Annotated in this window: 41 protein-coding genes and 1 pseudogene (1 of these 42 running past the window's edge); 34 read left to right on the top strand and 8 right to left on the bottom strand. The window is 70.6% G+C overall.

From position 1 onward, the window contains the following. From LZ198_RS17960 to LZ198_RS17850, 23 genes are all read left to right on the top strand, one after another. A protein-coding gene (locus LZ198_RS17960) for a hypothetical protein (protein ID WP_253973217.1) crosses the window boundary here: on the top strand, positions 1-13 show its end. Its footprint begins 725 nt before the window's first position; the window shows 13 of its 738 coding nt (coding positions 726-738); its start codon lies beyond the left edge, outside the window; its stop codon occupies positions 11-13. An 11-nt stretch (positions 14-24) separates the two neighbouring features. Next, a complete protein-coding gene (locus LZ198_RS17955; protein WP_253973216.1) occupies positions 25-1,683 on the top strand; it encodes a phage tail sheath family protein in 1,659 nt (552 codons plus the stop codon). 17 nt (positions 1,684-1,700) lie between these two features. Next, positions 1,701-2,156, top strand: a complete 456-nt coding sequence (locus tag LZ198_RS17950) for a phage tail protein (RefSeq protein ID WP_253973215.1) — start codon at positions 1,701-1,703, stop codon at positions 2,154-2,156. A 37-nt stretch (positions 2,157-2,193) separates the two neighbouring features. Beyond that, positions 2,194-3,702, top strand: a complete 1,509-nt coding sequence (locus LZ198_RS17945) for a phage tail sheath protein (RefSeq protein WP_253973214.1) — start codon at positions 2,194-2,196, stop codon at positions 3,700-3,702. Further along, entirely contained in the window at positions 3,699-4,205 is a 507-nt protein-coding gene (locus LZ198_RS17940) for a phage tail protein (RefSeq protein WP_253973213.1), read from the top strand. Before LZ198_RS17945 ends, LZ198_RS17940 begins: the two co-directional genes overlap by 4 nt. A gap of 4 nt (positions 4,206-4,209) precedes the next feature. After that, positions 4,210-5,130, top strand: a complete 921-nt coding sequence (locus LZ198_RS17935) for a CIS tube protein (protein ID WP_253973212.1) — start codon at positions 4,210-4,212, stop codon at positions 5,128-5,130. A 3-nt stretch (positions 5,131-5,133) separates the two neighbouring features. Further along, on the top strand, positions 5,134-5,325 hold the full coding sequence (locus LZ198_RS17930; protein ID WP_253973211.1) for a hypothetical protein: 192 nt from the start codon (positions 5,134-5,136) through the stop codon (positions 5,323-5,325). Positions 5,326-5,337: 12 nt separating this feature from the next. Continuing rightward, positions 5,338-6,423 (top strand): phage late control D family protein, encoded by a 1,086-nt coding sequence (locus tag LZ198_RS17925; RefSeq protein WP_253973210.1) that lies wholly within the window; start codon positions 5,338-5,340, stop codon positions 6,421-6,423. Then, positions 6,423-7,127, top strand: coding sequence for a phage baseplate assembly protein V (locus tag LZ198_RS17920; protein ID WP_253973209.1), 705 nt, complete (start codon positions 6,423-6,425; stop codon positions 7,125-7,127). Before LZ198_RS17925 ends, LZ198_RS17920 begins: the two co-directional genes overlap by 1 nt. Then, positions 7,121-8,683 (top strand): hypothetical protein, encoded by a 1,563-nt coding sequence (locus LZ198_RS17915; protein ID WP_253973208.1) that lies wholly within the window; start codon positions 7,121-7,123, stop codon positions 8,681-8,683. Before LZ198_RS17920 ends, LZ198_RS17915 begins: the two co-directional genes overlap by 7 nt. A gap of 21 nt (positions 8,684-8,704) precedes the next feature. Then, positions 8,705-9,097, top strand: coding sequence for a GPW/gp25 family protein (locus LZ198_RS17910; RefSeq protein WP_253973207.1), 393 nt, complete (start codon positions 8,705-8,707; stop codon positions 9,095-9,097). Between the two features lies 1 nt (position 9,098). Next, positions 9,099-11,456: a putative baseplate assembly protein gene (locus LZ198_RS17905; protein WP_253973206.1), complete on the top strand. Its 2,358-nt coding sequence runs from the start codon at positions 9,099-9,101 to the stop codon at positions 11,454-11,456. A 2-nt stretch (positions 11,457-11,458) separates the two neighbouring features. Next, positions 11,459-13,900 carry a phage tail protein gene (locus LZ198_RS17900; protein ID WP_253973205.1) on the top strand — a complete coding sequence of 814 codons (2,442 nt, stop codon included), beginning with the start codon at positions 11,459-11,461 and terminating at the stop codon, positions 13,898-13,900. Positions 13,901-13,903: 3 nt separating this feature from the next. Next, positions 13,904-14,836 (top strand): hypothetical protein, encoded by a 933-nt coding sequence (locus LZ198_RS17895; protein WP_253973204.1) that lies wholly within the window; start codon positions 13,904-13,906, stop codon positions 14,834-14,836. A gap of 38 nt (positions 14,837-14,874) precedes the next feature. Next, entirely contained in the window at positions 14,875-16,806 is a 1,932-nt protein-coding gene (locus LZ198_RS17890; RefSeq protein WP_253973203.1) for a hypothetical protein, read from the top strand. A 24-nt stretch (positions 16,807-16,830) separates the two neighbouring features. Beyond that, positions 16,831-21,483, top strand: a complete 4,653-nt coding sequence (locus LZ198_RS17885) for a hypothetical protein (RefSeq protein ID WP_253973202.1) — start codon at positions 16,831-16,833, stop codon at positions 21,481-21,483. Between the two features lie 43 nt (positions 21,484-21,526). Beyond that, a complete protein-coding gene (locus LZ198_RS17880; protein WP_253973201.1) occupies positions 21,527-26,128 on the top strand; it encodes a hypothetical protein in 4,602 nt (1,533 codons plus the stop codon). Next, complete coding sequence (locus tag LZ198_RS17875; RefSeq protein WP_253973200.1) at positions 26,122-27,735, top strand: hypothetical protein; 1,614 nt, start codon at positions 26,122-26,124, stop codon at positions 27,733-27,735. The genes LZ198_RS17880 and LZ198_RS17875 overlap by 7 nt, the downstream gene beginning before the upstream one ends. A 117-nt stretch (positions 27,736-27,852) precedes the next feature. After that, the gene (locus LZ198_RS17870) at positions 27,853-29,862 is read left to right on the top strand and encodes an ATP-binding protein (RefSeq protein WP_253973199.1); all 2,010 of its coding nucleotides are present in this window, start codon (positions 27,853-27,855) and stop codon (positions 29,860-29,862) included. Positions 29,863-29,915: 53 nt separating this feature from the next. Then, entirely contained in the window at positions 29,916-31,625 is a 1,710-nt protein-coding gene (locus LZ198_RS17865; RefSeq protein ID WP_253973198.1) for a Kelch repeat-containing protein, read from the top strand. 683 nt (positions 31,626-32,308) lie between these two features. Continuing rightward, positions 32,309-35,902: a hypothetical protein gene (locus LZ198_RS17860; RefSeq protein ID WP_253973197.1), complete on the top strand. Its 3,594-nt coding sequence runs from the start codon at positions 32,309-32,311 to the stop codon at positions 35,900-35,902. An 8-nt stretch (positions 35,903-35,910) separates the two neighbouring features. Further along, positions 35,911-36,522 (top strand): hypothetical protein, encoded by a 612-nt coding sequence (locus tag LZ198_RS17855; protein ID WP_253973196.1) that lies wholly within the window; start codon positions 35,911-35,913, stop codon positions 36,520-36,522. 164 nt (positions 36,523-36,686) lie between these two features. Continuing rightward, entirely contained in the window at positions 36,687-37,493 is an 807-nt protein-coding gene (locus LZ198_RS17850; protein WP_253973195.1) for a hypothetical protein, read from the top strand. Positions 37,494-37,596: 103 nt separating this feature from the next. Here the strand turns inward: LZ198_RS17850 and LZ198_RS17845 are convergent, their stop codons facing one another. The 3 genes from LZ198_RS17845 to LZ198_RS17835 all read right to left on the bottom strand — a co-directional run bounded on the left by LZ198_RS17845 (position 37,597) and on the right by LZ198_RS17835 (position 38,795). After that, a complete protein-coding gene (locus tag LZ198_RS17845) occupies positions 37,597-37,899 on the bottom strand; it encodes a hypothetical protein (RefSeq protein WP_253973194.1) in 303 nt (100 codons plus the stop codon). Between the two features lie 125 nt (positions 37,900-38,024). Continuing rightward, entirely contained in the window at positions 38,025-38,585 is a 561-nt protein-coding gene (locus LZ198_RS17840) for a DUF1993 domain-containing protein (RefSeq protein ID WP_253973193.1), read from the bottom strand. Between the two features lie 57 nt (positions 38,586-38,642). After that, positions 38,643-38,795, bottom strand: a complete 153-nt coding sequence (locus LZ198_RS17835) for a hypothetical protein (protein ID WP_253973192.1) — start codon at positions 38,793-38,795, stop codon at positions 38,643-38,645. A 169-nt stretch (positions 38,796-38,964) separates the two neighbouring features. Here LZ198_RS17835 and LZ198_RS17830 point away from each other — a divergent pair, with 169 nt between their 5' ends. Beyond that, the gene (locus LZ198_RS17830; protein ID WP_253973191.1) at positions 38,965-40,095 is read left to right on the top strand and encodes a M12 family metallopeptidase; all 1,131 of its coding nucleotides are present in this window, start codon (positions 38,965-38,967) and stop codon (positions 40,093-40,095) included. Positions 40,096-40,360: 265 nt separating this feature from the next. On the opposite strand, the gene LZ198_RS17825 is transcribed toward LZ198_RS17830, so the two are convergent. Continuing rightward, positions 40,361-40,858, bottom strand: a complete 498-nt coding sequence (locus LZ198_RS17825; protein ID WP_253973190.1) for a DUF1877 family protein — start codon at positions 40,856-40,858, stop codon at positions 40,361-40,363. Between the two features lie 139 nt (positions 40,859-40,997). Beyond that, entirely contained in the window at positions 40,998-41,648 is a 651-nt protein-coding gene (locus LZ198_RS17820; protein ID WP_253973189.1) for a TetR/AcrR family transcriptional regulator, read from the bottom strand. A 421-nt stretch (positions 41,649-42,069) separates the two neighbouring features. Here LZ198_RS17820 and LZ198_RS17810 point away from each other — a divergent pair, with 421 nt between their 5' ends. From LZ198_RS17810 to LZ198_RS17795, 4 genes are all read left to right on the top strand, one after another. Next, a complete protein-coding gene (locus LZ198_RS17810; protein ID WP_253973188.1) occupies positions 42,070-44,001 on the top strand; it encodes a c-type cytochrome in 1,932 nt (643 codons plus the stop codon). A 628-nt stretch (positions 44,002-44,629) separates the two neighbouring features. Then, the gene (locus tag LZ198_RS17805; protein ID WP_253973187.1) at positions 44,630-45,526 is read left to right on the top strand and encodes a hypothetical protein; all 897 of its coding nucleotides are present in this window, start codon (positions 44,630-44,632) and stop codon (positions 45,524-45,526) included. Between the two features lie 262 nt (positions 45,527-45,788). Next, complete coding sequence (locus tag LZ198_RS17800; protein ID WP_253973186.1) at positions 45,789-47,435, top strand: hypothetical protein; 1,647 nt, start codon at positions 45,789-45,791, stop codon at positions 47,433-47,435. Positions 47,436-47,510: 75 nt separating this feature from the next. Continuing rightward, a complete protein-coding gene (locus LZ198_RS17795; protein WP_253973185.1) occupies positions 47,511-48,212 on the top strand; it encodes a M23 family metallopeptidase in 702 nt (233 codons plus the stop codon). A gap of 83 nt (positions 48,213-48,295) precedes the next feature. Here the strand turns inward: LZ198_RS17795 and LZ198_RS17790 are convergent, their stop codons facing one another. Next, positions 48,296-49,882 (bottom strand): adenylate/guanylate cyclase domain-containing protein, encoded by a 1,587-nt coding sequence (locus LZ198_RS17790; RefSeq protein ID WP_253973184.1) that lies wholly within the window; start codon positions 49,880-49,882, stop codon positions 48,296-48,298. A gap of 303 nt (positions 49,883-50,185) precedes the next feature. Between LZ198_RS17790 and LZ198_RS17785 the strand changes: the two genes are divergently transcribed. From LZ198_RS17785 to LZ198_RS17760, 6 genes are read left to right on the top strand one after another with little or no spacing between them, the layout of a single operon-like run. Then, the gene (locus LZ198_RS17785) at positions 50,186-51,340 is read left to right on the top strand and encodes a polyprenyl synthetase family protein (RefSeq protein ID WP_253973183.1); all 1,155 of its coding nucleotides are present in this window, start codon (positions 50,186-50,188) and stop codon (positions 51,338-51,340) included. An 11-nt stretch (positions 51,341-51,351) separates the two neighbouring features. Continuing rightward, positions 51,352-51,933: a hypothetical protein gene (locus LZ198_RS17780; RefSeq protein WP_253973182.1), complete on the top strand. Its 582-nt coding sequence runs from the start codon at positions 51,352-51,354 to the stop codon at positions 51,931-51,933. After that, entirely contained in the window at positions 51,930-52,226 is a 297-nt protein-coding gene (locus LZ198_RS17775; RefSeq protein ID WP_253973181.1) for a hypothetical protein, read from the top strand. The genes LZ198_RS17780 and LZ198_RS17775 overlap by 4 nt, the downstream gene beginning before the upstream one ends. Before the next feature lie 2 nt (positions 52,227-52,228). Then, complete coding sequence (locus LZ198_RS17770) at positions 52,229-53,275, top strand: hypothetical protein (protein ID WP_253973180.1); 1,047 nt, start codon at positions 52,229-52,231, stop codon at positions 53,273-53,275. Beyond that, entirely contained in the window at positions 53,253-53,681 is a 429-nt protein-coding gene (locus LZ198_RS17765; protein ID WP_253973179.1) for a sterol-binding-like protein, read from the top strand. Before LZ198_RS17770 ends, LZ198_RS17765 begins: the two co-directional genes overlap by 23 nt. An 8-nt stretch (positions 53,682-53,689) precedes the next feature. Further along, positions 53,690-56,371, top strand: coding sequence for an FAD-dependent oxidoreductase (locus tag LZ198_RS17760; protein ID WP_253973178.1), 2,682 nt, complete (start codon positions 53,690-53,692; stop codon positions 56,369-56,371). Between the two features lie 48 nt (positions 56,372-56,419). On the opposite strand, the gene LZ198_RS17755 is transcribed toward LZ198_RS17760, so the two are convergent. Together LZ198_RS17755 and LZ198_RS17750 are read right to left on the bottom strand one after the other, a co-directional pair. Next, a complete protein-coding gene (locus tag LZ198_RS17755) occupies positions 56,420-57,007 on the bottom strand; it encodes an imm11 family protein (RefSeq protein WP_253973177.1) in 588 nt (195 codons plus the stop codon). Positions 57,008-57,016: 9 nt separating this feature from the next. Continuing rightward, a pseudogene (locus tag LZ198_RS17750) lies at positions 57,017-57,544 on the bottom strand (AHH domain-containing protein); the annotation flags it as partial. Positions 57,545-57,671: the final 127 nt, after the last annotated feature.

Below are 57,671 nucleotides of genomic sequence, written 5' to 3'. Positions count from 1 at the left end.
CCCGACTTCATAGAGGGGGGCCTCATGCCTGAATACCTCGCACCTGCTGTGTATGTCGAAGAGACCAGCTTTCGGGCCAAGTCGATTGAAGGGGTGAGCACCAGCACGACGGGCTTCGTCGGTCCGACGCTCACCGGTCCCTCGGGAGGGACACCGGAGCTGCTCACCAGCTTCGCGGACTTCGAGCGCGTCTACGGAGGGTTGGACCCGCTCTCCTATGGAACCAACTACCTGGCGCACTCGGTCCGCGCCTACTTCAACGAGGGGGGCTCGCGACTCTACGTCTCGCGCGTCGTCACCACGGCGGCGAACGCGGGCTTCGCCGCGGCGGCCATCGGCTCCAGCGGGCACAGCTTCGTGTCGCGCTTCCCGGGACGCGGCGGCAACGGGACCATCACCCTCAGCGCCTCGCAGCGCCCGGCGAGCCCGCTCGCGCTGGACCGGGCCCCCGCCGGCTCCGTGTTCGTGACGGACGACACCACGCCCGTCACCCACGTCAAGGGCGCCAGCGGCTGGGCCCCCACGCTGCCCACCACGCCGGCCGGCAACCTCGTGTCGCTCTCCATCCGCACCCGGGACGGCGCGGGGCGCGAGGCGACGTACGAGGACGTGGGGTTGGATCCGCTGCATCCCCGGTGGATCGGCAACGTGCTGTCGGAGACGCCCACCCGCCAGTCGGAGGCGCTCCAGCGGCAGTTCGCCATCCACTTCACGGGCACCACCCTGCCCGGCGGTGGAGACCTGAAGTCCGCACTGGGCAGCCTGCCGGCGACGTTCACCCTGGCGGGCGGGCTCGACGGCGACGCGCCCACCACCGGGCAGTACGAGGCGGCGCTCGAGGCGCTGACGGGCATCGAGGACATCTCCATCATCGCCGCCCCGGGCTCCTCGTCGTACTCCGGCGCCGCCGCGGGCGTGCGCAACGCGCTCATCATCGCCGCGGAGAAGCGCCGCGCCTACCGCGTCGCGGTGCTGGACACGCCCCCGGGCCAGAGCCTGGGCCAGGCCCGCGACTGGCGCGGGCAGATCGACTCGAAGTACGCGGCGCTCTACTACCCCTGGGTGGTGGTGGCCAACCCGCTGGCCCGCGCGGGCGACGACAGCATCCCGAAGGAGATTTCGCTCCCGCCCTCCGGCTTCCTCAGCGGCATCTACGCGCGCAACGACGTGCAGCGCGGCGTCTTCAAGGCGCCGGCCAACGAGGTCGTCAACAGCGCGCTGCGCTTCGAGGCGGACATCCACTTCGCGCAGCAGGAGGTGCTCAACCCGCTGGGCATCAACTGCCTGCGCTTCTTCCCGGGCCGCGGCTACCGCGTCTGGGGCGCGCGCACGGCCAGCTCCGACCCGGAGTGGAAGTACCTGAACATCCGCCGCTACTTCAACTTCCTGGAGCGCTCCATCGACGTGGGCACGCAGTGGGCCGTCTTCGAGCCCAACGGCGAGCGGCTGTGGGCCAACATCCGGGAGACCCTCGGCAGCTTCCTGGAGACGCAGTGGCGCTCGGGCGCGCTGCTCGGGAGCGACCCGAAGCAGGCCTTCTTCGTCCGTTGTGATCGCAGCACCATGACGCAGGACGACCTCGACAACGGCCGGCTCATCTGCCTGGTCGGCGTGGCGGCCGTGAAGCCTGCGGAGTTCGTCATCTTCCGGATCGGCCAGAAGACGGCTGATGCCCGCAGCTAGGGGAAAGGAACCAGGACATGAGCACGCGCCCCACTCCCTACGGTGCATTCAATTTCGAGATCAGCTTTGGCGGTGACTCCTTCGGCGGCTTCTCGGACGTGTCGGGTCTGAACACCGAGTTCACGATGGCCGAGTACCGCGAGGGCACCGACCCGAAGAGCCACGTCCGCAAGGTGCCCGGCATCTACAAGACGGGCGACGTCACCCTCAAGCGCGGCCTCGTCGCCTCCCGTGTCCTCTGGGATTGGATCGAGGCGGTGCGCGCCACGGGCGTCAACGGCCGCAAGGACTTCATCCTCATCACGCTGATGGACGAGGCCCGCACGCCGGTGCAGTCGTGGAAGCTCATCAACGTGACGCCCATGAAGTACACGGGCCCCACGCTCGCGGCCAAGGGCGGCGGTGACGTCGCCATGGAGGAGCTGGTGCTGTCCGCCGAGGACGTGCTGACGGGCTTCCCCAACGTGACGTAGCCGAAGGTCCATCTCGCGGGACGGGTGAGGGTCTGGGATGAGTGGCCTCGTCTTCGAAGTCAACACGCGCGCTCCGGTGAGCGCGCCCGAGCGCGCGGACCTCGCCTGCTTCGTGGGCTTCGTCCGCCGCGTCCCGGGCACGCCCGTCCCGCTGGACATCCAGCAGTGGCTCGTCGAGCACGGCTGGAGCAGCACGCCGTCGTCGGACCTGGAGAACGTGCCGGTCCCCATCGAGCGGTGGAGCGACTTCGCACGGCTGTTCGCCTGGGAGGGCACGTACCTGGGCGCCGCGGTCCGCTCGTTCTTCACCCAGGGCGGGCGCAAGTGCTACGTCGTCCGCGCGGGCAATCCCTGGCCCGACGACGCGCTCCGTCCGGCGCGCGTGCTCCTCGCGCAGACGCTGCTCCCCGGCACCGAGGCGCTCTTCGACGCCTCGCCGCACGAGCGCGCGACGTGGAAGGGCGCCGCGCACCTCTTCGGCCTGGATGACGTGTCGTTCCTGTGCCTGCCCGACCTCGCCGCGCTGTTCGCCGTGGACGAGGAGGCGCTGCCGCCGCCCGTCACGCCCCCCTCGAGCCCGGAGGTCTTCGTCGAGTGCTCGACGCCGGCCCCCGCGCCCGTGGACCAGCTGCCGTCCCCCCGCCCCATGCCCCGCGCGGACGCGGAGGGCTATGCGCGCTGGGCGGACTTCCTGACGCGGGTGAAGGCCCTGCTGTCGCGGCACGTGCGCGAGGTGCAGCTCGTCGCCGCCATTCCCCTGCCCCACCCCGACGCCGTGGTCCACGCCCACGGCCGCGACTGGGTGGCCGAGGAGAATGCCTACACCTTCCTGCTCGCCGCGGGTCACCTGCGGCGCATCGAGAGCGCCTTCGTCCAGCTCGTCTACCCGTGGGCGCGCACCCCGGGTTCGGTCCAGCTCCCCGGGGCGCTGGAGAGCCCCGAGGGCCTGCTGGCGGGCGTGCTCGCCCGGGGCGCGCTCTTGCGCGGCGCGTTCCGCAGCGCGCTCAACGCGGGGCTCGCGGACGTGGTCGAGCTGTTCCCGGTGTTGGACCGGGGCGCGCTCGCGCTGCGCCCCTCCGGTGGCCTGGGCCAGGGGCCGGACTGGCCCTGGTTGGACCGGGTGAGCGTCCTGGGCCCCACCGCCGGAGGGCTGCGCGTGCTCTCCGACGTCACCACCAGCGCCAGCGCGAGCTGGCGACAGGCCGGCGTGGACCGGCTGCTCTCCGTGCTCATCCGGGCGATGCGGCGCGCGGGAGTGCAGACGCTGTTCGAGCCCTCCGCCGAGCGCACCTGGCGGGAGCTGGTGTACCGCATCGAGGGGCTGCTCGTCCGGCTCTGGGAGGCGGGCGCGCTGCGCGGCACCAGCCCGCGCGAGGCGTTCCGGGTGCGGTGCGACCGGACCACCATGACCCAGGACGACCTGGACGCCGGGCGGTTGGTGGCGGAGGTGGAGTTCGACGCCGCGGCGGCCCTGGAGCGCCTCCACGTCGTGCTGACGGTCGCCGAGGAAGGCGTGCTCTCGCTGTCGCCGGAGGGCGAGGCATGACCACCGCCTTCGCGCCACTCTTCACCTTCCGCTTCGAGGTCTCCATCCAGGAGCAGCCCCTGCACGGCGGTGGCGGCGACCTGAGCCCCGACCCCGCGGGCGCGTTCTCCGAGTGCACCGGCCTGGAGGCCACCATGGAGCCCAAGGTCATCAAGGCGGGCGGCAACAACTACGGGGCCATCCAGCGGGTGGGCCCGGTGACGTTCGCCACCGTGGTGCTCAAGCGCGGCATCTCCCGCGACGGCCGGCTCTTCAAGTGGTTCGAGCGCGTGGCCACCGGCGACACCGGCCACCGGTGCACGGTGCGCATCCACCTCAAGACGGTGCCGGAGTCCACCGCGGCGGAGCCGCCGGTCCTGCTCACGTGGCGGCTGGAGCGGGCCCTGCCCATCAAGTTCAAGGCCGCAGACTTCAACGCCAGGGCCACCGAGGTGGGCATCGAGGAGCTGCACCTCGCCCACGAGGGGCTCTTCCTCGAGTCCCAGGGAACGACGGGAGCCTGACACCATGAGCGCGCCACGCAAGGCAACCTTCACGCCCAAGGGGCAGGCCCCCATCGAGGTGCACTTCAACCCGGCCTCGCTGCAGCTCACCCTGTCCACCAAGCTCAACGAACAGAAGAGCAAGAAGAAGGGCGGACGGCAGGTCGTCAACGAGGGCACCGCCAAGCTCGCCGTGGAGCTCGTCTTCGACACCACGGACACGCTCGAGAACGTGTGCGACACGACGGTGAAGGTGGCGCGGCTGCTCGGCGAGAAGGGCAAGCCGCCCCCGTTCGTCGCCTTCGAGTGGGGCGCGTTCAAGTTCGAGGGCATCGTGGACTCCTACAAGGAGACCCTCGACTTCTTCTCCGCGGACGGCGTGCCGCTGCGCTCCAGCGTCTCGCTGGGCATGACGCAGGACGAGGACATCTTCGCGCGCGGCGCGGAGGGGCAGCGGGCGGAGGGCTGGAGCCCGAGCGGGGGCGGCGCCGACTCCCAGGCCCAGGTGGCGCCGCCGCCCGGAGGGGGCACCACCACCACCGCCACCCAGGCGGGCGCGCCCTCCGCGGGGCGGGCCATCGCGGCGATGAACGGCGAGGAGAGCATGCGCTTCCCACGCTCCGCGGTGCTCACCGTGGACGTGTCCGCCACCCTCTCCCCGCCCGCGGCCTTCGCGAGCGGGGGCTTGGGGGTGAGCGTGGGCATCGGCGGGGGCGGAGCCGGGGGCCTGCCGTCGCTGCAGGGGGCCTTCTCCGGCCTGCGGATGCCGTCCGTGAGCGCGTCCGCCGGCGTGCGCCTGGACGCGAGCCGCCTGGTGCAGCGGGTGGAGACACACACGCACGCCACGGAGGACGGCGCCTCGTTCGAGCTGGGCGGTCGGATGTTGAGCCGGGGGTCGCGCCTGGGTGGGAACACGCGGGTCCGCATGCGCTTCGAGGAGGAGTGAGGCATGGGCATCGTGTCGATTGGCGAGGTGGTGGGGAGCGTGAGCGACGGCCCGTCCGCGCAGCAGTCCCCCGAGGCAGGCCCGGCGCAGCCCGCGCAACCGGGAGGCGCCGCGCCCGGCCCCGAGCAGGCCGAGGCGGTGGAGCGACAACTGCGCACGAAGGCCTGGCGCCGGACCCGGCTCGCCGCGGACTGAGGACCCGACGCCATGTCCGAACAAGCGTTGAGCAGCAGGCCCGTCTATTCCGCGCGCCCCACCGTGCGCATCGACGGGCGCGCGTCCGACAAGGTCACCCAGCAGCTGGGGACCGTGCGCATCACCGAGTCCGAGGGAGGCATGTCCTCGCTGGAGCTGAGCCTGGACAACAGCGCCCGCTTCGACGACGGGCGGATGGACCTGGCGTTCGAGGACGAGGCCCTCCTGCGGTTCGGGACGACCGTCAGCGTCTACGCCGGTGACGAGGACGCGCCCCGGGAGATCTTCCGGGGGCTCGTCACCGGGATGGAGGCGAGCTTCGAGGGGGCCTCCGGGCCGGAGCTGCTGCTGCTGGCCGAGGACGCGCTCCAGCGGGCACGGCTCGCGCGCCGCACGAAGGTCCACGTGGACGCGAGCCTCGCCTCGCTGGCCCGGGAGCTCGCCACGCGCGTGGGGATGCGCGCGGTGGTGGAGGGCTTCGACGCGCCCATCGGCACCCACGTGCAGCTCAACGAGAGCGACCTGGCATTCCTGCGGCGCCTGCTCGCCTCGCGCGACGGCGACCTGCAGGTGGTGGGCGAGGAGCTGCACGTGGCCCCGCGCAAGGACGTGCGCCGGGGCACCCTGGAGATGTCGCTCTACAGCCAGTTACGCCGCGCGCGCGTGGTGGTGGACCTGGCCCACCAGGCCACCGAGGTCACCGTCGCCGGATGGAACGCGCTCACCGGCGCCCGCGTCACGGGGCGCGGCACCGGGACGAACCTGGGCCCCGGCGCGGGACGCCAGGGTGCCCAGGTGCTGCGCTCCGGCGTGGGCGCGCGCGCCGAACACCTGGGCGACCTCTCCGCGATGACGGACGCGGAGGCCCGGGCCCTGGCCGAGGCCGCGTTCGACCAGCGCGCCCGCCGCTTCGTCTGCGTGGAGGGCACCGCCGAGGGCAACCCCGCCCTGCGCGTGGGCACGCACCTGTCGCTGCGGGGCCTGGGCCGCCGCTACGACAACACCTACTACGTCGTCCGCGCCCACCACCGCTACGACCTGACCCGCGGCTACGAGACGGACTTCGAGGCCGAGTGCGCCTTCCTGGGAGGTCCGTGATGCAGCCGCTCCCCCACGCGCCCGCGGCCCCGAACCTGGGCGCCCTGCACGGCACCTACCTCGGCCGCGTCACGTCGGTGACGGACCCCGAGCACCTGTCGCGCGTCCAGGTGCGCCTCACCAGCACGCCGGAGACGATTGGCGACGGGGACGCCACCCTGTGGGCCCGCGTGGCCGTGCCGTTCGCCGGCGGCGGGCGCGGCGCCTTCTTCATCCCCGACGTGGGCGACGAGGTGGCGCTCGTCTTCGTCAACGGCGACCCGCGCCAGCCGCTCGTCGTGGGCGGGCTGTGGAACGGCGCCGAGCGTCCCTCCGAGCAGTTGGGCGGCGCGGGGGACCGCGTGGACCGCTACACCCTCACCGGCCGCAAGGGCAGCCGCATCGCCATCGTCGAGGAGACGGACGGCCAGGCCACCATCTCGCTCACCACGCCCGGTGGGCAGAGCGTCACGGTGACACAGCGGGACGGCGGCAAGGTCACCCTGGAGGCCGCGGGCAACACCGTCACCCTGGACACCCAGGGCGTCACCGTCCAGACGCCGCTGACGGTGAAGGTCTCCGCCAGCCGCGTCGAGGTGTCCGCCGCGCAGGTCCAGGTGGACGCCGCCATGTCCACGTTCTCCGGCGTCGTGAAGTGCGACGTCCTCCAGGCCACCACCGTCGTGGCCGCGACCTACACGCCCGGAGCCGGAAACGTATGGTAGCCCACCCCACCCTCCTGCGAGGGCTCACCTTCGACGGCGGCAGCGGCCGACCGATGCCGTCCACGGAGAACCGCCCGGTGCTCGTGGAGCGCACGGACGACGACTTCATCTCCGCGTTCCTGGCGGAGCTGGGCACCGACGAGGGCCGCAAGCAGTGGGTGTCCACGGTTCGCAACGCGGGTGAGGGCGCGCCGTCGCTCAAGCTGTACCAACCCGTCCACCGCTCGTTCCAACTGGCCGTGGTCGAGGCCTTCTGCGACATCCCCGGCGAGCCCCGGCTGGACCCGGCGCGCATCGAGAGCGCGGGCCTGGTGGTGCGCCGGTTCAACCCCACCTCCGGCCAGCGCGAGGGGTGGATGAAGCTCAACGGCGAGGTGCGCGGGTGGGTGCCGCTGGCGGATGCCCGCGCGCTCGACGCGGACCCGGAGCCCGCCCGCCGCAAGGCGGCGTACCCCGCCGGAAATCCCACGCTCGACGCGCTGGTGGAGGACGCGCTCGGCGCGCCCGTGCCGTACGAGGAAGGCGTGTCGCGGCTCTTCGTGGCGCCACCCCACGTCTGCGCCGCCACGCGCCGCACCATCCTCTACGGCATGGTGCCGGTGGCCAGCGCCGAGCAGGTGTCCGGCAAGGCGGCGCCCCCGCCCCGCTACGAGGAGGACGAGCTGCGCGACATGCTGCTGCCGTACTTCTCGGACACGGTGGGCGTGAGCCTGACGGGCATCGCCGGCAAGACGTACACCCACCGCTACTCCGACGAGGTCGCCTCCGACGGCTCGCTGTCCGGCGCCGCGCGCGAGGACGCCGCCCAGCGGCTGGAGCAGTTCGCCACGTTCCTGCGCAAGCTGGTCAGCGTCTTCAACGCCTTCGAGTCGCCGGCGATGAAGGCGGCCCTCAACCGGCAGACGCTGCAGTTCGGCGCCACGCGCAGGCCCCTGGGCGACGTGCTGGTGGAGGCCGCGGACGTCTTCGTGCTGGGCCGGCCGGACCGGACCTTCCGCATGCCGGATGCCTGGCCGCGCCCGTCGTCCGGCGACGTGTCCGCGCTGGTGCGCGCCGGGGCCGAGGCGTCGAAGAGCCGCCTGGCGACGCTGCTTCCCCGGCGCGGGCGCTTCGACACACCGGAGGCCCGCTACGAGGTGCGCGCCTTCGTCCGCGTCCGGCGCGACGACGGCTGCCCGCCGGCCCTCGTCTGGGGCACGCCCAGTCAGCCGTTCCGCATCGCGCCCTGGTACGAGAACGGGAGGCTGCCGCCCATCCAGGTCTCCCTGCCCGCCGTCACGCGGGAGAACGCGCGCAACTTCCTGCCCAACGTCGCGTTCCAGGTGCCCGGCAACATCTTCGACCTCCTGTCGCGCAACAAGGCGAAGGACTTCCTGGAGGAGAAGGCGAAGGAGGGGCGCTCGCTCGGGCTCGATTGGATCTGCGGCTTCAACATCCCCGTCATCACGCTCTGCGCGTTCATCGTGCTGAGCATCTTCCTGGCGCTGCTCAACATCCTCTTCTGGTGGCTGCCCTTCATCAAAATCTGCATCCCGCTCCCTCGCCGGGGGCGGTGAGGCGGCCTGGAGACCCACGTGATGAACACCCCTGCACGACCGCTGGTGAGCTTCCCGCTGCTGCCCGTGCCCGACGAGCACGGGGAGCTCCACTTCCCCACGCTCGAGGCGGGCGTGCGCCAGGCCATCGAGGTCATCCTCCGCACGCGGCCGGGGGAGCAGCTGATGCGCCCCGGGTTCGGCGCGGGCCTGGAGGAGTTCGTGGGCGAGTCGAACGTGCTCGCCACGCGCCGCCGCATCCGCGACCGGGTCGTGGACGCGCTGTCGCGGTGGGAGTCGCGAATCGACGTGGAGCGCGTCGACGTGCTGGAGGTCGACGGCGCGCCCGCCCACGCCCGCGTGGAGATCGTCTACCGGCTCCGCCGCACCGGCTCGGTGCAGGGGCTGGGGCTGACCCTGGACCTCGGAGCCTAGGATGCCCATCGTCCCGCCCAGACTCGATGACCGCACCTTCGACGACCTCGTCGAGGAGCTGCTCACCCGCATCCCCGCGCACACCCCCGAGTGGACCCACGCCCGGCAGGGAGACCCGGGCCGCACGCTGCTGGAGCTGTTCGCGTGGCTGGCGGACACGGTGCTCTACCGGGCCAACCTCATCCCGGAGCGCCAGCGGCTCGCCTTCCTGCGCCTGCTGGGCATCCAGCTTCGGCCCGCCATCGCGGCCACCGGCGTGGTGGCCGTGCAGTTCGACGGCCAGACGCTGCAGCCGTCCGTCGTGCTGCGGCCGTACTCGGAGGTGCGCGGCCCCGTGCCCTTCGAGACGCGCACGGAGCTGCCCGTGCTGCACCTGACGGCCGAGTCCTACTACAAGCGCCCCCTGGCGCAGGCCGAGCGCCAGCAGATGGGCCCGCTGCTCACGGGCCTGTCGCGCGTGTACGGCCTGACCGCCGCGCAGGCCGCCTACTACGTCACCACCGCGCTGTTCCCCGGCGGCGTCGCGGAGCCCGCGGGCTTCGACGTGGTGGAGCGGACGGTGGACCACTGCCTGTGGCTGGCGCTGCTGGCGCCCACCGCCGCGGACGTCACGCCGCTGCGCCAGGAGCTGAACACGGGCTCCGCGGGCGCACCCCGGGTGCTCAGCGTGGGCATCATGCCCTCCATCGAGGTGCCCGCCCTCCAGGAGGAGATCGGCCCGCGCGCGCGCATCCCGCACCAGTGGGAGCTGAGCGGTGTCCCGGACGCGCAGGGCAGCCCCACCTACCACCTGCTGTCGGTGGCGTACGACTCCACGCAGGGGCTCACCCGCCGCGGCGTCATCCACCTGGTCATGCCGGGCCATGAGATCGGCGTGCCGTCCAACGACGTGCGCCAGAGCCTGCACGCGGGCGTGGGGGACCGGCCTCCGCGGCTGGACGACGTCAAGCGCACCGAGCGGCTCGTCGCGTGGCTGCGGCTTCGCCCGACGGTGCGGCTGTCCCACCTGCCGCTCAGTTGGGTGGGCATCAACGCGGTGGAGGTGGAGCAGCGCCGCACGTACACCGCCATCGTCGTGGGCCAGGGCGACGGCACGCCGGACCAGGAGCTGAAGCTTCCCATGGGCTCGGTGGAGCGCGAGTCGCTCCAGCTCGAGGTGGAGGAGCCGGGCCAGGGCTATCGCCCGTGGACGCTCGTGGACGACCTGGCGCTGACGGGGCGCGACTCGGCCGCCTTCCAGCTCGACGCGGAGGCGGGGCTGGTGCGCTTCGGCAACGGCGTGCGGGGCCGCATCCCCACCGTGGGCATGCGCGTGCGCGTGGCCCGGATGCGCACCGGCGGCGGCGGGGCCGGCAACCTCCCGGCGGGCACGCTCAAGGCCCTCAGCGCCCTCACGCTGGAGGGCACCGCGCCCCCGGGCGCGATGAAGGTGGAGCAGGCGCTGCCGACGTCGGGAGGCCAGGACGCGGAGACGCTCGCGGACGCGGAGCGCCGCATCCCCTCCACCCTGCGCCACGGCGAGCGCGCGGTGACGGCGGAGGACTTCCGCTGGCTCGCCGCGGGCAGCCCCGGCGCGACGCCCGGCCGCGTGGAGGTGCTCCCCCGCTTCAAGCCCCACCAGCGCCGCGAGAACGTCCCCGGCGTGGTGACGGTGATGGTGCTCCCGCCCTCCAGCACCTTCCGCGCCCCGAACCCGCGACCGGACCGCCCCTTCCTCGAGGGCGTGCACGCGCACCTGGACGCGCGCCGGCCGCTGGCCACGGAGCTGTACGTCATCGGCTGCGAATACGTGCCCCTGGGCCTGGCCACCGGCATCACCCTCCGCGAGGGCTTCGGCCGCGAGACCGTGGTGAATGCGGTGCGCGAGGCGCTGTTCCGCTGGCTCTGGCCGCTGCCCCCCGCGGGGCCGCAGGGCGGCGGCTGGCCGCTGGGGCGCGCCGTGAGGGATCGCGAGCTGGAGGTGGCCATCGCCCAGGTGCCCGGCGTGGACTCCATCACCGGCGTGCGCCTGTTCAGCAGCGGCACGGTGGTGTCGCTGCCGCCGACGCCCTCCGGCACGGACGGCCCCACCTCCGCGCGCTTCGAGGTGCGGCCCGCCGCGGCCGGCGCGTCGACGGGGACCTCCGGCTCCGCGCTGCCCGCGAGCACCAGCCAGACGCCCTCCGGTTGGCGGGCGCTTGCGGGCCCCGTGCCCGGCATGCCGGTGGAGCTGATGCTGCGTCCCTGGCAACTGCCGGAGCTGATGGCCGTCGTCGTCGACGCGGACGGGGGCCTGCCGCGTGACCTGAAGGGCGCGCCGGATCCGTTCCAGTCCACCCAACCCGGGGTCGCCGTCCCCGTCGTCCCCGAGGTCTGCTGACCATGGATGCGAACCGGCTGCGCTTCTGGATGCTGGCAGAGCCGCTCGTCCACTGGGAGCCCCTCCCGGAGGGCCCGTCCCTGCCGCACGCCATCCACCGCGACCTCCAGCGCCGCACCGTGCGGCTGGCGAGCTCGCCGGGGACGTTCCCCTGGACGGAGCCCGACGAGCCAGCGCGGGCCGAGCAGTGCGTGAACCAGGTGCCCGGGACGATGGACCCGTTCGGCACCTGGGCTTCGCTCGACGCGGCGACAGCCACCGTCCTGGCCTCGGGCGCGGGCCCCGAGCCGTACCCGCTGCTGCGCTTCGACGCCACCACGCCCGGCGCGCGGCCCACCGACCTGGTGCTCGGGGACGACGGGGTGCTCTACGTCGCCGCGGGCGGCGGCAAGGTGCTGCTCGAGGACACGCGCGACCGGTGGGACCCGGCCACCGCGTCGCTGGAGGGCTTCGACGCCTGGCGGCTCGCGCCCGCGCCCGGCGGCGGAGTGTTCGCGCTCGGCCGGCCCGCCTCGCTCGCAGCCCCTTCGGGGCCCGCCCGCGTCCGGCTCGCCCGCGTGACGGGGCGGCCCCTCCACCGGGGCCTGCCCGGCGAGCGCGCCCCCACCGTCTTCAATCCCGACGACAACCGGGACCCGCCCCGGATGTCCCTCCTGCTGGACGGCCCCGACCTCCCGGGAGAGGTGCTGGTGGGCATCGCCACGACGCCGGACGGGCGGCTCGCCCTCCTGAGCTGGGTGTACGACGCCGCGAGCGCGACACCACCGGGGGACGGCTCCGCGCGCCTGCGCTTCTTCACCGGCACCGGCGTGTCCGCGCCCATGGCGCTGCTGGGGGCGAAGAGGCCCTTCAGCTTCGCGTGGGTCTCCGACGAGCGCCTCGTCGTGCTGGTGAGCACCGGCGCGACGACGACGAGCGTCGTGGCCTACGAGCCGGAGCCGGGGGAGGCGCTCGCGGCGCCGCTGGGCGACTACTACCCGCTCACCGGCCACGACGGCGGCCCCTTCCTGCACGGCCCCCGCGAGCAGCTCCACTACCCCGTCCTCGACGGGCCTCCCGAGCCGCTGCACCCGGTGTCGCTGCCGTCCTTCGCGCTCCAGGGCTCCCTGCGCAACGCCACGCCTCCGGACGCGCCCCTGCTGGACGCCGGGAGCGGCCGCGCCGTCTGGCACCGCCTGTACCTGGAGGCCTGCCTGCCGCCCCGCTGCGGCCTCCGCGTCTTCCTCGCGGCGACGGGCACCGCGCAGCGCCCGGCCGAGGACGCCGCGGACACCTGGCACGAGCACCTCTTCGGGGACGTGTCCTCCGTCAGCGGCGCATCGCAGGTGCCCCGGGGCGCGTGGGTGCCCGAGTCCTCGGAGCTGCCCTTCCACCCCGGGCTGCTGCCGGGGGAGTCCGCGCACGAGCGCCGGGGCCTCTTCACGGTGCTCATCCAGCGCGCGGGGCTGCGCGTGCGCTCGCTCCAGGGGCGCTACCTGTGGGTGCGGGTGCAGCTCGTCGGGGATGGCCGCGCGTCGCCGGAGCTGGCCGCGCTGCGCGTCCACGGGCCGCGCTTCTCGTACGCGGAGAACTACCTGCCGGAGCTCTACCGCGAGCAGGTCTTCGGTGACGAGGCCGACGCCCGCGCGACGAGCACACCGGCGGACTTCCTGGAGCGCTTCCTCGGCCTCACCGAGGGGGTGCTCACGCCCCTCGAGGACAAGATCGCCGGGGCCTCGCTGCTCACGGACCCGCGCACCGTCCCCGAGGAGTCGCTGGAGTGGCTCGCGGGGTGGATCGGCTTCTCCTTCGACGCCTCCATCCCCCAGGAGCGGAGGCGGCGGATGCTGGAGGCCGCCCCGCGCATCCGCCCCTGGCGCGGCACGACGCGGGGCCTGCGCCTGGCGCTGGACGCGCTCACCGACGGCGGCATCAGCCGAGGAGCGCTGGTCGTCGTGGAGGAGTTCCGGCTGCGCCGCACGTTCTCCACGCTGCTGGGCATCGACCTGGGCGACGAGGAGGATCCGCTGCTGCCCGGCCTGCACCAGAGCGGCAACTCGTACGTGGGCGACACGCTGTTCCTGGGCGCCGAGGACAGCCGGGAGTTCCTCGCGCTCTTCGGGCCCGACCTCCCGGCGACCGCCGCCGAGGAGGCCGCGGTGGAGCGGTTCCTGTCCGAGCTCGCCCACCGCGTCACGGTGCTGGTGCACCAGGACCTCGACGCCCGCGAGCTGGGGCTGGTGCAGCGGGTGGCGGAGCTGGAGGCGCCCGCGCACGTCGCCGTCTCCGTGAAGCGGGCGAGCCATCCGCTCATGGTGGGCGTGGCGTCGCTCGTGGGCATCGACACGTTCCTGGGCCCACCGCCGTCCCCCCAACCCCTTCGCGTGGGCGAGGGCGCGCTCGGGAGCAGGAACCTGCTCGAGCGTCCTCCCAGCCTGGACCCCCGACTTCTTGCAGGAGGTTAGCCGATGAGCACCCCCATGGACCCGCTGCTCGAGAACGAGGCGACCGACCGCACGTACTACGCGACGGGCGTCCTCCTGGACACCACGGACTTCGTCGCGGAACAGACGTACCACCGAGGGCGGCTGGCGCGCGCGCTCGCGGCGCTGCACGGCCCGGGCACGGCCTCCGGCCTGCGCGTGCTCCACGAGCCGTACGCGGACGCGCTCAGCGAGGCGGAGGTCGCCGTCCAGCCCGGGCTCGCGGTGGACCCGCTCGGGAGGATGGTGGAGGTCGCGTCGCGCGCCTGCATCCGCGTCAAGCGCTGGTACGAGGGCCATGACGCGGACCAGCTGCTCCGGCGGGCGCGCGCGGACCTGGGCATGGGCCTGCCTCCGGCGGAGCTACCCGAGCAGGCGGTGGTCGCCGACCTCTTCGTGCGCTTCTGCGTGTACGAGCGCGGCTGGACGCCGGCGCTCGCGTCGGGGCTCTACGACGCGACGGACGCGGTGTCGCCGGCGCGGCTGCGCGATGGCTTCGAGCTGAGGCTGGTGCCGCGGCTGGAGACGGCGGCCCAGCCGCTGCCCACGGTGCCCGCGGCGCCCTGGCCGCGGCCCGTGGGTGGCACGCCCTTCCCGGACGACACGGGGGACGAGGCCGCGCGCAGGAGCGCCTTGAAGAAGGCCATCCTCGACTCCTGGATGCCCACCCGCCAGTCGCTGTTGGACCGGCTGTGGGGCGATGAGTTCCTGCCCCACGCGCTGCGCTTCGACGCGAGCCAGCCCGGGGGCAAGGTGGCCGACCCCGCGTGGGTGTTCCTCGCCCGCGTGGCGGTGGGCGTCACCCACGCGGTGGATGGCAATGGCCGGCCCGTGCGCACGGGCACGGTGGCCGTGGACAACGAGATGCGCCCGTTCGCCGTCACGGTGGCGGCGCTGGCGCGCTGGCTGGGCATCTAGCCCCTGGACTTCGACCAGACGCGGGGAGAGTGGCTGCGATGATTGATACGACGAAAGGACCGGCGCGCGAGCGGCTCGAGCCCAACGCCGCCAAGAGGCTGGAATCCGCGGGCACGCTGGTCCATGACGACCGGCGGCTGCGCTCCTTCTTCTTCGATGGCCGCTTCCTGACGGCCAAGGACCTCACGCGCGAACAGGCGTACTTCCTCACGCGGCAGGCCGACCTCGGCCGCGGCGGGGGCGTGGGCGTGGTGACGGGCTTGAGCGTGGAGGACGGCCCGGACCCGCGCGCGCTGCGCATCACCGCGGGCCACGGCGTCACGCCGTCGGGCGAGGCCGTGGTCATCCCGCGGGAGCTGACCAACGTCCGGCTGGACGACATCCCGGAGGTGCAGGGGCTGGACGCGGCCTTCGGACTGGCGCCCATCCCGCGCGAGACGGCGCGCAACCGCTCCGGGCTCTACATCGTGGCGCTGCGCCCGGTGGAGTACACGGCGAACCTGGTGGCGTCGTACCCCAGCTCCGTGGGCGGCACGCGCTCGGCGCAGGACGGCGACATCATCGAGGCCACCGCCATCACCCTCATCCCCTACCCGGACAACCACGCGGGGGCGGGCTTCGAGTCGCGCCGCTCGCGGGTGGCCCATGAAATCTTCGTGCGCAACGGCGGCCTGCGCCCGCCGGTGGACGCGCTGCCCATCGCGATGATCGCCCTGGACCACGGCGTCATCCGGTGGATCGACCGCTTCCTCGTCCGCCGCGAGGTGGGCTCGGAGCAGACGGACTTCCTGGGCTTCGGCCAGGCGCCGCGCGCGCTGCGCGAGGCTCACCTGCTGCAGTACCGGGAGCACCTGGAGCGGGTGCTCCAGTCCCGGCGGCAGGTCAACCAGGGCGAGCGCTTCGCGGCCAGCGAGCACTTCTTCGCCCTGCCTCCCGCGGGGCCGCTCCCCGCGGCCGCCGTCTCCGTCAGCGGGCAGGAGTCCACGGAGGTGTTCTTCCCGCCCGAGGTGGACGTGGAGCTGTCGTTCGTCCCCGAGGACGAGATTGGCGCGCTGCTGGCGGAGAGCCTGTTCCTGGCGCCCATCGACCTGACGAAGACCGGCGAGGAGCTGACCGCCGTCTCCGTGCTGGTGATGGTGCCCATCCCCCGCGAGGAGATGACCCAGGCCCTGTCCACGCTCTTCCCGGGCGAACGGACCGGGACCCTGAAGCTGCGCGCCACGGCCTCGGGCCTGGTCGCCATGCGGCGGCCGGGGGACGCGCTCAAGGCGCTGACGCTGCGCCGCACCGCGACGGTGCTCGCCGACGCCACGGCGACGGCCGAACCCAGCCTCGCCGACGCCGTGTGGAGCAGCCTGCTCTCCAACGCCACCACGCTCTGGTACGCGCGCCGCAAGAACTTCCCCTACAAGGCCTCGGTCGTCGGCCAGCCCCAGGACGTGGAGCCACCCGACGACACCTTCACCACGGCGCTCAAGGAGGCGGGGCTCTACGCGGAGTTCCGCACCCTCCCCTCGCGCGCCAGCGCGCTGGGCATCGGCAAGGCCTACGAGCTCTTGAACACCCTGCTGCGCGACGAGGCCGCCGGCGCGCGGCACCTCTTCGCGGGCGCCGCGGGTGAGATCCTCCGCCAGCAGCGCGTCACCGCCGAGTCCGTGGCCACCGTGGAGAAGCGCTACACCTACGAGGGACGAGGCGGCGGGCTCGCGCTCCTGGTCAAGGCCCCCACCCCCCGTCGCACCACCGGCGCGAAGGCGGTGGCCGGGGCCGCGAGCACGCTCCCCCAGGAGGCCCTCGCGCGCGCGAGCACCATCGCCGAGCTGGACCGGTACGCGCTGCAAGCGGGCCGCGAGGGCACGGAGAAGGTGGAGCAGCTTCGGGGCATCGTCACCCGGACGCTGCGGGAGGGACGCACCCTGGACAGCGCCGTCGCGGAGATCCGCAAGACGCTCGAGACGCCGCCCACCTAGCCACGGACGGAGAAGAGGCAGCCCATGAACACCCGACCGCTGAAGGAGTCGCTCCCCGACGAGCACATCCTCCAGGTGGAGCCGCGCCCGCGCCCGTCGGTCGACGCCGACTGGCGCAGCCGCCCCCACCTCTACAACGGCCGCGCGCTCTCCGAGGAGGCGCTCGACTCCGAGCAACGGCAGCGCGCCGGCCGGCTCGCGCTGCGCGGGCAGATGCGGGCCCCGGGCGTCATCGCCGGGCTCGAGGTGCGCCTGGAGCAGGAGGAGGCGTCCACCCCGGGTGGCGCGCCGACGTTCCTGCTGCGCATCAGCGCCGGCATGGGGCTGCTCGCCACGGGAGAGGACGTGGTGATGCCACGCGCCGCCCGCATCCGCGTGGACCGGCTGCTCGCCTACTGGCAGCAGCGGCCGGAGGGGCCGGTGGACTTCGACGTCAGCATCCTCTCGGACCGGGCGGAGGCGGACATCCCGAAGACCCACGCCGACCTGCGCGCGGCCGTGCTCGTCCTGGTGCCGCTGGAGACCCACCGCCAGGCGCCGCCCGCCGCCGACGTGGATCCATGCGAGGCCACGCCGGAGGACGCGGCCTTCGAGGACGAACAGCTCGTGGATGGCTGCGCCGTGGTGCTCTACGCGTGGCCGCCGCACTGGCCCCTGCCGGAGAAGGACGACCAGTGGCGCAACCGGCTCGCGTGGGAGCTCTTCGAGCGCGAGCGCCTGCGCCCTCATGGCGAACATGCCCCCTGGGAGGAGGTGGGCGTGCCGCTGGCCCTCATCGGCTTCGACCCGCCGGAGGAGGAAGGCCCGCCCGCGACGCCGCTCTTCATCGACCGCGCCGCCGTGGTCCGTACGGGCGGCGCTCCTCGCGCGCGCACCCCGCTCCTTCCCTCGCAGGGCACGCCCCTGCTCTGGCAGGCGCGCATGCAGCAGCTCTCCGAACACCTGGCCGCGTTCGCGCCGGAGGACGTCGAGGACGGCACCGCGACGCTGGCGCTGGACCAGCTACCGCCCGTGGGCATGCTGCCGCGCAACGCGCTGAGCGTGGAGCTGGGCGAGGTGGGCGTCGCGCGCCGCTTCTTCCCCGAGTCCTTCGAGCTGGAGTTCGTGCCCGTCCCGCTCGAGCAGTTGGACGGGGTGGCCCAGGCGAGCGCCTCGCTGGCGCCGCTGAGCACCTCGCGGTCCGAGCGCGTGCGCGTGCTCGTCCCCGTGCCCGAGGCCCACTTCCAGCCCCAGCTCCTGCGCCGGCAGGAGGTGGGCCCCGAGTTCCAGGACGCCATCGAGGCCGCGCTCGCGCGACTGGGCGAATGGCTGCGGCGGCGCGAGGACCTGCGCGGCAAGGCCACGCTGCTCCTCAACGCGCTGGAGGGCCGCAAGACGAAGGCCGAGCGGTACCCGGAGCCGGACCCCCAACGCGTGCCCGGCGAGGAGCCCAGGCCCAAGCCCGACCCGAACCCCTATGGCCCGGAGGAGGCGGACTACGGAATCGTCAGCAACAGCGTCCCGGCGCTCGACGAGGTCCTCCCTCCCCAAGGCGAGAACAGCCTCTGGGGAACACCGGCGCTGCTCGGCTTCGACGCGGAGGAGGTCTCCACCGCCATGTCGACCGCGTCCGGCGCGGACCGGTTCGGACTGGCCGCGCGGCAGGGCGGGGACACGCTCGCGTTGACGAGCTTCTCGGACACCTGGCAACCCTGGGAGACCCTCGTCGGCACGCTGGGGGACACCACGCAGACCCTGCGCGGCTTCCGCGTGGTCTGGAACGACCGCGACCCCGCGGTGGTGGTCCTGGTCAGCGAGCCTGGCCCGCCGCCTCCGCCAGGAGGCCCCAGCCTCACGCCGGACACCTGGTTCGCGCGCGTCTACCACCACACGGCCGGCAGCAACTGGCGCTGGGAGGAGACGCAGCGGACCCAGGCGACGGACATCTCCGACTTCACCGCCGTCTGCTGGGGTGAGGGGCGCATCGACGTGTTCGCCGCCGCCACGACGACGGTGGACTCGGTGACGGCGCACCGGATCCTCGCCTTCACCTGGGTGGACGAGCGCAAGGAGCAGCCCCCCGTCGTCGCGCTGACGCAGATGACGGACCGGGAGGTGTTCAGCATGAAGGCCCTCCAGCGCGAGGAGGCGAACAACACCCGCCGCATCGACCTGCTCCTGCTCGCGAAGAAGGACGACGACGGCGACGGAGAGCCCGCCTGGCTCCACCACCTCTCCGGCGTCCACGAGGCCGGCAACTCGATGCTGACGGACATCACCCTGGTCGAGGTGAACAGCGCCACGGGCAACCTCCTGGCGGCCTGCCGGTCCAGCAAGGACGTCCTCGACGTCCTCGTCATGGGGCCCGCCCTCATCACCCACGGCCGCTTCCAGGCGGATTGGACCTTCGACGAGACCGCGGTGAGCACGGTGGATGGCAGCTCCAGCCTCCAGGTCGTGTCCCGGCTGGATGGGCAGTTGCATGCCTTCTGGCGGGCCATGCCCGACGCGACGACGCTCCTCCTCTACGCGTGGTTCGACGGCGACAAGTGGCACCCGGCACGCACGCTGTCCCAGGAGCCGCTGCCCAGCGCGGGCGCGGTGTTCGACGCGGCCATCTCCGGCGGCACACCCGAGGTCTTCCTGGCCACGCTCAAGGGCCTCCAGCACCTCAAGATGCTGCCGGACGGCACACGCGCGCTCGTGGAGGAGCAGGGCCTGAGAGGCACCCTCGCCCAGACGCGGAGCCTGCTGAACCGCGTGGACGACCTCATCCAGGCGGGCTCCTCCCAGTTGCAGGCGGACACCCAGAACGTGCGGCAGCTGATGCTCGGCGGCAGCACGGAGGCCAGCCGCCTGGTGGTGTCTCCCATCCTCGGCGCCACCATGGTGCAGAGCCCGCTGTCGGCGCGCGCCGACATCGAGCACTACTTCAACCGCTTCCTCAAGCGGCGCTTCGTCCCGGAGGTCGAGGACCCGAGCAGCAAGGAGGACGCCCGCGAGACGCTGGTCCAGGCCACGCTGACGCGGGCCTCGCTGACCCGACGCCTGGTGGAGCTGGTGAAGGAGCTCCAGCTCGACGTGACGGGCATGAACCTGTCGGGCATCGCCCTGTACGACTCCAGCGCGACGCCCCCGCGGGTCTTCTTCGTGAGCGGCACCAGGGCCGTCAGCCGCGAGAGCATCCCCCTGGACACGCTGGTGAAGAGCCCCGACGCGCTGACGAGCGTCCTCCAGCGGCTCACGGCCGAACCCGACGGCATCGAGGCGACGCTCAAGGTCCCGCCGGTCCGCACCTGGACGCCGAACGAGTACTTCACCACCGCCGTGCAGCACCTGGAGGACATGCTCGTGTTGCTCCGCGAGCTGGAGCGGCGGACCCGCCCCTTCGCCAACGCGGTGGCGGGATATGAAGCCGCGCTCGCCCGCATCGAGCAGGACTGGGCCGCGCTGTCCAAGCGGTTGGGGGTCGTGGACGCGGAGGTCGCGGAGGGGCGACAGGACGTCACCGTGGCGCGCGCCCTGAAGGCGGAGGAGCAGATCCGCGTCCACGACATCAACGAGCGCCGTCAGGAGGTGCTCGACCAGCACGTGCCCTTCTTCGTCTACCAGCGCCCCCGCCAGTGCGACCTGACGAGCGACGCGCCCTCGCGCCTGCTCGACCCGGGCTTCGTGCCGGACATCCTCCCGCAGGTGCTCGCCAGCACCGCCGCGGCGCCTCCGGAGCTGCTCGCCTTCGTCGAGCTGGTCCGGGACTCCCCGCTGCGCTGGTTCACGCTCGCGCCCCGGCTCCTGGATGGGCTGGACCGCATCGGGCTCATCCACCGCACCTTCGAGTGGGCCCAGGTTCGCGCCGTCCAGCGTGTCCCCATCCAGTATCCCGTCGTCACCAGCCGGGCGTCCTCGCCGTACGTGAAGAGCCTGTCCACCCTGCTGGCCGTGCGCGAGGACCTCATCGCGAGGCAGCGCGTCGCCTTCGTCGGCCTCCAGCCCGCCCTCCTCCAGGAGCGCACGTGGCTCGAGCTGCAACAGAGCGCGCGGGAGCAGCTCTCGCTGGGGGACCTCATCGACACGGCCCATGGCCGCTCCGACGTGGGCCGCAACGCCTCCAGCGAGTTGGAGGACCTGGCCAAGGTGGCCACCGGCCTGTACCAGCGCTTCGGGGAGGTGCTGCCCGCGCTGCGCCTGGAGTGGGCCGAGCGGATGAGCCAGTACGACACCCCCGTCGACCTGCGCGACCTGTCGCGCCTGCCCGGCTGGAGCACGGTGGACGTCGTCGAGCGGCGCGGACTGCAGCGGCTGACGGACTGGCTGTACCAGCGCGTGGTGTCCACCGAGCCGGAGGCCGTCTCGCTCATCAGCGACCTGGTGCGCGTGTGCATGCTCCTGGCGAGCCATGCCCCCGTGAACGAGCTGTTGTCCGGCCACGTCTCCAAGCCCACCGAGGCCCGCGTGGGCGGCTCCATCGAGCTGGCGGTGGACCCATCCCGCGTGCGCGTGGGCATGCACGTGACGATTCGCTCCGGCGAGCGGACGGTGCAGGCGGTGGTGGAGGACCTGACCACCAGCGCCGTCCGCGCCCGCGTGGTGCTGACGTCCGCGCCCGTGGTGTCCCTGCAGGTGAAGACCTCCGCCTATTTCTCCGAACCCGCCCGCGGCACCGGGGCCCTCCTGCCCTACGTGGGCGTCTGGCGGTGAGGCCCCCGATGAAGCCCGGAACCCACCGGAAGGAAGTCCGCGCATGAGTCCCCGACCGCTGAAGGAGCCGCTCGCCGGCGAGCACGTCCTCCAGGTGGAGCCCCCGCTGAAGCCGTTCGCCGACTCCGGCTGGCGCAGCCGTCCCCACCTCTACACGGGGCGGGCGCTCTCCGCGGAGGCGCTCGCGGCCGAGCAGCGGCAGCACTCCGGATGGATCGCCGTGCGCGGCCAGGTCCGCTCGCCGGGCGTCGTCTCCGGCCTGGAGGTCGGGCTGGACCATGACCTCGACGAGGACCCCGAGCACCCGTTCCCCGTGTTCACCCTCGAGCCGGGGATGGGGCTGACGGCCAGCGGCGAGGACGTGCACGTGCCTCGCGCCCTCCGCGTGCGCGTGGACCAGGTGCCCGTGTACCGCACCGGCGACAGCCCCTCGGGCCTGCCGCTCGACGCGCTCGCCCACGTGAGGGCGGCCGACACGCAGTACGGCCTGCGCGCCGCCGTGCTCGTCATGGTGCCGGTGGTGACGCGCCGGGACGACCCCTTGGACCCGACCGACCCGGGCGAGGTCGACCTGGACACGCGCGCCCTCGACGACCACCGCCTGGTGGACGGCTGCACGCTGGTGCTCTTCGCGTGGCCGGCGGAGTGGCCCCTGCCGGAGCAGGATGGCCAGTGGCGCAACCGCCTGGCCTGGGAGGTCTTCGAGCGCGAGCGGCAGCGCCCCCATGGCCAGCACGCCCCCTGGGAGGAGGTGGGCGTCCCGCTGGCGCTCGTCGGGTTCGAATCGGCCTCCTGCGCCGAGGGGCCACCCACGCCCGTCTTCGTGGACCGCGCCACCGTGGTGCGTCCGGGCGGCGCGCCGCGCTCGCGCACCCCGCTGCTGCCCGCGTACGGGACGCCGCTGCTCTGGCAGGCCCGCATCCAGCAGCTCTCCGAGCATCTGGCCGCGTTCATCCCCGAGGACATCGACGACGGCACCGCGCTCCAGGCCCTGGCGCTGCTGCCGCCGGTGGGGCAGTTGCCCCGCCACGCCATCAGCCTGGAGCTGGGCGCGGTGGGCGACACGCGCCGCTTCTTCCCCTCGGCCTTCGACCTGGACTTCCGCCCGGTGCCGCTCGAGCAGCTGGACGCGGTGGCGAAGGCGAGCGGTTCGCTAACGCCGCTGGACACCGCCCAGGCCGAGCACGTGCAGGTGCTCGTCCCCGTGCCGGAGTCCCACTTCGAGCCCTACCTCCTGCGCGAGGAGGAGGTGGCCCCCGCGTTCCAGCAGGCCATCGACGCCGCGCTGGCGCGGCTCGAGGAGTGGCTGGGCCGGAGGCAGATCCTCCGCCGCAGGGCCACGCTGCTCCTGAACGCGCTGTCCGGCGACAAGTCGGAGTCCGAGCGCTTCCCCGGCCCGGACCCGCAGATTCCCGGCGAGCACCTCCCGGTCCCCAATCCCTATGGCTCGCAGGAGGGAACCTACGAGACGCAGGACACGCCTCCGGGCGTGCCATTGCTGGACGAGACGCTGCTGGTCAACGGCACCTGGGCGGAGCCCGGCTTGCTGGGGGGTGACAACTACGGAGTGTCCACCGCCCGAGTGCCGGACACGGGGGGCATCGCCGTCCTGTCGCGGAGCACCTCCTCTCCCTTCGGCACGTACCTCACCTCGAGGCGCCTGCCAGCCACCGGCACCGATGGCGGAACGACGCTCGAGCGCATCTTCCATCCCTGGGGGCCCATCGACTTCAAGCTGCTCTACACGGGCAGCGAGCCCGTCATCGTCCTCCTCGCTCGCGGGCGCGGCAACACGCCCACGCATCTGATCCTGCTGCGCAAGTTGGCGCAGGGCTGGGAGGCCGTCGGGCATCAGGGGCTGGACGTCCCTCCGACGGCCGTCCGGCACTTCACCGCCGTGTCGTTCCGCAAGGGGGGCATCGACGCGTTCGTGGCCACCAACTCCGGCCTGCGCAAGTTCACGTGGATCGACTTCCTGCCCCAGGCGCCGCAACAGCTCGCGCCCGAGACGTACGTCCACAAGGTCGTGGCCCTCTGTCCGGGGGAGCTGGACGTCGAGGTGCTCTTCCTGGGGAGCGATGATGTCGACGACGAGCCCTACTGGCTCCACCACATCTCGGGGCGACACGAGGGCGGCGGTCCAGAGCTGCTGCCCCGTGGGTCGAAGAAGACGTTGACGCCCGTCCAGGTGACGAGCGCCAAGGGACACCGGCTGGAGGCCGTCGTCTCCTCCAGCACCACGAAGCGGCTCGACGTGCTGGTCATGGGCGACGACGCGACGAAGGGCCTGCGGCACGCGTGGTTCGACGGGACGTGGAAGCTGGGCATGGAGCTGGTGAGCGTCACGGGCGGAGACGCGCTCGTCGCGGTGTCGCGAGGCGATGGCCAGGTCCACGCGTTCTGGTGGGACAGCCCGAGCGACCTGTCCGCCTCCGGCTATGGCCCCCTGTGGTACCGCCGGTTCGACGGGACGCGGTGGCAGCCCGCCGAGCTGTTGGCGCGGGAGGCGCTCTACATGCGCTGGGCGGACACCACCCTCGAGCAGCCCTTCGACGTCATCCTCGAGGGGGCCAGCCCCAACGTCTTCCTGGCGGCGCGGCGCGGACTGCTGCGCCTGCGGAAGGTGGCCGCGAGCACCCAGGCCACCGTCACCCAGCGCGGCCTGCGGGGCCTGGTGGGCAACGTGGAGGGCCTCTACGCCGAGGCCACGAAGCTCATCGACACGAGCTCCGCGCGCGTCCAGGCGGAGCTCCAGCACATCCGCCAGCTCATGCTCACCAGCAGCACGGAGGCCAGCCGGCTCGCCGTGTCCGCGAACGAGGGGAGCACGCTCGTCGACAGCCCGCTGGTCGTGCGGTCCGACACGGACGCCTACCTGACGCGCTTCCCCGCCCTCCTGGGCCGGGTGACGCTCATCCGCCTGTCGGACGCGATGGAGGCGCTGGAGCAGGCCACGACCACGCGGCTCGAGCTGACGCGACCGCTGCTCGACCTCGTGAGGCGGCTGGTCGGCGTGAAGGAGCTGGGGCTCGACGTGACGGACCTGACCCTGGGCGGCATCTCGACGGTCGTCGCCACGGGAGGCCCCAGGCGCGTGGTGCTCACGGCGACGAAGCAGTTGGTCCGGGAGAGCCCCTCGGTGCGCGACCTCGTGGACAAGCCAGGGCTGTTGACAGACGTGCTCTCGCGCATCGACGAGGAGCCGGAGAACATCCGGCGCGGTCTCGCCACGGCGCGCTACAAGTGGACGGAGTCGGCGTACTTCTCCACGGCGCTCCAGCACCTGGAGAACACGCTCGGCCTGCTGCGGGCGCTGGAGCGCCGGCTGCGCACCCGGGTGAACGCCATGGCGGGCTACAAGGGCCCCCTGGCCCGCCTCGAGCAGGCCTGGGCGGAGCTGGACAAGCGCCTGAAGGTCGTCGACGGCGAGGTGGCCGAGGCGCGCCAGGACACCACCGTGGCCCGCGCCCTGCTCGCCGAGGAGACGGTCCGCGTCGCGGCCGTCAACGACCGCCGCTCGCAGGTGCTCGCGCGGCACGTCCCCTTCTTCGTCTACCTGCGACCCCGCCAGTTCGACCTGACCCGGGGCGACGTCTCGCGCCTGCTGGATCCAGGCTACGCGCCGGACATCCTCCCGGAGGTGCTCGCCAGCACCGCCGCCGCGCCGCCCGAGCTGCTCTCCTACGTGGAGCTCGTCCGCGACTCGCCGCTCAAGTGGTTCTCCCTCGCGCCGGGCCTGCTGGGGGGATTGGACCGGCTGGAGGTCATCCACCGCACCTTCGTCCGGGCCCAGGCCCGCGCGCTCCAACGCTTGCCGGTGCAATACCCGCTCGTCTCCAGCCGCGCCGCGTCCCCCTTCGTCCAGGGGCTGTCCCGCCTGCTGGCCTCGCGCGAGGACCTGGTCGCCCGCCAGCGGCTCACCTTCGTGCGCTTCCAACCCGCCATCCTCGAGACACGGACCTGGCTGGAGCTCCAGCAGAGCGCCCGCGAGCAGCTGTCGCTGGGGGACCTCATCGACACGGCGCACGGCCGCCCGGACGTGGCCCGCGACGCGGCGACGCTGCTGGAGCACATGACGAAGGTGGCGACGGGCCTCTACCAGCGCTTCAGCGAGGTGCTGCCCGCCATCCGCCTGGAGTGGGCCGAGCAGATGAGCCAGTACGACGCGCCCGTCGAGCTGCGCGACCTGTCGCGACTGCCCCGGTGGGAAGAGGTGGACGTGACGGCGCGTCGCGAGATGCAGTTGTTGACCGACTGGCTGTTCGCGCGGGTCGTCGCCACGGAGACCGAGGCCGTCTCGCTCGTCAACGACCTGGTGCGCGTGGGCATGCTCGTGGCGAGCCATGCCCCCGTGAACGAGCTGTTGTCCGGCCACGTCTCCAAGCCCACCGAGGCCCGCGTGGGCGGCTCCATCGAGCTGGCGGTGGATCCAGAGCGCGTGCGCGTGGGGATGCAGGTGCAGATCCGCTCGGGCAGCCAGACGGTGCAGGCGGTGGTCGAGGACATCGCAGCCAGCGTGGTGCGGGCACGGGTGCTGTCGACGTCGACGCCCACGGTGACGCTGCCGGAGCGCGCCTCGGCCCGCTTCGCGGACCCCATCCGCGGTGGTCACGCGCTGTTGCCCTTCCTGGATGCCGCATGGTGAACGGCGCGACGCGGCACGTGGAGACGATCCGCCTGACGGCCCGGACACCGGCGCTCGTGCGTCGCGGCGCCGTGCTGCTGGAGGACGCGCTGCGCACCGCCTCGTTCCCGGAGGCCGGCCGTGGCCGGGTCCTCGTCATCCGTCGGCTGCCGGTGGGCATCATCCAGGGCCACCTGCCCCCCTCGAGCGTCGCCCTCGCGCTGGAGCGGGTGGTGCGGGAGCTGGCGGCGTCCGCGGTCCACGCCGAGGAGCCCTCCGCGCCTCACCAGGACGCGGTCTTCTTCCATGACGACGCGGAGCCACCACTCGCGCTCGCGCGACGGCTGGTGCGAGGCGAGCCGGCGCTTGCCTGGTTCTGGCCACTCGCCGTGGCGGACTTCGCGCCCGCCCGCGCTCGGGACGAACAACTGCGCCGCACGCTCGCCGCCGCGCTCGCGAGCAGCGCGGGGCTGGGCGCCGCCGCGCGACTGGTGGAGACGCTCAATCAGTGGGGCGGCCTGGACGTACTGCTGGGCGCGCTGCGGCGGAGCGATGGCGCGGCCCTCCTCCAGGTCTCGGGAGGCGCGCCGCCGACGCCCGCCGACGTGAACAGGCGCCGGGGCGACATCGAGGCGGGGCTCGGGCACGCCGCGCTGCGGTCCACTGTCGAACGCTGGGCCGCCGACTGGGGTCCCGCGGATGCGAGGTCGGTGTGGCTCGCGGCCATGGCGCTCGTCGTGGAGCGACGCGCGAGACTGGCGGACAGCGGACTGTTCGAGCGGGCCGCGAGACTCGCGGCGGGGCTCACGCCGCCCACGGAGACAGCGGAAGCCTCCCACTCCGCGCGCGCCATCACCCAGGCGGACGCAGCGCGGCCTGACGCCGCGCCGGCCACGTTCGAGGACGGTGCGACGGGAGTTCCCCTGCGCGGGTCCAGCCCCGGGGCCGCATCGCCGGTCACCTCGACGCGGGAGGAGCCCCCCGAGAGGGCCTCGGCGCCTCCAGCGAACCCGACGTCTCCACCCGCCGGGCCGGTGGACGCAGCAGCTCGGGACGCGGGCGCACGCCCCCGGACTCCCACGGAGTCGCGGAGGAAGGACGACGCCCCATCCGAGCCCACCACGAGGCCCGACCGGCTGACGTGGCCCGAGACACCGATGCCCACGAAGCTGGGAGGGCTCCTCTTCCTCATCCCCGTCCTCGAGAGGCTCGGCTTCCCTGCCCTGCTCGACGCGGCCCCGTCCCTCATCGAGGCGGAGGTGCCGGAGCGGCTGTTCGGCGCCATCGCGCGACGGCTCGGCGCCACCGGAGGGGATGCGACGCTCGCGCTGTTCGGCGCCCCAGCGCTGGGTGCCGCGCCTCGCGGGCTGGAGTTCGACCTGGAGCGGGTGCTGCGCGGCTTGCGGGTGGCGGTGCGGCGCTGGTGTCTGCGGCAGGGAGGCCTCGGGCTGCGCGCGCTCGCCGTGCGTCCGGCACGCATCATGGCCACGCGCACACACCTGGACGTCCTGCTCGACATCCGCCACGCGGACCTGCGCGCGCGCAGGCTCGGACTCGACCTCGACCCGGGGTGGGTGCCCTGGCTCGGCCGCGTGGTGCGCTTCCACTACCTCTACGGTGAAGGCTGAGGGTGGGACCGATGTCACTCGAAACCCGTCACGCACGCCCCCCGTCCAGACCATCCGCCTGGGCGACCTCGAACCGATTCCCGCGCTGGATGTGAGCGATTGAAGAGTCCCGACGTCATGCCCGAACCCACCCACGAGCCCCCACTCACCCTGCGTGACTTCGCCCTGGCGGGCGTGGCCCGTCAGCTCGGCCCCGACGAGGCCCCGCGGCTGGAGGTCCACTTCCTGCGGCAGGCCCAGGAGGCCGTGGAGGCGCGACACTCGGACTGGGCCCTCGGCGCTCGGGCCTGCCTCGAGTCGCCCGCGCCTCGCGACGTCCCGTTGGCGCGGCTGGCCGGACAGCTCGGCCTCACGCTGCTGGAGCAGCTCGTCGTGGCACTGGCCGCCGCCGTCGAGGAGGAGCCCGTGGTGGGGCGCGTCCTCGCCTTCGTCCAGGCGCCAACCGGCGGCTCGCGTCCGACCCTCGGGCTGATCTCCCGGGCCCTCGCCGACGCGGCCCCGCCAGGACAGTCGCCGCTGCACATCCTCGCGGCGGGCGCCGCCCTCCAGAGCGGACTGCTCGTGCGGCACGGTGTGGAGCTGCCCCTCGCCGAGCAGTCGCTGGCCCTCCCCCTGCCCCTCTACCTCGCCCTCCAGGGTCAGGATGGCGCGTGGCCCGGGACGACGCTCGGGCCCGGTGCCCTGCCGACGATTCCCCTGCCCGACTCCACGCTCGAGGGTGTCCACCGCCACGCGCGGACGCTGATGGCCGAGGCGCGCGGCGCGCTGCTCCTGCGCGGTGGCTCCACGGCGGAGCACCGCACCGTCGCCACGGCGCTGGCCTCCGCCATGGGGCGGCGTCCCCTCTTCATCGAGACGGACCGCCTCGACTCGCTGGGCCCCTTCCTGTCGCTGCGCTCGCTGCTGCCGGTGTTCTGCTTCGACCTCGCGCCCGGGGAGCGGAAGGTCGTGCCGCAGCCCTCCGCGTACGACGGCCCCGTCCTCATCCTCGGCGGTGTCGAGGGCGGCTTCGAATGGCCCTCGGGGAGTCTGCTCACCTGGACGCTGCCGGTCCCCGCGCGCGCCGAGCGAGAGGTCCTCTGGCGCGAGGCGCTCCAGGACGACGTGCTCGCGGCGCAGCTCGCCAACACCCACCGCCATCGCGCGGGGAGGATTGCCCACCTGGGCCAGGCGGCGCACCGCCACGCGGCCCTGCGCGGTGGCACCGTCACCGAGGCCCAGGACCTGATGGCCGCGTCCTGGGCGGGAGATGGGGGCGGACTGGGAGCGCTGGCCCAGGCGCTGCCCGAGCACATCAGCGACGCAGCCCTGGTCGTCCCGCCCCCGCTCGCCGCGGAGCTGGAGGCGTTGTCGCTGCGGTGCCGCGCGCGGGACGGCCTGTCGGAGGGGCTCGGTGCGTCCGCGACGACGCGCTATCGCACCGGCGTGACGGCGCTCTTCGTGGGCCCCTCGGGCACGGGCAAGACGCTGGCCGCGGGCTGGCTCTCCACCCGGCTGGGCATGCCGCTGTACCGGGTGGACCTGGCCAGCGTGACGAGCAAGTACATCGGCGAGACGGAGAAGAACCTGGCGCAGATCTTCGCGCGCGCCGAGCACGCCGAGGTGATGCTCCTCTTCGACGAGGCGGACTCGCTGTTCGGCCGACGCACGGACATCCGCGATTCGAACGACCGCTTCGCCAACGCGCAGACGAACTACCTGCTCCAGCGCATCGAGTCCTTCGACGGCGTCGCGCTGCTGACGAGCAACAGCAAGGGCCGGTTCGACCCGGCGTTCATGCGCCGGCTCGACGCCATCATCGACTTCCCGATGCCGGGGCCCGAGGAGCGGCGGGCGCTGTGGCTGTCGCACCTGGGGCCCCGGCACCGCGTGAGCCCCCGGGACTTGAACCGGCTGTCGGCGATGGCGGAGCTGGCGGGCGGGCACATCCGCAACGCCGTGCTGCTGGCCGCGGTGCTGGCGCGCCAGGAGGCCCGCCCCATCGAGTACGCCGACCTCTTGAGAGGCTTCGCCAGCGAATACAAGAAGCTCGGTCGGCATGTCCCGACGGAGCTGCGTGACGCTGGCCCCACTTCGGCGGCGCCCGCGAAGGCGACGCCGCCCCGCACGCCTCCGGGCGAGCCCTGACCCCACTTCGTTTCCCTGGCATCCCGACACGCGAGTCCATGGAGGAATGGCAGATGCCCACCCCATCACCGGAACCCGGGCCCACGACATCCACCCTCGTGCTGGGCGAGGGCGCGGACACCCACGTGCTCCCCGCCAACGACGACGGCTCGGCGGGCCCCATCGAGCTGGGCTTCCCCGTCAACTTCTTCGGGACGCTCCACACGTCGGTCTTCATCAACACCAACGGGAACGTCACCTTCCAGGAGCCGCTCTACAAGTACCTCCCCTTCCCCATGGGCGCCGGGACACCGCCCATCATCGCGCCCTTCCTGTCGGACGTGGACGTGAGGGGCGCCACCTCCGCGCGCGTGCGCTACGGCACCACGACGTTCGAGGGCAGCCCGGCCTTCTGCGTGAACTGGATCGACGTCGGCTATCACGCGGCGCGCTCCGACAAGCGCAACCGCTTCCAGTTGCTGCTCGTGGACCGCAACGACCTGGGCCTGGGCAGCTTCGACGTCGTCATGAACTACGACCGCCTGGTGTGGGAATCGGGCGAGTCCGGTGGCGGCAGTGACGGCCTGGGAGGCCACGCCGCGGGCGGCGGCTTCTCGTCCGGGACGGGAGAAGCCGGCACCGCCTTCGAGTTCCCGGGCGCACGCACGCCGGGGGCGCTGCTCGATGACAACGCCACCACCGGGCTGGCTCGCACCCGCCGGAACAGCTCCATCCTGGGTCGCCACATCTTCCGGTTCCGCGGAGGCCGTCCAGAGCTTCCGCGCCCCGCGGGTCGCAGCCAGAAGGCCGTCCCCCGCGCCGTGCTCCGGCCGGATGGCCGTGTGCTCGTCCTCGGGGACTCCCAGCCCATCGTGGATCTGTTCGTGCCGGCCTCGCTCGGAACACCCGATGCCTGGGTCGCCGCGCACGACTCCCTCGTCGACCGCCGGTTCCACACGGCCACCTTGTTGGAGGGACATGGCCAGGTCCTCGTCACGGGCGGAGAGAGTCAATCCAAGACCACCGAACTCCACGACCCACTGACGGACACGTGGCGGGCCACGGCGCCGATGAGCGTGGGACGCATCTCCCACACCGCCACGCGGCTGAACCATGGCCAGGTGCTGGTGACGGGAGGCTACAACCCGGACACACGGGGGCTCGACACGTGCGAGCTGTACACGGCGAGGAGCGACACCTGGACGGCCACGGGCACGCTGGGCACGGGCCGCAGCATGCACACCGCCACGCTGCTGCCGGAGGGGCGTGTGCTCGTGACGGGGGGACTGGATGCGTCCTCGAAGCCGCTGCGTTCCACCGAGCTGTATGACCCCGCCACGGGGACCTGGACGCCCGCGGGCGACATGGAGAGCGAGCGCTCCGAGCACACGGCCACGCTGATGCAGGACGGCCGCGTGCTCGTGGCGGGAGGCACGCCCTTCACGGACATCAGCGGCTCCGCGGAGGTGTATGACCCGGCGGAGGGGACCTGGACGCGGGTGGGCGACATGGCCGGGCCACGCCGCAAGCACACCGCCACCCTGCTGCCCACCTGCCATGTCCTCGTCACCGGCGGCGGCCACGAGCATGGGGGCATCCTCGACAGCGTCGAGCTGTACGACGTGCACTCCGGCACCTGGAGCACCGTGTCGTCGCTGAGCGTGGCGCGCTCCTACCACGCCGCGGTCCTGCTCAATGACGGCCGTGTCCTCATCGTCGGCGGAGCCAACGACACGGCCCGAGGGACGTACGAGCTCTACTACCCGCCTCGTCACAGGAAGTAGTCGGAGGGTCGGTCCCCATGTTTCGCCGCAGCTCGCGCAAGGAAGAACGCGTCGCCCGCTCGACGAACACCGCGTCGAGGGAGCGCGGCGCTCCACGTCCGCCGCGCCTTCGGGAGCGAGAGCGGGAGGAGCGCGACTCGGAGGAGACACCCGAGCCCGAGGGCTCACGTCGGGGTCGGGACCACGTTCCGCGATACCTCGGTGGACAGGGGTCACCGGAAGTCGAGACGCTCCCCGTGTATCTCGGAGGGCGAGGACCGGCGCCCGGTGAGTTCGGAGCACGCGAACACGAGGGCCCTGGCGTTCCGCGATACCTGGGCTCCGAATCGAGCCTGACACCGCGCACCGGGATGCGCGCCCCAGAGCGCGGCCCCTCCGATACGGCGACCGGGGCTCCGAGCGCATGGGAGGCAGACGCCGCTGACACGGCCACCGCCACGGCGAACGCGAGTCCACGCGTCGATGGGGCCGACACAGCGTGGCCTGCCACGAGCGATACCGATGTCGACGCGGCGACAGGCGCCCCAGAAGTGGCGAGCACCGACGCGCCAGGGCGAGGCAGGGCCGAGGCCCGGACAGGACCCGAGAAGGAATCCAAATCCGCCCGGACGGCGGCGAGGGCGGAGTCTCCGGCGACGCCGGATGGAGCCTCGATTGGAGGCGGTGGCGGGGGGACAGGTGCCATGGCCGAGGCGCCAGCCACCCTCGACACGGGCAGCCCCGGCGCCGTGCTGGAGTCCCTCGCCCGGACACCCGCCACGGCGGCCCTGTCCGCGTACACCCAGGCCAGCGAGGCATCCGCCGGCGTCCTCCAGGCCCAGCGCGACGAGGCCCAGGCGCGCCTCCCCGTGGTGCCCACCCCCACGGGGATTCCCGCCCAGGAACACGTTCCCCCGGAGCAGGCCCGCTCCATGGCGGCCACTCCGGCGACAGCTCCGCTCCAGGCGAGCGCCGCATCCACCAGGATGAACGCGCCCCTCGTGGGAGCGCTGGTGCCCGAAGCCCCGGCCCTGCCCGCTCCCACTCCCACGGTCCTCGCGGGGAGCACGGGCGAGTTGCGCGACGCTCAGTCCGACGGCGACCGGGAGCTTGCCCGAAGCGCCCAGGGGGCCCTCGACGGAGTCAGCCAGCCAGGCACCGGAGTGCCGACACGGGCCACGGAGCGTCCTTCCGTCGACCTGAGCGGCGAGGCGGATCCGACCCAACTGGAGTCGGCCTACGGCGCGTCGGACCAGCAGACGCACGCCGCTCGCCTCGATGCCGCCCAGGCCATCCAGGGGGACTTCGGAGAGAACGCCATCTTCCCGGAGCCCGACCCTTCGATGCTCCGGCCGCGCCTCACGGAGGCGGGAGCCACCACGGCCACGCCGGAAGTCTCCGCCGCCGCGCCGTCGATTCCCTCCGAGGCGCGGGCCTCCATCGACGCTGGGGCCTCCCCTCCGCTCCAGGAGCGCGTCGGCGCCGAGCAGCAGCGCTACGCCCAGGAACAATCGAGGTACGAGAGCGACACCGAAGCGGCCCACGCACAGGCCCACGAGGACATCGCCGAGCTGGGCGACGAGGCCCGCTCCACCCAGACGGATGCGCAATCCACGGCCCGCGCCGCCGTCGGCCTCGCGCGACGTGACTGGGATGGGGAGCACGCGCGCGTCGAAGCCGACTTCCAGGGCAAGGCCGAGACCGCGAGGACGGAGCACCACGACCGCATCTCGACCAAGACACGAGAAGGCAACAGCGAGGCCGACGCCCACATCGCCAAGGCCGAGCAGGACACGAGCGCGGAGCAGCAGCGCGCGGACGCCGAGGCCGAACGCAAGAAGCGCGAGGCGAAGAAGAAATCCAGCGGCTTCTGGGGTTGGGCGCGGTCGAAGGCGAAGGCGCTCATCGACGGCCTCAAGGCCGCCGTCAACTTCGTCTATGACAACCTGCGCAAGGCGGTCAAAGCCATCTTCGACGCCGCGAAGAAGCTGGCGCTCGCGGCCATCGAGCTGGCGCGCAAGGCCGTCGTCGGGCTCATCCAGGCCTATGGGGCCGTCCTGAAGGGACTGGTGAGCATCGCCCTGGCGGCCTTCCCCGACATCCGCGACCGCATGCTGCGGCGAATCGACCAGGCGGTCGAGACGGCCACGCGGATCGTCAACACCGCCGCGGAGGTCCTCAAGAAGGGCGTCGCGGCCGTGTTGGACTTCCTGGCGGAGACCATCGACAAGGCGCTGGGGCTCGTCCAGAGCATCTACAACGGCATCCTCACCGTGGTCGGCATGCTCATCAGCGGCGAGTTGCAGGAGCTGCTCGCCCGCTTCGCGGACCTCGTCGCGGCAGCGAAGACGGCCCCTGGCCAGTTCGAGACGGCGGCCTACGAGGAGCTGCTCGGGGGCAACCTCGACCAACCCCTGTCCCCCGCGGAGCTCGCCGCGGCCGGGCGCATGCCGCCAGCGGTCGCGGCGTCCCCGGAGGGCACGAGGCCCGCCACACCCCAGGCCACGCCCGACACAGGTGCCGACGCGCCACTCCCTGGCCCTCCCTGGACGGAGGCCAACGTCGGCGTGGACGAGGTGGCCACGGGAGAACCGCTGCCTCCCCCGCTCCTGGCGGACCTCCATCGACAGACGGGCGGTGGCGACGGGACGGTCGTGTTCGGAGAGTCCACCGAGGCGCACCGGACGCTCGACGCCGCGCTGGGACTTCCCGCGTCCGGTCATGCTCCAGCGGCCCAGACGCAGACGGAGCCCGGACAGGAGACGTTCCCGGACGACGGCCTCACGCCTCGCGAGCGCGCGGCCATCAAGTGGGAGGCGATGAAGAAGGGGCTGGCCGCGTGGTGGTCCGCGAACTGGCCCTATGTGCTCGCGGGCGGCGTCATCGCGCTGGCTGGGTTCATCATCGCCAACATCCTGACGGGTGGCGCCCTCCTGGCGGCGCTCCCGCCCATCATGAGCGTGATGGGGTCGCTCTTCACGGGGCTCATGGTGATGCAGTTGGCCGGACACGTCCGCGACTTCCTGCAGAAGGGCTGGAACGGAGACATCGCGGGCGGCGGCAAGAGCCTGGCGAAGGGCATGGCGGCGGGCGCCATCGAGCTCATCTCCCTGCTGACGTTCAAGGCCGGCGGACTGGTGCTCAAGGGAGCTCGGGCCACGGCCCGGGGCGCGGTGAAGGGCGCGCAGGCGTTGGCCGAGGGGGTTTCGAAGGCGGCGCGCGCGCTGCGCGGCGGCGCCAACTACGTGCTCAAGGGCGGCAAGGTCCTGCTCGGAGGCGTGGGGCGCGGCATCACACGAGGCGTCGAAAGCCTGCGCGCGCTTGGCGGCAGGCTGTTGAGTCGCACCCGGTTCAAGGGCTTCCGCATCCTTCTCCAGGGTCGTCGCTTCCGCCTGGAGGGGCGAATCAACCCCTGGGTGTTGCTGGTCCAGGGGCCCCTCACCGAGGCCGACGTCCACACACCTGGAGCGACACGGCTCAGCGACAAACAACTCGCGGAGCTCCGAAAGAGCACCAATCCCCAGGACTACCTCAACAAGGTCCACGCGGATGACCTGGCCAAGGCGGGAACGACCCCGGCGAACGCCCGGAACCCGTGGCCCCACGCGGAGTCACTGGAGGACTTCGCCGACCGGATGCGCGCCGAGCTGAACAAGGCGAAGGGGGAATATGACCGTCTGCGACGGACGAGCCCGCTGAGCCAGGCGGAGGCATCGAGGCTTCGTCAATTGGAGGAAGAGGTCCTGCCCAAGCTCTCCAAGGACGTCCATGGCCTGGAGAAACCCGATCTGCTCAAGCCGCCCCGGCCGGATGCTCGCGACATCCCCACCCACGTCACGACTGCGAACAAGCTCAGTGTCGAGGTGCCACGGCAGCAACTGGACCACATCCTCTTTGCCCACACGGTCGAGAACTTCGACCCCGTCCGACGCATCGGGGAACTGGCTCACGAGGCCCCCACGCACATCACCTCGTTCTTCCCGGAGCGGACCCTCACGAACCACCGGGAACTCTTCACCCTCATCGAGCAGGCCCTCGCCGGGAAGGGCGGCCGCAACATCATCCCCACCGGAAACAACCACCTCCGCATCACCAGCCTGCGAAACTACCGCCTCGAGGGCTGGGTCGGACTGAAATCAGGGGGTGGCCTGAAAGTGAACTCCCTCTATGTCCAAGGTGGGCAGCTCACGTTGACCAAGGCGCAGATCCAGGCGTATGCGACGGCCATCCAGAACGGGTCTCGTACCGTGGCTGACATTCGCCAGGAGATCTCCGTGCGGTTCGTGAGAGGATTCTGATGGACCCGATGGAACGAGAACTGAGGGCGCGGCTTCGCAGGATCTACGTGGAGAACTGGCCATACTGGGAGGAACCAGCCACGCAGCCAGCGACCCAAGAGCGCCAGCTCGAGGTGCTGCGGCAGAACGTCACTCGGCTCCTGCGCCACCCCGCCACCGTGCAGACCACGCCGCGAGACATCAACAACTACTACGACATCGAGTGCCCACTGAGCGCTGGGCTCCCGCCCAGCCGGGCCGAGCTGACGTTCGAGGAGGGTGACCCGGAGCCATCCGCCGAGTACTTCCAGTTGCTCTTGAGTGCCGTGGCACCAGTGGTCGCTGGAGTCTGGCACCGCTTCTCGCATCCCGACGGTGAGCCCCGTCACGAGATGTTCGACCTCGTCAGCCCGGAGTGGTTCGCGACACACCCCGAGCACGAAGCCGCCGCGAGGGAGCTGGCGCATATCGCCCGAGGCCTGGGGCTCACCCTCCTGGGCTGGGACGTCACCCTTCAACCCGCTGATGCGGACTGGCCCGTGGCCCCCTTGATGCCCGAGGCCCCCGACCTGCGGCATTACCTGTTCAAGGGCTACTACGACGACTGGGGAGGCATCAGCAAACCGGTCCGGGATCCGTGAGCCAGCGCGAGGTGTTCACCCTCGGCGTCGCCCCGCCCGTGGTTCAGGCAAGCGTGAGAGGTTCGAACGCGCCCCAGAGCAAGGCCTTCGAGCACCCCATCGTCGAGGCCGGGCACCTGAGAACCACCGTGCCGTAGCTCGACCCTTCCGTGGAGGCATGCCTCGTGAGCTTCGAGAGCGCCTGGCTCACCCGCATAGACGGTCCCATCGACGTCGCTGTCATCGAAGACCACCTCGGCGCGCTTCCCTGGGCCTGGAGGGACCCGGTGGACGGGCGGCAGTTCTTCCTCGCCGGCCACGTGCGGGATGCGCGCGCGGCGCGCGACTGGCGCATCACCCACCCCACGGAGTATCCAACCGATGGAGTGCTGGTCGCGGTCCATCCGGACGGCGTGAGAATCGATCAGCGGGGGTATCCCGAATCGATGGCGCGCGCGCGAGACTTCGTGGGCTGGCTGCTGCGAACGGGCACGTGGAACGCGCGCACCGAACTCTCCACCGAGCAGCCGCTCACCTCGGCGGAGGAGCTGTACCCAGGCCCCCTGCCCTCCACCTCCGAGATGGACGACGACCCGCACCAGTCACCTGTCATCGTGGGGACGCTCACGCGGTGGACGACCGGAGCACGAACGCTGTCCGTCCATTCGGACGGAGCCGCGCGACTCCAGCTTCCCGGTGGCGGCGCAGTCGACGCGAGGATGACACCCGAGGAACTCGTCGCCTGGACCCGCGCCGCGGACGTCGATCCCGAGGACCTGGACTTCGACGCGTCGGACGCCGCGACTCGCGTGACGCTCGAGCGCGAAACACCCGAGGGCGTGAAGTCCGCCTGGCTCGACACGACACGCGTTCCGAAGGCCGTGGCACCCCTCGCGCGGCAGGTGGCGCGGCTCTCGAGCGCCCTCGAAGGGTGGACGCCAGGGGACCCCATCCCCCCAGGACTCATGTCCATCACACGCCGAGAGGCTTGAAAGCGACCTGCCTGGGGCCCTGGAGACGACTTCGTCCCGAGCTTCAGGCGGTCCGAAGAACCCTGGGCACGTCAGGTCACGCGCAGCCGTCAGGAACGAGCGCTCACAGGAATCGACCGACCAACGCTTCGAAATGCAGCACGAAGTAGATCAGCGGCACGATGTTTCCCAGAATCAGCGTCGGGATCAGCCACGCAATCATGACCCAGACCGAAGCCTCGTTCAGATAGACAAAGAAATTGAACAGGAGGAGGCCCAGATACAAATCGGCGGTGACTTGTCGGCCCCATTTCAGGGCCATCACAGTCCGCAGCGAACGCCAGAAGTTCTCGGTGCGACTGGCGTAAAGCGTGTATCCAGAAAACAAAACCAGAAGCGCGAGCGCGGACCAGCGGACGAATTCCATGTCGGCTCGTTACTGCACCTTCTGGACAGAGCGCAAGAGCGCCTGAATGGCCCCGGTTCCGTAGAGCGTTCCTGGCCTTCGCCAGCAAGCGGCAGTCCGGAACCTCTCGTCGTATCCAGTTCAGCTCAGCTCGTCCCCCAGTTGCCCAGGAAGTCGCCCATGGTGAGTCGCACGCCTTGGTTGCGCAAGATGCCGTAGGCGGTGGTCACATGGTAGAAGAAGTGAGGAATCGCAAATGCGATCAGGAACTGGCGGCCCGTGGAGCGCATCGAGCCACGGCGGTGCTCTATCACGACCTCTCGTTCGAGGCCGGCCTCGAGGTCGTCTGGCGGAATCTCTCGGAGATACGCGATCGTCGCATCGATCCGCTGGTGGAGGTCCGCGAAGCTCCTTGCATCGTTCGCGGCCGGTACCCGTGGCGCCCCCAGCAACTGCGCAATCGCCAGCCTGGCTCCCTCCGCGGCCCAGTGGACTTGAGCGGCGAGCGTGTACAGGTGCAGGTCACCTGGCGCGTCACTCGCAATGCCGCGCATGCGGCCATCCCCAGCGAGTTGCGCGTCCAGCAACGCCGCGTCACCGCTCCCACTGGAAGCAGCATGGTCTTCGGCTTTCGCCAACTGCGACTTCAAGTTGGTCAGTCCGCGAACGAACAGGCCAGCAGACAGCTCGTAGGCATTCAAAGACATGGTCCATCCTCCACCACAGTATACGCCAGTGCCAACCAGTCCCTACCGGTGCGGATGTCACCCTGCTCGGTCCAGGAAGAACTCGGACGGGTGCATCTTGATGTAGCGCACGAAGCAGCCCTGCAGCCGCTCCTCCGTGTTGGCGCCACCCACCGCGACGCCGAGGGGGAGGCTGGCGGAGGCCGGCAAGGCAGCAACGGCTTCGCTCATGGCTCGTCCGGCCCCGCCAGCCATCGTCCTTCTTCACCAGACCGATGCCCCCTGCTGACAGACCGCAGCAGGCGGGCCGACTTCTTCGCCGCCGACATCTACTCTAGGATTTCCATCTTCACCGCTTCTTCGAAGATTGGGGTCTCCCGTGTTTTGTCGCCGCTCGCTCGTGGCTGTATCCCTCCTCACACTGCTCGCCGGCTGCCAGGTCGATGGTGACGCCTTCTCCTCCGAGGTCCCCGTGGGTGCGGGGATTCCCTCCACGCCCGGAGTCGTCGACACGGGATGGGCCGTGGTCCGCGGCAAGGCCACGCAGATCCGCTTCACGGTGAAAGAGGGCCGCGCCATCTTCGAGGGCGACATCGACCTGGGGCCGGCCGACATGGTTCCCACCCACCGCGAGGCGCTGGAGCGCGCGCCCTCGGATGGCGTGCACGGCATGGGGAGCATCACGTACGGGACCGGCAGCCGCTGGAACTCAGGCAGGGTGCCGTACGTCATCGACCCGGCCCTCCCCATGCAGTACCGGGTGACGGACGCCATCGCCCACATCGAAGCCAACAACCCGGGCGTGGACTTCTTCCCTCGCACCACCGCGTACGCGGACTACATCTACATCACGCGAAACGCGACCGAGTGCAACTCCCAGGTCGGGCGCGTGGGCGGCCGACAGGTCATCAATCTCGCGGACGGCTGTGGCACGGGCAGCACCATCCATGAGCTGCTGCACGCGCTGGGAATGTGGCACGAGCAGAGCCGCTGCGACCGGGACAGCTACATCGAAGTCCTATGGGCGAACGTGCTGCCCGGGTACGAGCACGCCTTCAACCGGTACTGCGCGGACTCGACGCCAATCTCCGGTGACGCGTATGACTACGATGAGGGCTCCATCATGCACTACCACCCCTATGCCTACTCGAGGAACGGAGCGCCGACGATCCGCTCCCTCCGGGGACGGGAGTACCTCATGGGTCAGATCTACGCCATGAGCGCGACGGACGTGAAGACCATTCGCTGGATGTACACGGACCCCGCCGTCTGCGGCGATGGCAGGTGCTATCCGGAGGAGAACAACCTGACCTGCCCGGCGGATTGCCAGCCGTTCTGCGGCGACTTGATCTGCCAGAGTAGCGAAGAAGGTGTGTGCCTCGATGACTGCCCGCCCTGTGGCGACGGCATCTGCACCCTCCTCGAGCAGAATGGCTCGTGCGTCGCGGATTGCGGCAGTTGTGGGAACGGAGTCTGTGAGGCGTCGGATTCCCAGGTCCCCTTGTGTTCTGATTGCTGGGGACCTTTCTAGCCAGGTGCCTTGCCAATCGTCAGGGCGCCCCCAGCCCCTTCCCTGGTAGGTGCCCTCGCCCGTCGCCCATCGCACCAACGGGCAACGGAAGCGGTTCAGCCAGGAGTGCCCGCGCCCGACCATCCACCGTCGGGCGTTCTTCCGCGAGTTGCTGTTCCTGGTGCACACGCAGAGTCGGCGTCGAAGCAGGTGCAGCGTGAAGTGGAACTCTTCCGCCAGTCGCCTGACCTCGTCGACGTTCGCGCCCCACAGAGAGCGCGGCGAGTCAGTCGGTGTAGGTCACCAGAGACCGCTTCTTTCTCGCGGCCGAGGCGAAGAACTTCTGGAGTGCCTTGATCTCCGCGATGACTGCCGCAGCGGCCTCATCGTTGTCAGAGTCTTCGAGCACGCACTCCTCGTCGACCTCTTCGGTGTCGCGCAGCTCATCGAAGTCGGCCTTCTTGATCGCGGACTTGATCTTCGCGAGTTCGACCTTGGTGAGCGCGGCGCTCAGCCTGACGACGGTCGCGGCGGTGGTGAGATCGAAGCCACCGCTCTCCACGGATTTCGCCTTGACGCGCTTCTCTCCGCCCAGAACTGCGCTGAGCGGGTGCTTCTTCGCAGGGTATGCGGCGCCGGTGAGGAAGTAGTTGATCGCGGTGTAGAGCTGCGTCGCGAGCTTCTCACCCGCGGGCTTGTCGAGCGACGTGATCGTGTCAGGAGCCTTCTTGAGCGCGGCGACCTCCTCATCGGTGAGCATCTGAATCCACGTGACCATTGCCATGTGAGCACCTCCCTTCGAGCGCGCAGCCTTGCGAGCTCGAGCCCAGCACGCTACCACGCCCGTCCACCTGGCCGGCCTCGCCCATTGCCGGCGACGGGGCCCAGCATGGCCCGAAGAATCCAGGCGGGTCAGACCTGAATCAGCGCAGCCGCAATCCCAGCCGCATGGCCAGGAATGAGGTCATCACGTCCGCCGCGGCCTGGGTGTACTCGTTCGTCATGCGGCCATGAAGGTAGAAGGACGTACGGAGGCTCGCGGTGCCGAACTCCACCGCCAGCGCCGCGATGTCCGGCGCCCCCCGCGGGATGTCGACGCCGCGCGTCGCGAGCAGGCCGCGCGTGAGCGTGCCCAGGCGCGCGATCGTGGATTCGAGCGCGCGAAAGCTCACATCCGAGACCGGCCCGGTCAGCAGGACGGCCTGCGCCGCCGGATGCGTGCGGTAGAAATCCGCCGCCGCATGGACCATGCGCGTGATCAGCTCCTGCCAGTCCCTGGCCCCCGCGAGGCTTTGGGCATAGCTCGTCAGGTGCGCCTCCAGCGCCCCGAGTTGGCGCTCCGCGAGCTCGTTGAGCAGGGCTTGGGGGGTCGGAAAGAACTTGTAGATCGTCGATCGAGGGTACTCGAGACGTTCCGCCAGCGTCGGGATCGAGAAGGCCGAAAGCCCTGATTCGAGCAGCAGTTCCTCCGCCGCCTGGAGCACGGCATCGACCCGGACCTTGGCGCGCTGCTGCTGCGGCTTGCGCGCCACGAAATCGGGGTTGGGGGCGGATTGACGCGCATCGTTGGCCATGGTGCTCGACTCCATTGCGGGCTCCAACAAACGTCGGGACAGAGCCGACGCGGCAGCATGATGCGGCAACCGAGGACGCGAAAGCCGAAGTGGACATCGTCCCTGCGTTCGTCGAGGACTCGAAGTCCGCGGAGCCGGTTCTTCCAGGCCAGGGTCCGCTCGACAACCCAGCGGTAGCGGCCGAGTCGGTCCTTGGACCCGGCCCTCGCCAGCGCCACCCCACCCCTGGATTTCGTCAGTGACCGTTAGGCGACAAATGTCGCCTACGGCACTTTAGCGACAAATGTCCCTTTTCGGGGAACGCGGGAAAGGGGCTCATCCCCCCGTGTGACTCGGAAACTGACGTCTCCGAGCACACGCCTACCCGGTCGGACCGAGGCCCCATCCGACCGACCCCAAGTACGTCAGGAGGAGGGACGTCATGGCGGCACGTCTGACTCGAAGCGTTCTCGTCGCGATGTGTTTCGTGAGCGCCGGCATCACACCGGCAGCAGCGCAATCGGACCTGCTCGGCAGCAAACGTGGTGGTCACTACTGGTTCGAGTTCTGTACGGGCAAGTCCGATGCGACGCTCCTTCCGCCCGATCCACGATCACTCGTGACGCCGACGTCGAACAAGAACGTCGTCTTCAACGTGGGGTGGCACTCATGCATGAACCGGGTTCCGCTGACGTGTGGTGAGCTGCGGTCGAACAGCGCGGCTGGAGGGCGGCTGATCGGTGGAAACGGAAGTCCCGACGCCGGCTGGGAGTTCAGCGGCCATTCCGCCTGGAGCCTCTGGTCGATGCCGGCGTCCCAGTACAACGCGCTGTGGCTGAGGTGGGGCCTGCCGTTCCGCCCTTCCGACTTCGACACCCTCGTCGCCGAGCGCTACGGCAGCCCGCTCAGCCCGCAACGCAATCCGTATCCCCTCCCGTTCGAGGATCCGAACCGCACGAACGGGGGCTCCGGCCAACTGCCCATGGCGCTGACCCAGACACGCAACGCCGACGGCTCGTGGAGCGGACAGATCGGCGTCACGTGTTCGGTCTGTCACAGCGGCCAGATTGGCCAGGCGAGCGACGGCGCGGGCCTGGGGCCGTTGCACGGAACCAACGGCCTCACCGACGTGACCCTGTTCTTGAGCGAGCTCGGAGGCCTCAACCCCGCCTTCACGATCGCCTCCCTGAACCGCATCCGCGGCACGGGCAACATCACCAACTTCCAGCTCTTCGCCCTGCTCACGATCTTCGACCCCGACGGGTCCATCCCCGGCGTCTTCCTCAATCCGGAGATCTGGGCGGCCGGCTCGACCGGCACGGAAGACCCGCCGAACTGGTGGAACCTCGGGCACCGGCCGGCGAAGTTCTTCGACGCCGGGATGAGCAGCGACGCCACCCGCATCGAGCTCTCCTGGTACATGCCGGGCGCCGCATTGCCGAACTACGGGGAAGGCTACGACTGGATCCTCGACAACGAGTACCAGGCGAACACCTGGATGCTCGGCCTGAAGTCGCCGGCCTATCCTCTGCCGGTCAACACGGCGCTCGCGGAGCAAGGGTCGATCCTGTTCCACACGCTCGATCTGTGGGCAACGAACCGCAACAACCCGGTCGTGAAGCCGCAGCAGGCCGGCAACGGCTCGTGCGCGAGCTGCCATGGAGCCTACGCGGCCCGCTACGTGAACGATCCGAACTTCCTCGCCAATCCCACGCTCGAGGGCATCGCGGCCAACGTGACTCCGATCGAGGTCGTCGACACCGACGACGCCCGACTGCTTGCCAACGATGGCGCCATCGAGACCCAGTTCAAGAACAGCTTCTTCGGGTACGAGGGCCAGAATGGGTGCGCCGACAAGTACAACATGATCGGCTATCTCGCGCAGCCGCTCTACGGTGTCTGGGCGTCCGCCCCCTACTTCCACAACGGCTCGGTGCCCGACCTCTGGACCCTGCTCAAGTCGTCGGACCGCCCGCGGATCTGGCGTCGCAAGTCGAAGTCGCCGAGGTTCGGCGTCGTGATGGGATTCGAGACCGAGCTCGCGAAGGCGTATGACCAGACCAAGGTCGGGTGGAAGTACGACACGATTCCGTGCAGCTACCTGACCTTCTCTCCGTTCAACCACTGCAACCCGTGGGATCCGAACGAGACGCCGCTCATCGAGAGCGGGCTGTCCCTGCTGTACGGCAACGGCGCGCTCGCCTGGAACCTCCTCGGCAGCATCATCGCCCCGAGTTTCTCGAACTCGGACATCGAGGATCGCAAGATCTACAACACCCGGATGTTCAGCCAGTCGAACTCGGGCCACACGTTCACCGACGTGCTGACCGATGCGGAGCGCACCGCGCTGATCGAGTACATGAAGACGTTGTGAGCCTTCGCCGGAGCGTGGCGGGGACTCGCTCGCCACGCTCCGGCATGCCCCATCGGCGCCAGTCCCGCCTACCGTCGCCGTCGAGTATGTCCAGGCGCTGCTGGGGCACGCAGCCCCGTATGCCTTCCAGCACCTGGTCGCCGCTCCCCGCCCCCTCCCACCGTCGCCGCGCACGCCGAGCACGGTCGGCGTCTGCCCTCAAGCGCGCCGTCACGTCCTTGACCAGACGGTTACTTCCAACCATTTCCCTCGCATGGTATCGCGTGTACGTCCCCAAAGAGAGCCGCGCTCTGCGGCTTGACATGGGCGAAGGACCTACGACCGTGCACGTGACCTCGATTGCCGGCTTGATGTTCACGAACCGACCCGAGCGGCTCGTAGCGGCTGGTCGTGGGCACGCGGTGACGAACGGGCCTGGCACGTCGTGGGAGAGAAGCCCAGGCGGTCCAAGCCCGTCCCCGGTGTGCCGCCCCAAACTCGGCCGCTGCGTCGAGATGCGCACCATGCCGGACACCGTACCTGCCTCTTCCCTGGTGTCCACGGAAGCAGAGCATGCCCGCACCTCCTGACGCAGAGCCGAAGAGAGCAGCATCAACCCAGCGCCGCCCACAGCGGGGAGCAAGCCATCATGGTCTCTGATGTCGTCATGAGCGAGAAAGCACTCAGGGAGTATCTTGGAGATTTCGAGAGCGTTCCAGCGGGCGTCTTCGCGGAAGGAACGATCGGCCATGCCCTTCAAAATGAGGGATTCAAGGGATTGATACTCCAATCCCACGGCACTCCATTCGAAGTCTTGGAAACCAACGTTTATCGAAGACCCGGGAAGCTCATCAGCACTCCGCAAATCGACTGGGTGGTCTTGGTCGACTACAAGTGCGACGCCCCCATCGAGATTCCCATCCACGACAAGGTCTACTGGGATTTCTTCGAGCCGCACCTGTTGCTTCCCCTGGCGCCAATCGAAACGGTCCAGAAGAATTTCGAAGCGGATGACATCTACTCGGATCCCAGCGCGTTCCGGTTGAGGTTCTTGCGCGCCCTGACCCCAGATATCAGGCCCGATACCCTACCCCATTGGATCGAACACGATTTCCTGAAGATCGCCAAGTCGCAGATGGCCGTCTGGGCATCGGCAGAGGCAAACGGCTGGAAGGCACTTCTCTACTGCGACCAGATATCCGCTCGCGCAGGAAGGCTGTTTTCCTTCGACATCAAGGCGATCCAGCGACTCGAATTTCAATTCGAGGATTCAGCACCCGTCGTCAGAGAGCAGGAGCTGTTTCTCGGAAGGATGTATCCAGAAGCATTCCTTGCGCCTCCGCCCACTCCGAAAGAAGTCGAGAAATTCCTGGCGGAACTCTATCAGAAGCAATCCAAGAAGCTTCTTTCGGTCGTCAAGAAGCTCGGAAAGAACCAGCCGTCTGAGTGGATGCCGCATGACATTTCGATCAAGCCCAACCCGATTGCATTACTACAGAAGCATCTGAAGATTGAATCCGTCATGAGAAGCCAGGCCCACCGTTGAACCTTGCGCCTCTGCGTGGGCGCCAGCCTGACGAGCTCGCGGCCTATATCGGAGCATCCTGAGCCCGGGCGAGGGCCCCCCAAACTTTTCTGGGACGCCGGTCGTCCTCCGCCCTCTTTCTCCTCGATTGCAGGGGCGAGCACGAAGCGACCCGAGGTGGACGTACCGCGCCTCGGAGCCACTTCGTGTTCGCGCCTCCAGTCAACGGCATCGCACCTGCCTCGGTCCTGACACGAGGCATTCCCGGCAAGAGGAGAGACGCATGGGCACGGAGACAACGGTCGGTCGTTCTGGAGCGGCAAAAGTGGACCCCGCGGAGGCACAGCGCCGCGCGGAGGAGGCCCGGCAGAAGGCGGAAGCGGCGCGGCTCGCGGCCGAGGCCAAGCGCACGGCGGAGGAGGCGGCTCGAAACAACCTGGCGCAAGCCCAGCGCGACGAGGGGGCCCGGGACACCTACGCGGGCGCACCGAAGAAGTCGCCGGTCGAGCTCAACCCGGGGGCCCGGAACACCGCCACGGCCCACGGCACCGTGCAGGGCAGCGGAGCCCCCTCCACGCTCGGTGGCGCCCAGTCGAAGCAGAAGCAGGCCCAAGACCTGGCGAAGCAGGGCCGGCTCGGCGAGGCCCTGGACGTGGCCCTCAACTCCGAGGGCGACAGCGTGAAGCTCAAGCTGAGCGCCAACGGCAAGGTCCAGGCGGGCGGCGCGCCGGTCAAGGCCGGCGGCGAGATTGCCAGTGAGGTCGAGGTGAAGCGGGGGCCCAACGGCACCTATGAAGTCACCGCCCTCAACGAGGGGAAGCTCACCGCCGAGCCGAGCGTGAAGGGCCCCGTGGAGGGCTCCGCGGAGCTCGGGGTCGGCGTCTCCCCGAAGTTCGAGTTCAAGTCCAAGGAGGACGCCCTGCGCGGCCTGGGCATCATCGCGGCCGCCGGCAACGAGTCCGCGCTGGGCGTCGCGGCGAGCTACGCCGTGGATGCCGGCGCCAAGGTCGGTGACAAGGTCTCCGGCTTCCTGGCGGGCACCGCCAAGGCGGTGGGGGCCGACAGCATCGGCAAGTTCTTCGACAAGGCGGGTGACACCAGCCGGAAGCTGGACTCGTTCGTCGGCACGGACGCGCAGAAGTTCCTCGGCGACAACCTGAAGGGCTTCTCGGTGAAGGGCACCCTGGCCGGGAAGCTCGCGGGGGACCTGCCACTGCCCAACGTCCCCCTCGCGGGCGAGCTGAAGGGACAGCTCGAGACGAAGGTCGACATCGAGCTGGGCAAGAACGGCAAGAAGCCCACCATCACCGTGGAGCAGTCCGGGCAGCTCGAGGGCAAGGGTTCCGTGGGAAGCGGCGCCGCCTTCACGAAGGAGGTCGAGGGCAAGGGCTCCATCAAGCTCGCCATGCAGAGCAAGTTCGAGGTGGACGGGAAGCTGGACCTGGCGGCGGCGCTGCAGGGCCGCGACGCAGGGCTCGAGGTCGACCTCGTGGACTCCACGCTCTCCGCCGAGGTGGGCGTCTCCGGCAAGAGCGGCGTGGGCCTGGCCACGCCGGAAGGCACGCAGACGGAGGCCAGCCTCAAGGGCGACACCGGCGTGTCCGGCAAGCTGAAGCTCACGGGGAAGACCGTGGACGTCGCCGCCGCGCTGGCGGACCCCCAGGCGCGCGAGGCCCTGGCCAACGGGGACTTCGGGCCGCTGGCGAAGAAGCTGGGGAAGGTGCCCATCACCGTGGAGGGCGAGCTCGCGGCGACGGCCGGCTTCACCGGGAAGCTGTCCCTGGACGCGGGGCGCGCCAGCGGCGGCGCCTCCATCGAGGGCTCCCTGAGCGACGTGTTCTTCAAGGAGAAGCGGAACCTGACGGGCGACGAGCTCGCCGCGCAGTTCAGCAGCTTCCCCGCCTGGCTCCAGCAGCAGCTCCACGCCTGAGCGCCCGCCCCCGCGACGTCAACCCCTTCCGTCCCCAACCGTGGCCCCTGTGGCCACCGACCGAGAGAATCCACCATGAAGGTTTCCAAGCCGAACAGCAGCCAGAGCACGAAGTCGACACACGCCACGCAGTCGGGCGCCTCGAAGAGCAAGCCCTCCAAGCTGGTGTCGCCGCTCGACCAGCCGCTGCCGAAGAAGAACCCCTCCTTCAACGCCCCCGACCGGGAGGGGATGCCGGACGGCAAGGGCGTCAAACGCCACGGCGCCCTGGACTGGTTCGCGAAGGCGGGCTCGAAGGTCCGAGCGCCCCAGGACGGCAAGATCATCGAGGTGAAGAAGTCCAAGGGCAACAGCGGGCAGATCTTCGGCGGCACCGTGAAGGTCCAGGGCAAGGACGGCAAGGTGTGGACGTTCCGGCACGTGGACCCGGCCAACCTCAAGGTCGGCGACAAGGTCAAGGCGGGGGACACGGTGGGCCGCGTGACGGACTGGAAGAGCGGCAGTGACCACGTACACATCGAGCTCTGGAAGAGCGCGAAGGGTGGCTACAACTTCAACAACGCCATCGACCCGCTGAAGGCCCTGCAGGGCTCCTCGCGCGAGGTGACGCGCGACGCGCCGAAGACACAGAGCGCGTCCGGCACCCAGGCCCGGTCCACGGACGTCTCGGCGGACCTCTTCGAGACGCACGAGGCCATCGCCACCGCCCAGCCCCTGTCGCTGGACGGCTACGGCAGCAGCCCCGTCACCATCGAAGCCCTCTGGCCGTCCTATTAGGGGATGACCGCGACTCCGAGGGTCTTCGTATCCATCCACGGGCGGGCCCCCTGAGGCAGGGAGCTGTCCGTTCGAGACGGGGACTACTCCAGTGGGGCGTCACGCCAGTCCACCCGCCGGACCCGCAGTGGCTCGCGCTTGCCCTTGACCTGGATGGGGGCAAGCGCGACCAACGGCCATGACCGCTCCTGGCACCGCTGGGCCGTGCTCTCGGAGAGGTAGATCTCCCCGCCCGCCGCCGCCGAGCAGATGCGGCTGGCGACGTTGGTCGCATCGCCGATGGTGGCGTACTGGAGGTAGTGCTCGGAGCCGATGTTCCCCGCGACGACCCGTCCGGTGTTGAGTCCGATGTGGATCTGGACCTGGGGTTTGCCCTCCGCGCCCCAGCGCTCGTTCAGCCGCGCCTGCGCATGCTGCATCTCCACCGCCGCGCGCAACGCGCGGTCCGCGTCGTCGGGCTGCGGGAATGGCGCGCCCCAGACGGCCATCAGCGCATCCCCGATGTACTTCTCCAGCGTCCCCTCGTGCCGGAAGACGATCTCCGCCATCACCGGGAAGTACTCGTTGAGCAGGTCCATGACCTGCGAGGGGTGCAGCGCCGAGGAGAGCGCGGTGAAGCCACTGATGTCCGAGAAGAGGACCGTGACGTCCGCCTCGAGTCGCTCGAGCGAGGCCCCGCGCGCGGTCTCGAGGCGCTGGATGACGGGCGCCGGAAAGAACCGCCGATAGGCATTCCTCAGCACGGCCTCGTCGGCCAGGCGCTGGGAGAGCAGCGAACTCTCGAGGGCGACGGCCGCCTGGTTCCCGAACGCGGTGAGGAACTCCAGGTCCTCGTCGGTGAAGCGGTCGAACTGGCGCAGGTTGTCCACGTACAGCACCCCGAGCACCTCCTGGCGTGGCTTGAGCGGCACGCACATGGAGGTCTGGATGGACAGGTTCGCCACCGAGGACGCGCCGTTGAGCCGGGGGTCCCTCGGCGCATCCGCGAACAGCGCCGCCACGCTGTGCGTCCGGACGTATTCGATGATCTGCCGGCTGAAGAAGGCCCCCGAGGGGACCTCCCCCGTCGAAAGGCGGGCGACCCGCGGGCGGAGGACGCCATCGACCGGGTCCACCAGGAGCAGCGCCACGCGGTCCACGTCGAGGATGCGGAAGACCAGTCGGACGACCCGCTCCAGCAGTTCGTCGATGGGCCCCAGCGACGACAACATCCGACTCGCCTCCAGCAGGACCCGGAGCTTCTCGGCCGTGCGTGCCTCTCCGGGGGCCGCTTGCCGCAGCTTCAACGCGGAGGTCGCGGACGAGGGGTCCCCCAGCAGCGCGTCCATCGATGGGTCGGTGAACCGCGTCCGCAGCGCCTGCGTGTGGGACGGCGTCATCGCGCCGGGGGTGTCCATCAGCCGGAACGACACCTCTCCGCAACGGAACGAGTCCCCGCTCCGCAGCGGATGGCGCTCGACCCTCGCGTCGTTGACGAAGGTGCCGTTCTTGCTGCGGAGGTCGACGAGGACCACCTGACGTCCCTGGCGCTCCAGTCGGGCATGCCGACGTGACAGGCTGACGTGGAGGACACAGACGGCGTTGTCCTGTGTGCGTCCGATGGTGGTCACCCCCTCGGGCAGTGGCAGGGCCCGCTCCGTGGACGACTGGGGGTTCATCACGATCCACATGCGACCTCCCGACGACTTCCCATTCCCACGACGCCCAGCGCATCGAACCGGCGGTCCAGGACCCCTCGGGTCGGTTCGGCTGCCGCGCCGGCCCGAGTGTATGGAGTTGGGCCGCTTCTTTCCAGACAACCTCCGGCGCAATCAGCACGCGACCTGTTGAGTCGAGGCAGGTCCGACCCGGCGCGAGCGAACTGCCCAATGGCAAACAGGCTCCTGGGCCCACCCCACCAACCACGCACGTCGCCACGGCATCCTTGCGCGCGACGATGGCGCCGCGGACTCCAAAGCCATTCGTGACAATCCATGACCACCCACGCGTTGCATGGCTACCTGGAAGACTGCAGGAAGCTGGTGATCGAGGAGATCCAGCGCATCATCCCCAAGGACGAGCGCCGCGCCTCGTTCTACGGGATGATGCTCGACTATCCCTTTCGCGAGGCGAAGGGCTTGCGACCCGCGTTGTGTATCGCCACGTGCCGCGCCCTGGGTGGGAAGCTGGAATCGGTGGCGAGCTCGGCGGCGGTGCTGGAGCTGTACCACAATGCCTTCCTCATCCACGACGACATCGAGGATGAGTCCCTGCTGCGCAGGAACGCGCCCACCCTGCACCGGCAGCACGGCGTGGCCGTGGCGGTCAACGTGGGGGACGGCATGCTGGCGTTGTCCCTCCAGCCGCTGCTGGAGAACGTCGCGCGCCTCGGGCTCGGCGCCTCGCTGCGCATCCTCCAGGCCGTCGCGCGGATGACACGGGAGTCCGTGGAGGGACAGGCGCTGGAGCTCGAGTGGATTCGCAACCACGTCTGGGACCTCAGCGACGACGACTACATCCTGATGGTCGAACAGAAGACGGGTTGGTACAGCTTCATCACGCCGGTGCTGATCGGCGCCATCGCCGCGGGCGCGCCGGAGGGCCGGATGGAGCTGCTCTCCGGCTTCTCTCGCGCGCTCGGCACCGCCTTCCAGATCCAGGACGACCTGCTCAACCTCCAGGCGGCGGAGCGCGACTACGGCAAGGAGATCGCCGGAGACCTGTGGGAGGGCAAGCGCACGTTGATGCTCCTCCACGCGCTGCGCGTCTCGACGCCCGAGGAGCGCGCCGAGGCCAAGCGGGTCCTGTCGCTCGCGCGCCCGCGCGAGACCGCCGACACGCCCCACTCCCCCCTGCACCAGGCCCTGGAGGCGCTCCGCCGGGAAGGTGAGCTCACGTCGAGGGGACACGCCGCGCTGCTCGAGGCGATGCGGCACACGCTCGCTCCGGCGAAGACCGAACAGGACGTGCGCTTCCTGGGCTCGCTCCTCGAGCGCCACGAGAGCATGGCGTACGCGCGTCGCGTGGCGCACCAGCACATGGAGGACGCTCGCAGGCACTTCGACCGGTGTCGGGAGTGGCTTGCGCCCTCCATCCATCGCGACTTCCTCGAGCAGCTCATGGACTACGTCCTCTCTCGAATCCGGTGAGACCGCGCCACATGATCGCCTGGATCCAGAAACTGGCCACGCAGTACCGAAGTCGACAGCGCGTGCCGTTCCTCGGCGGAAGGCTGGGTCGGACGCCCTTCCTGTCACCGGTCGTGCCCGTCCCGCTCGAGTTGCTGCGGTACCAGACGCTGGTCGAGGAGGAGCTCCTGCGCCTCCGGGAGATGTTCCTGCGAGCCTACGTCGAGCCCCGGTTCCCCCAGGCTCCCACGGTGCCGCTCGAGGGTGGCGACGTCCCGACAGCGACCTCGCCCGACGACACCCTGGAGGACCTCCTGATGAAGGCGCAGTTGCTGGTGCTCCACCATCCCGTCGCGGCCCAGGCGGCGTACGCGGCCCTGGTGGCGGAAGGTCGGAGATTCGCGGAGAGCACCGAGGGCGCGAAGTGGCGTGACACGCTCATGGACTCCCCGCTCGTCCAGCGGGCTCGCACGCTCTGGGAGAAGACCACGCTGAGCCTGCTCGAGGAGGTCCCCGTCGGCCTCCTCCCCAGCACGCTCATCGACATCCTCGTGGCGGCCAGCGCCCCCCGGGGAGGCGCGTCGGGCTCCGGCCCAGGAGTCACCCGCCCGTGATTGACGACCTCCAGGAGGACGCTTCCGGGCAGGCGCCGTTCCTCCACCTCGTGCTGGGGCTGCTGTCCGCGACGGAGCGGGTGACACGCTTGCTGACCAGGCCCCACCGCGGGCCACGGGACGCCAGGGCGCCGCGGCCCGCGGAGGCGGACGGCCTCGTCCACCTGCTCCTCGGCATCGTCTCCGTGCAGGTCCGCCTGCGCGAGGCCCTGGACGCGAGCCCCCAGGCTCCGTCGACACGCGCGGAGCCACACGAGCCCGCGCCTCCGCCCCTCGAGGACCTCCTCCGCTAGCCATGCGCCAGCCCACGCCCTCCGTCACGGATGCGCTGTTCCACATGGACTACTACCGCGGCCCTCCGCCGGGGCCGGAGCGGAACATCGGGTTCAAGGAATGGCAGCACTTCATCGTCCACACGCCCCGGACCCAGCTCATCGTGAACTTCAGCCTGATGAACGAGGCGTGGAGCACCAGCGCGAGGGAGCCACCGGTCGCCCGGGTCATCATCCTCGCCCGGCGCGATACCCTGGAGGGAGATGTCGACAGCTTTCGTGGCGCGCAGATCGACGTCCAACCCGGCCGCATCGACACGCGCCTGGGGACCAACTCGCTCCGCTTCGAGCGGGGGAGGTTCCTCCTCTCGGCGGCGTTGCTCGAGCGGGACCTCTCCGTCGAACTCGAGCTGATTCCGTCGAGCACACCGCTGGCGACGTTCGGCCGGCCACTCGCGATGGGACGAAGCCTGTCGTGGGTCAGCGTGCCGCGCTTGCGTGCGGACGGCGCCATCACCCTGAACGGGCGCCGCGAGCGCGTCACGCGGGCCCCCGCGTACCACGACCACAACTGGGGACACTTCGCCTGGGGAGACGACTTCGCCTGGGAGTGGGGGCAATTCCTCGCGGGGAGCGACGCCGACCCGTGGAGCCTCGTCTTCTACCGGATGATCGACCGCACGCGGGGGCGCGTCCGTGACCAGGCCATCCTGCTGTGGCATGGCGCGGAGCTGCGTCGCCAGTTCCGGGGCCCGGACCTCCGCGTCACCGCGCACAAGCGAGGTGGGTTGCCCCAGGCCCTGAAGGTCCCTCGCATCATGGCCCTGCTCTCTCCGGGGACCGCGAACGACGTCCCCGCGAGCCTGGAGGTGACCGCCCGAGAGGGAGGGGACGACCTCACCGCGCGCTTCGAATTGCGGTCCCTCGCCCAGGTGCTCATCCCCGACGAGACGGACCCGACCGGCGTGGTGACGCTGAACGAGGCCTGCGGACAGATGACGCTCTCGGGACGGCTGCGGGGAGAGCCCCTCGCGATGGAGGGACCCTGTGTCCTCGAACTCGTCCGGTGACTCGGTGGCGCGCCTGTTGCGCGAATCCCTCGGAGTGCTGGAGCGGGAACACCCCGTGCTCCATGCGCGGATGAGCGCACGGCTCACGGGGGCGGTCCTCTCCTTCGAGGTGGACGACGAGCGGTTCCACGTCTCGTTCGTCTCGGGCACCGCGAGGGTGCTGCCGGGGCGCGGCGCGTCCGGGCTCCTCCTCGCCACCAGCAAGCAGACCCTCCGCGCGGTGCTCGAGGCCCGGCTCGCGCTGGAGGACGCGGTCCAGGTCGACGCGGTCCGCGTCCTCGGCCCCCTGGAGTTGCTGACCAGCGCCCACGAGGCCCTCCGCTGCTACGTCCATGGCGCGGTCCGCTGTCCTTCCTTCCCGGCACTGCTCACCCGTCTCCTCCTACTCCTCACCACGCCGCCCTGAGGAACCCCATGCCTCCTCCACGAACCGCGTCCCCAGCCCCTCGCGCCGCCGCCGACACGCGCCCCTCCGTCACCATCTTCGGAGCGGGAATCGCAGGCCTCACCGCCGCCCACGAGTTGGTCGTCCGTGGCTTCGACGTCACGGTGGTCGAGCCCGGTCCCACGGGCGGATTGGAAGGCCCGATGCAGGTGGGCGGCATGGCCCGGACGCAATACGCCATCGCGCCCGTCCCGGCCCCAGGGAGCAACGCCGAAGGACCGACTCCGGCCCGACCCGCGCGGCAGGGTGAAGGTCCGGCGGGAAGCGGGCTGTTCCCGGTCGACGTGGCGTTCAGCCCCGACAAGAGCACCCTGGGCCCCGAAGCCAGGGAGGCGCTGGACAAGGTCGTCGAATGGTTCGCCCAGGACGAGAATCGCCGCGCGACCGGCGTGTCGCTCCATCCGCCCGCGCGCCTCCCCTCCTCCAAGGAGGGTCGGCGCGGGCTCGAGCGACTCGCGCGGGTTCGGGATTATCTCACCCAACACCCGCGTCACCCGCTGCCGAACGACAACGTGCTCGACGGGCGCCCCGAATCCACCGAGGGCATCCGTCTCCGCGCGCGCGTCCTCGCCCTTCCCGGCGAACAGGGGGTGCGTGAGTTCCCCGCCTATTACAGACATGTGTTCGACACCCTGTCTCGCATCCCGCTCATGGAGGCCGGGGGTGGAGTCACCTCGCGGACGGTGCTCGACGACATGAGGGCAGCCCCTCACCATTCCTTCGCGGAGACAGGCCCGAACCCGCTCATCTTCCCGCCCCATCCCCTCGCCCATCCATCCGACTGGGTTCGACAGGTGGCCAGGCTGCCCGACACGGGCTACAGCCATCGCGACATCGTCCAGTTCCTCAACCGCGTCCTCCGCTACATGGCGACCAGCTCCGCCCGGCGAGCCGCTGAATACGAAGACATCTCCTGGGCCGAATACCTCCGCGGCCACGACACGCGCACCGGACAATCCCTGTACACCTACAGCCCCCAGTTCACCGGGGACCTCGACTTCAGCCCCCGGCTCCCGGCGGCGGTGGACGCGGCGGTGGGCGAAGCCCGTGCCTGCGGCGACACCTATGTGCAACGACTCGTCAGCGGCCTCGAGCCTTCACGCAGCGACGGGACGTTGAATGCCCCCACGACGGAAGCCTGGCTCGAGCCATGGCAGGCGTTCCTCGCGCACCGCGGCGTGCGCTTCGTGACGGGGCGCCTCGAGGAGCTCGCGCTCGAAGACGACGGTCGATTGGTGGCGTACATGGCCTCGACCGAGGCCGGAGGCCCCGTGCGCGTGGACGAATCGACCTACGTCCTCGTCGCCACGGACGTGGTCACCGCGGAGCGCGTCTCGCAGCGACTCCCGCCGGTGGGTGTTCCCGGCCGGTTGCGGGGATACACGACGCGGGTTCCCCGCGCCCCGGGCGGCTCGGACGGCGCGGCTCATCATCGGGATCCCCTGCACTCGCAGCTCGGGCTCGAACCGTGGGACCGCCTGCGAGCGATCACGGGCATCCAGCTCTTCTTCCAGGAGGAGTTCAAGCTGGCCGATGGCTGCCTCCACATGCGACAGACACCGTGGGCGCTCTCCTCGGTGAGCAGCCCTCCCTCCTGGCGCTTCAGCCCCAGCGACGAGATGGACGGCTTCCTCTCCGTCACCCATGTCGGCATCGGCGATTGGAACGTGGCGGACGGGCATGGGCGCAGCATGTGGGGCGCGACCCGGGAGGAGATCGCCCTCGGCACGCTGGAGCAGCGCGCCGCGTCGCTGAAACACGTCTCGGAGAGCTTGCCGCGACCGCGCTGGTATCACCTCGACGAGAACCTCGAGTTCGACGCGGTGACGGGAAAGCTCAACGGCATCCGGACGCCCTTCCTCATCCCCGTGAAACGAGACTGGAAGAACCGCCCGGGCGCGAACCCGTGGGACCCGACGCAGGGCGCCGCCCCCTCGCCACAGCCAACACCCAGCCCACACTTCGTCGCCGGCGTCTGGCAGGCGCCTCATGGAGGATATGAGGTGCATTGGGGCCGACTGCTCTATGCAGGGACGTACCTGCGGACCTTCACCCGGATGACGAACATGGAGGCCGCGAACGAGTCCGCGCGCCATGCGGTGAATGCCATCCTCGACCACCGGCTGAAGGGCCAGGACGCGGAGCACCCGCCCCATGCGACGACTCCACGCGGCGACTACGATCCGAGGTGGGCACGCCCGACCCGCTTCGGGGACTACTGCCGCATCTGGAATCCGGAAGAGAACGAGCTGGCCCGGATGAAGCCCCTCAAGGAGTTGGACGCCTGGCTCTTCGAACGGGGCCTGCCTCACGTCTGGGACGTGCTGGGCCTGGAAGCCCTCAACGCTTCGCTCGCGTTCTCATCGCAGCTCCTGGACCGCTTGCGCCCGAAGAAGGCCGCGGCGGCCAGCCCCGCCCCCACGCCGTGGCTGGGGGGCCTGCCCTGGCTGGGCACGCTGCTCCCCGGGCTCTCCATCCCCAACCTCCTGAAGGGAATCCCGGGGATGCCCTCGGCGGAGGCTGGCCCCGATGGAAGCCACACACCTCCCCCCGCGGGGCCGGAGGCGTTCTATCAGTGGCTCAAGCAGCTCCGGGAGCAGATGGAGAACGACCTCCAGAAGCGCGCGGGAGGGCGTGGCCCCAAGGCGTGAGCGACACCCCGCGCCCCGGTCGGCCACCTCGGCCCTCTGTGCGGACCGTCAATGAAGGTCGGGGACTTCAGTCACTCGCTCGAACGACACACCCAGGTTCCCGACCCGTTCGAGCGCATCCTTGACTTCCTCTGAGACGATCAACGCCGTCTTGAACTTCTTCAGCCGAAAGACTTGCGCGCCTTCAGTTTTCGCCGGGTCGATTCGCAGGCCATAGATCCAGCGGTACTCGCCCGCGTACTCAGGGAATGCACCTCCTTCGTCATAGTGATGCACCTCCCGACATCGCGTCTCGTCTATGGCATCAACCACCTTGATTGCATTGACGACGAAGTACCGTTCTGACTCTCCCTCCACCGTCACCGGAAACAGTTGGACGTCATCACGAGCCAGTGATCTGAAGACGTTCGCGAGTGCTTCGCTGACGATAGGCGTGCGTTCAACCCCCCCAAACACAAAAGCGCGCTTCGTGCCGGGATGTGAAACCTGAGCTTTGATGGAACCAGGGTCTGGCAGGACGCGCCCATCTGTGAACAGCCAAGGCTCATCGAACGCCTCGCCGGATGTTCGCGTGGGCGCCTCAATCAGCCATCGAGGGACGCCCGCCAAGCCTACCCAATAAAAGTTCCGTTCCACCCTTCCCTCCTACTTCACGATAAGGCTGCGCAGTTCCGAACCCTCAGTCAGAAGTTCAGTGGCGATCTTCGAGAGTTCATCCAGCAACCTTGCTCGACAGGCCTCAATGGTTCTGCATCGGCTGACCGAATCTTGCAATCGGGTAACAACCCTCTCGTGATACTGCTGGGGGTGAGGTCCCTCGTGGCCGTTGAGCCGCACCTTGTTGGCAGCGTCTTCGAGCGTCATCCCGGCCTTCTTGAAAATCTTCTCGCACTCTGGAGTCCAAGGACCGCCTGTCGCATCCGAAACCAGGTTCTTGTTCGTGCAGATGTGATGGACCGGCCCTTCGGCATCGCCAGGAAACCGCCCTTCCCCGTACATCGCCAGGGCCGCGGCGGCTCCGGGCGCCAGGGCGACGTTCAGCACGCCGGCAGCCGGAAGCGCGATGGACGTCACGCCCCCACCCATCGCCGCCCCGAGTTGGAAGCCCGCTTCAGCCTCGGCTCGCACCGCCGCCTGGGCGAAGCCAGGAAGCCTGGGGCCCTGGGCCGCCATCCTCAGTGGTCACCCAAAACCGGCCAATGAAGGTCCCCTGAAAAGCGGCCAAAGGGAAGGGCCGAGACGTTGACGCCCGGGTAGGACGTGGAGTCCGCCTGGGGGATGGGCAACGTCTTGAGCGACG

Source organism: Myxococcus dinghuensis (assembly GCF_024198235.1).
In the GTDB taxonomy this organism is placed as follows: Bacteria; Myxococcota; Myxococcia; order Myxococcales; family Myxococcaceae; genus Myxococcus; species Myxococcus dinghuensis.
Note: the sequence above shows the minus strand (reverse complement) of the source record. Positions and strands in the feature narration are given on the sequence as shown.

Coding starts and splice junctions, on each gene's coding strand:
- LZ198_RS17955 (WP_253973216.1), top strand. CDS start 25: ATGCCTGAATACCTCGCACCTGCTGTGTATGTCGAAGAGACCAGCTTT.
- LZ198_RS17870 (WP_253973199.1), top strand. CDS start 27,853: ATGCCCGAACCCACCCACGAGCCCCCACTCACCCTGCGTGACTTCGCC.
- LZ198_RS17900 (WP_253973205.1), top strand. CDS start 11,459: ATGGATGCGAACCGGCTGCGCTTCTGGATGCTGGCAGAGCCGCTCGTC.
- LZ198_RS17925 (WP_253973210.1), top strand. CDS start 5,338: ATGTCCGAACAAGCGTTGAGCAGCAGGCCCGTCTATTCCGCGCGCCCC.
- LZ198_RS17875 (WP_253973200.1), top strand. CDS start 26,122: ATGGTGAACGGCGCGACGCGGCACGTGGAGACGATCCGCCTGACGGCC.
- LZ198_RS17860 (WP_253973197.1), top strand. CDS start 32,309: ATGGCCGAGGCGCCAGCCACCCTCGACACGGGCAGCCCCGGCGCCGTG.
- LZ198_RS17885 (WP_253973202.1), top strand. CDS start 16,831: ATGAACACCCGACCGCTGAAGGAGTCGCTCCCCGACGAGCACATCCTC.
- LZ198_RS17940 (WP_253973213.1), top strand. CDS start 3,699: ATGACCACCGCCTTCGCGCCACTCTTCACCTTCCGCTTCGAGGTCTCC.
- LZ198_RS17805 (WP_253973187.1), top strand. CDS start 44,630: ATGGTCTCTGATGTCGTCATGAGCGAGAAAGCACTCAGGGAGTATCTT.
- LZ198_RS17915 (WP_253973208.1), top strand. CDS start 7,121: ATGGTAGCCCACCCCACCCTCCTGCGAGGGCTCACCTTCGACGGCGGC.
- LZ198_RS17895 (WP_253973204.1), top strand. CDS start 13,904: ATGAGCACCCCCATGGACCCGCTGCTCGAGAACGAGGCGACCGACCGC.
- LZ198_RS17800 (WP_253973186.1), top strand. CDS start 45,789: ATGGGCACGGAGACAACGGTCGGTCGTTCTGGAGCGGCAAAAGTGGAC.
- LZ198_RS17790 (WP_253973184.1), bottom strand. CDS start 49,882: ATGTGGATCGTGATGAACCCCCAGTCGTCCACGGAGCGGGCCCTGCCA.
- LZ198_RS17880 (WP_253973201.1), top strand. CDS start 21,527: ATGAGTCCCCGACCGCTGAAGGAGCCGCTCGCCGGCGAGCACGTCCTC.
- LZ198_RS17835 (WP_253973192.1), bottom strand. CDS start 38,795: ATGAGCGAAGCCGTTGCTGCCTTGCCGGCCTCCGCCAGCCTCCCCCTC.
- LZ198_RS17935 (WP_253973212.1), top strand. CDS start 4,210: ATGAGCGCGCCACGCAAGGCAACCTTCACGCCCAAGGGGCAGGCCCCC.
- LZ198_RS17945 (WP_253973214.1), top strand. CDS start 2,194: ATGAGTGGCCTCGTCTTCGAAGTCAACACGCGCGCTCCGGTGAGCGCG.
- LZ198_RS17795 (WP_253973185.1), top strand. CDS start 47,511: ATGAAGGTTTCCAAGCCGAACAGCAGCCAGAGCACGAAGTCGACACAC.
- LZ198_RS17770 (WP_253973180.1), top strand. CDS start 52,229: ATGCGCCAGCCCACGCCCTCCGTCACGGATGCGCTGTTCCACATGGAC.
- LZ198_RS17865 (WP_253973198.1), top strand. CDS start 29,916: ATGCCCACCCCATCACCGGAACCCGGGCCCACGACATCCACCCTCGTG.
- LZ198_RS17785 (WP_253973183.1), top strand. CDS start 50,186: ATGACCACCCACGCGTTGCATGGCTACCTGGAAGACTGCAGGAAGCTG.
- LZ198_RS17920 (WP_253973209.1), top strand. CDS start 6,423: ATGCAGCCGCTCCCCCACGCGCCCGCGGCCCCGAACCTGGGCGCCCTG.
- LZ198_RS17760 (WP_253973178.1), top strand. CDS start 53,690: ATGCCTCCTCCACGAACCGCGTCCCCAGCCCCTCGCGCCGCCGCCGAC.
- LZ198_RS17930 (WP_253973211.1), top strand. CDS start 5,134: ATGGGCATCGTGTCGATTGGCGAGGTGGTGGGGAGCGTGAGCGACGGC.
- LZ198_RS17820 (WP_253973189.1), bottom strand. CDS start 41,648: ATGGCCAACGATGCGCGTCAATCCGCCCCCAACCCCGATTTCGTGGCG.
- LZ198_RS17905 (WP_253973206.1), top strand. CDS start 9,099: ATGCCCATCGTCCCGCCCAGACTCGATGACCGCACCTTCGACGACCTC.
- LZ198_RS17950 (WP_253973215.1), top strand. CDS start 1,701: ATGAGCACGCGCCCCACTCCCTACGGTGCATTCAATTTCGAGATCAGC.
- LZ198_RS17855 (WP_253973196.1), top strand. CDS start 35,911: ATGGAACGAGAACTGAGGGCGCGGCTTCGCAGGATCTACGTGGAGAAC.
- LZ198_RS17810 (WP_253973188.1), top strand. CDS start 42,070: ATGGCGGCACGTCTGACTCGAAGCGTTCTCGTCGCGATGTGTTTCGTG.
- LZ198_RS17910 (WP_253973207.1), top strand. CDS start 8,705: ATGAACACCCCTGCACGACCGCTGGTGAGCTTCCCGCTGCTGCCCGTG.
- LZ198_RS17840 (WP_253973193.1), bottom strand. CDS start 38,585: ATGTCTTTGAATGCCTACGAGCTGTCTGCTGGCCTGTTCGTTCGCGGA.
- LZ198_RS17845 (WP_253973194.1), bottom strand. CDS start 37,899: ATGGAATTCGTCCGCTGGTCCGCGCTCGCGCTTCTGGTTTTGTTTTCT.
- LZ198_RS17890 (WP_253973203.1), top strand. CDS start 14,875: ATGATTGATACGACGAAAGGACCGGCGCGCGAGCGGCTCGAGCCCAAC.
- LZ198_RS17780 (WP_253973182.1), top strand. CDS start 51,352: ATGATCGCCTGGATCCAGAAACTGGCCACGCAGTACCGAAGTCGACAG.
- LZ198_RS17825 (WP_253973190.1), bottom strand. CDS start 40,858: ATGGCAATGGTCACGTGGATTCAGATGCTCACCGATGAGGAGGTCGCC.